The sequence below is a fragment of the Rhodococcus sp. NPDC059234 genome (assembly GCF_042754225.1).
GTDB lineage: Bacteria > Actinomycetota > Actinomycetes > Mycobacteriales > Mycobacteriaceae > Rhodococcus_G.
Genome location: NZ_JBHZAH010000018.1, coordinates 1 through 56,706 on the forward strand (window position 1 = coordinate 1; position 56,706 = coordinate 56,706).

At 70.3% G+C, this 56,706-nt stretch carries 50 protein-coding genes and 1 riboswitch (1 of these 51 only partly in view); of the genes, 28 read left to right on the forward strand and 22 right to left on the reverse strand.

Going from position 1 to position 56,706, the window contains the following annotated elements; genetic code table 11:
• Positions 1-15 precede the first annotated feature (15 nt).
• Together ACFXGJ_RS06195 and ACFXGJ_RS06200 are read right to left on the reverse strand one after the other, a co-directional pair.
• On the reverse strand, positions 16-2,523 hold the full coding sequence (locus ACFXGJ_RS06195; protein WP_378617518.1) for an ABC transporter permease: 2,508 nt from the start codon (positions 2,521-2,523) through the stop codon (positions 16-18).
• A 15-nt stretch (positions 2,524-2,538) separates the two neighbouring features.
• Positions 2,539-3,363: an ABC transporter ATP-binding protein gene (locus ACFXGJ_RS06200; protein ID WP_378617470.1), complete on the reverse strand. Its 825-nt coding sequence runs from the start codon at positions 3,361-3,363 to the stop codon at positions 2,539-2,541.
• 178 nt (positions 3,364-3,541) lie between these two features.
• Here ACFXGJ_RS06200 and ACFXGJ_RS06205 point away from each other — a divergent pair, with 178 nt between their 5' ends.
• Entirely contained in the window at positions 3,542-4,312 is a 771-nt protein-coding gene (locus ACFXGJ_RS06205; RefSeq protein ID WP_378617471.1) for a deoxyribonuclease IV, read from the forward strand.
• An 8-nt stretch (positions 4,313-4,320) separates the two neighbouring features.
• Here the strand turns inward: ACFXGJ_RS06205 and ACFXGJ_RS06210 are convergent, their stop codons facing one another.
• Positions 4,321-4,656, reverse strand: coding sequence for an ArsR/SmtB family transcription factor (locus ACFXGJ_RS06210; RefSeq protein ID WP_378617472.1), 336 nt, complete (start codon positions 4,654-4,656; stop codon positions 4,321-4,323).
• On the reverse strand, positions 4,653-5,126 hold the full coding sequence (locus ACFXGJ_RS06215; protein WP_378617473.1) for an SRPBCC family protein: 474 nt from the start codon (positions 5,124-5,126) through the stop codon (positions 4,653-4,655). Before ACFXGJ_RS06215 ends, ACFXGJ_RS06210 begins: the two co-directional genes overlap by 4 nt.
• Before the next feature lie 139 nt (positions 5,127-5,265).
• On the opposite strand from ACFXGJ_RS06215, the gene ACFXGJ_RS06220 reads away from it, so the two are divergent.
• The 3 genes from ACFXGJ_RS06220 to ACFXGJ_RS06230 all read left to right on the forward strand — a co-directional run bounded on the left by ACFXGJ_RS06220 (position 5,266) and on the right by ACFXGJ_RS06230 (position 7,053).
• A complete protein-coding gene (locus ACFXGJ_RS06220) occupies positions 5,266-5,781 on the forward strand; it encodes a hypothetical protein (RefSeq protein WP_378617474.1) in 516 nt (171 codons plus the stop codon).
• Between the two features lie 65 nt (positions 5,782-5,846).
• Positions 5,847-6,356, forward strand: a complete 510-nt coding sequence (locus ACFXGJ_RS06225) for a DUF664 domain-containing protein (RefSeq protein ID WP_378617475.1) — start codon at positions 5,847-5,849, stop codon at positions 6,354-6,356.
• Between the two features lie 67 nt (positions 6,357-6,423).
• Positions 6,424-7,053: a hypothetical protein gene (locus ACFXGJ_RS06230; RefSeq protein WP_378617476.1), complete on the forward strand. Its 630-nt coding sequence runs from the start codon at positions 6,424-6,426 to the stop codon at positions 7,051-7,053.
• Between the two features lie 67 nt (positions 7,054-7,120).
• Here ACFXGJ_RS06230 and ACFXGJ_RS06235 read toward each other — a convergent pair whose 3' ends face one another.
• On the reverse strand, positions 7,121-8,863 hold the full coding sequence (locus ACFXGJ_RS06235; RefSeq protein WP_378617477.1) for a DEAD/DEAH box helicase: 1,743 nt from the start codon (positions 8,861-8,863) through the stop codon (positions 7,121-7,123).
• Positions 8,864-9,011: 148 nt separating this feature from the next.
• On the opposite strand from ACFXGJ_RS06235, the gene ACFXGJ_RS06240 reads away from it, so the two are divergent.
• From ACFXGJ_RS06240 to ACFXGJ_RS06260, 5 genes are all read left to right on the forward strand, one after another.
• Positions 9,012-10,295: a TrpB-like pyridoxal phosphate-dependent enzyme gene (locus tag ACFXGJ_RS06240; RefSeq protein WP_378617478.1), complete on the forward strand. Its 1,284-nt coding sequence runs from the start codon at positions 9,012-9,014 to the stop codon at positions 10,293-10,295.
• Positions 10,296-10,351: 56 nt separating this feature from the next.
• The gene (locus tag ACFXGJ_RS06245) at positions 10,352-11,149 is read left to right on the forward strand and encodes a carbon-nitrogen hydrolase family protein (RefSeq protein ID WP_378617479.1); all 798 of its coding nucleotides are present in this window, start codon (positions 10,352-10,354) and stop codon (positions 11,147-11,149) included.
• A 48-nt stretch (positions 11,150-11,197) separates the two neighbouring features.
• Positions 11,198-11,824, forward strand: coding sequence for a phosphoribosyltransferase (locus ACFXGJ_RS06250; RefSeq protein WP_378617480.1), 627 nt, complete (start codon positions 11,198-11,200; stop codon positions 11,822-11,824).
• Positions 11,825-12,007: 183 nt separating this feature from the next.
• Positions 12,008-13,795: an AMP-dependent synthetase/ligase gene (locus ACFXGJ_RS06255; RefSeq protein WP_378617481.1), complete on the forward strand. Its 1,788-nt coding sequence runs from the start codon at positions 12,008-12,010 to the stop codon at positions 13,793-13,795.
• 193 nt (positions 13,796-13,988) lie between these two features.
• On the forward strand, positions 13,989-15,539 hold the full coding sequence (locus ACFXGJ_RS06260) for a molybdopterin-dependent oxidoreductase (protein ID WP_378617482.1): 1,551 nt from the start codon (positions 13,989-13,991) through the stop codon (positions 15,537-15,539).
• On the opposite strand, the gene ACFXGJ_RS06265 is transcribed toward ACFXGJ_RS06260, so the two are convergent.
• From ACFXGJ_RS06265 to ACFXGJ_RS06275, 3 genes are read right to left on the reverse strand one after another with little or no spacing between them, the layout of a single operon-like run.
• Complete coding sequence (locus tag ACFXGJ_RS06265; protein WP_378617483.1) at positions 15,536-16,306, reverse strand: NAD-dependent deacetylase; 771 nt, start codon at positions 16,304-16,306, stop codon at positions 15,536-15,538. The genes ACFXGJ_RS06260 and ACFXGJ_RS06265 overlap by 4 nt on opposite strands.
• Before the next feature lie 10 nt (positions 16,307-16,316).
• A complete protein-coding gene (locus tag ACFXGJ_RS06270; protein ID WP_378617484.1) occupies positions 16,317-17,066 on the reverse strand; it encodes a maleylpyruvate isomerase N-terminal domain-containing protein in 750 nt (249 codons plus the stop codon).
• Positions 17,063-17,686 (reverse strand): alpha/beta hydrolase, encoded by a 624-nt coding sequence (locus ACFXGJ_RS06275; protein WP_378617485.1) that lies wholly within the window; start codon positions 17,684-17,686, stop codon positions 17,063-17,065. The genes ACFXGJ_RS06270 and ACFXGJ_RS06275 overlap by 4 nt, the downstream gene beginning before the upstream one ends.
• A 97-nt stretch (positions 17,687-17,783) precedes the next feature.
• Between ACFXGJ_RS06275 and ACFXGJ_RS06280 the strand changes: the two genes are divergently transcribed.
• The gene (locus ACFXGJ_RS06280) at positions 17,784-21,281 is read left to right on the forward strand and encodes a TM0106 family RecB-like putative nuclease (RefSeq protein ID WP_378617486.1); all 3,498 of its coding nucleotides are present in this window, start codon (positions 17,784-17,786) and stop codon (positions 21,279-21,281) included.
• Positions 21,282-21,305: 24 nt separating this feature from the next.
• Here ACFXGJ_RS06280 and ACFXGJ_RS06285 read toward each other — a convergent pair whose 3' ends face one another.
• Together ACFXGJ_RS06285 and ACFXGJ_RS06290 are read right to left on the reverse strand one after the other, a co-directional pair.
• Positions 21,306-22,493, reverse strand: coding sequence for an amino acid deaminase/aldolase (locus ACFXGJ_RS06285; RefSeq protein ID WP_378617519.1), 1,188 nt, complete (start codon positions 22,491-22,493; stop codon positions 21,306-21,308).
• 69 nt (positions 22,494-22,562) lie between these two features.
• Positions 22,563-23,219 (reverse strand): TetR/AcrR family transcriptional regulator, encoded by a 657-nt coding sequence (locus ACFXGJ_RS06290; protein ID WP_378617487.1) that lies wholly within the window; start codon positions 23,217-23,219, stop codon positions 22,563-22,565.
• A gap of 78 nt (positions 23,220-23,297) precedes the next feature.
• On the opposite strand from ACFXGJ_RS06290, the gene ACFXGJ_RS06295 reads away from it, so the two are divergent.
• The gene (locus ACFXGJ_RS06295) at positions 23,298-24,611 is read left to right on the forward strand and encodes a D-arabinono-1,4-lactone oxidase (RefSeq protein ID WP_378617488.1); all 1,314 of its coding nucleotides are present in this window, start codon (positions 23,298-23,300) and stop codon (positions 24,609-24,611) included.
• 58 nt (positions 24,612-24,669) lie between these two features.
• Entirely contained in the window at positions 24,670-25,989 is a 1,320-nt protein-coding gene (locus ACFXGJ_RS06300) for an amidase family protein (RefSeq protein WP_378617489.1), read from the forward strand.
• A 9-nt stretch (positions 25,990-25,998) separates the two neighbouring features.
• On the opposite strand, the gene ACFXGJ_RS06305 is transcribed toward ACFXGJ_RS06300, so the two are convergent.
• Genes ACFXGJ_RS06305 through ACFXGJ_RS06330 form a run of 6 tightly spaced genes read right to left on the reverse strand, consistent with a single transcriptional unit; the run spans position 25,999 to position 32,054 of the window.
• Positions 25,999-26,964 (reverse strand): adenosine deaminase, encoded by a 966-nt coding sequence (locus ACFXGJ_RS06305; RefSeq protein WP_378617490.1) that lies wholly within the window; start codon positions 26,962-26,964, stop codon positions 25,999-26,001.
• A gap of 2 nt (positions 26,965-26,966) precedes the next feature.
• Positions 26,967-28,316 (reverse strand): DUF1254 domain-containing protein, encoded by a 1,350-nt coding sequence (locus ACFXGJ_RS06310; protein ID WP_378617491.1) that lies wholly within the window; start codon positions 28,314-28,316, stop codon positions 26,967-26,969.
• Positions 28,316-29,077 (reverse strand): crotonase/enoyl-CoA hydratase family protein, encoded by a 762-nt coding sequence (locus ACFXGJ_RS06315; protein WP_378617492.1) that lies wholly within the window; start codon positions 29,075-29,077, stop codon positions 28,316-28,318. The genes ACFXGJ_RS06310 and ACFXGJ_RS06315 overlap by 1 nt, the downstream gene beginning before the upstream one ends.
• 54 nt (positions 29,078-29,131) lie before the next feature.
• Positions 29,132-29,929: an enoyl-CoA hydratase/isomerase family protein gene (locus tag ACFXGJ_RS06320; RefSeq protein WP_378617493.1), complete on the reverse strand. Its 798-nt coding sequence runs from the start codon at positions 29,927-29,929 to the stop codon at positions 29,132-29,134.
• Between the two features lie 35 nt (positions 29,930-29,964).
• The gene (locus ACFXGJ_RS06325) at positions 29,965-31,401 is read right to left on the reverse strand and encodes an MFS transporter (protein WP_378617520.1); all 1,437 of its coding nucleotides are present in this window, start codon (positions 31,399-31,401) and stop codon (positions 29,965-29,967) included.
• 47 nt (positions 31,402-31,448) lie between these two features.
• On the reverse strand, positions 31,449-32,054 hold the full coding sequence (locus ACFXGJ_RS06330) for a helix-turn-helix transcriptional regulator (RefSeq protein WP_378617494.1): 606 nt from the start codon (positions 32,052-32,054) through the stop codon (positions 31,449-31,451).
• A 94-nt stretch (positions 32,055-32,148) separates the two neighbouring features.
• On the opposite strand from ACFXGJ_RS06330, the gene ACFXGJ_RS06335 reads away from it, so the two are divergent.
• Both ACFXGJ_RS06335 and ACFXGJ_RS06340 read left to right on the forward strand, forming a co-directional pair.
• A complete protein-coding gene (locus ACFXGJ_RS06335; protein ID WP_378617495.1) occupies positions 32,149-32,847 on the forward strand; it encodes a GNAT family N-acetyltransferase in 699 nt (232 codons plus the stop codon).
• Between the two features lie 46 nt (positions 32,848-32,893).
• Positions 32,894-33,937 carry a glutathione S-transferase family protein gene (locus tag ACFXGJ_RS06340; protein ID WP_378617496.1) on the forward strand — a complete coding sequence of 348 codons (1,044 nt, stop codon included), beginning with the start codon at positions 32,894-32,896 and terminating at the stop codon, positions 33,935-33,937.
• On the opposite strand, the gene ACFXGJ_RS06345 is transcribed toward ACFXGJ_RS06340, so the two are convergent.
• A complete protein-coding gene (locus ACFXGJ_RS06345; RefSeq protein ID WP_378617521.1) occupies positions 33,922-34,323 on the reverse strand; it encodes a VOC family protein in 402 nt (133 codons plus the stop codon). The two genes, ACFXGJ_RS06340 and ACFXGJ_RS06345, sit on opposite strands and share 16 nt — an antisense overlap.
• 2 nt (positions 34,324-34,325) lie before the next feature.
• Positions 34,326-35,168 (reverse strand): helix-turn-helix domain-containing protein, encoded by an 843-nt coding sequence (locus ACFXGJ_RS06350; RefSeq protein ID WP_378617497.1) that lies wholly within the window; start codon positions 35,166-35,168, stop codon positions 34,326-34,328.
• Between the two features lie 133 nt (positions 35,169-35,301).
• Between ACFXGJ_RS06350 and ACFXGJ_RS06355 the strand changes: the two genes are divergently transcribed.
• The 4 genes from ACFXGJ_RS06355 to ACFXGJ_RS06370 all read left to right on the forward strand — a co-directional run bounded on the left by ACFXGJ_RS06355 (position 35,302) and on the right by ACFXGJ_RS06370 (position 37,663).
• Positions 35,302-35,979, forward strand: coding sequence for a hypothetical protein (locus ACFXGJ_RS06355; RefSeq protein WP_378617498.1), 678 nt, complete (start codon positions 35,302-35,304; stop codon positions 35,977-35,979).
• A gap of 24 nt (positions 35,980-36,003) precedes the next feature.
• Positions 36,004-36,426, forward strand: coding sequence for a DUF6153 family protein (locus ACFXGJ_RS06360; RefSeq protein ID WP_378617499.1), 423 nt, complete (start codon positions 36,004-36,006; stop codon positions 36,424-36,426).
• A gap of 68 nt (positions 36,427-36,494) precedes the next feature.
• Entirely contained in the window at positions 36,495-37,118 is a 624-nt protein-coding gene (locus ACFXGJ_RS06365) for a DUF305 domain-containing protein (RefSeq protein WP_378617500.1), read from the forward strand.
• Positions 37,119-37,369: 251 nt separating this feature from the next.
• Entirely contained in the window at positions 37,370-37,663 is a 294-nt protein-coding gene (locus ACFXGJ_RS06370) for a hypothetical protein (protein WP_378617501.1), read from the forward strand.
• Positions 37,664-37,768: 105 nt separating this feature from the next.
• Here ACFXGJ_RS06370 and ACFXGJ_RS06375 read toward each other — a convergent pair whose 3' ends face one another.
• Positions 37,769-38,941, reverse strand: coding sequence for a YbfB/YjiJ family MFS transporter (locus ACFXGJ_RS06375; protein ID WP_378617502.1), 1,173 nt, complete (start codon positions 38,939-38,941; stop codon positions 37,769-37,771).
• Positions 38,942-39,040: 99 nt separating this feature from the next.
• Here ACFXGJ_RS06375 and ACFXGJ_RS06380 point away from each other — a divergent pair, with 99 nt between their 5' ends.
• From ACFXGJ_RS06380 to ACFXGJ_RS06405, 6 genes are all read left to right on the forward strand, one after another.
• Positions 39,041-39,898: an LLM class F420-dependent oxidoreductase gene (locus ACFXGJ_RS06380; protein WP_378617503.1), complete on the forward strand. Its 858-nt coding sequence runs from the start codon at positions 39,041-39,043 to the stop codon at positions 39,896-39,898.
• A gap of 67 nt (positions 39,899-39,965) precedes the next feature.
• A complete protein-coding gene (locus tag ACFXGJ_RS06385) occupies positions 39,966-40,940 on the forward strand; it encodes an ABC transporter ATP-binding protein (protein WP_378617504.1) in 975 nt (324 codons plus the stop codon).
• The gene (locus ACFXGJ_RS06390; RefSeq protein WP_378617505.1) at positions 40,937-41,701 is read left to right on the forward strand and encodes an ABC transporter permease; all 765 of its coding nucleotides are present in this window, start codon (positions 40,937-40,939) and stop codon (positions 41,699-41,701) included. Before ACFXGJ_RS06385 ends, ACFXGJ_RS06390 begins: the two co-directional genes overlap by 4 nt.
• Positions 41,702-41,755: 54 nt before the next feature.
• Complete coding sequence (locus ACFXGJ_RS06395; RefSeq protein ID WP_378617506.1) at positions 41,756-45,565, forward strand: ABC transporter ATP-binding protein; 3,810 nt, start codon at positions 41,756-41,758, stop codon at positions 45,563-45,565.
• Positions 45,566-45,698: 133 nt separating this feature from the next.
• A complete protein-coding gene (locus tag ACFXGJ_RS06400; RefSeq protein WP_378617507.1) occupies positions 45,699-49,484 on the forward strand; it encodes a multifunctional oxoglutarate decarboxylase/oxoglutarate dehydrogenase thiamine pyrophosphate-binding subunit/dihydrolipoyllysine-residue succinyltransferase subunit in 3,786 nt (1,261 codons plus the stop codon).
• 22 nt (positions 49,485-49,506) lie between these two features.
• Positions 49,507-50,208, forward strand: a complete 702-nt coding sequence (locus ACFXGJ_RS06405; protein WP_378617522.1) for an AAA family ATPase — start codon at positions 49,507-49,509, stop codon at positions 50,206-50,208.
• On the opposite strand, the gene ACFXGJ_RS06410 is transcribed toward ACFXGJ_RS06405, so the two are convergent.
• A complete protein-coding gene (locus ACFXGJ_RS06410; RefSeq protein WP_378617508.1) occupies positions 50,194-51,186 on the reverse strand; it encodes a hypothetical protein in 993 nt (330 codons plus the stop codon). The genes ACFXGJ_RS06405 and ACFXGJ_RS06410 overlap by 15 nt on opposite strands.
• Positions 51,187-51,280: 94 nt before the next feature.
• Positions 51,281-51,898: a TetR/AcrR family transcriptional regulator gene (locus ACFXGJ_RS06415; RefSeq protein WP_378617509.1), complete on the reverse strand. Its 618-nt coding sequence runs from the start codon at positions 51,896-51,898 to the stop codon at positions 51,281-51,283.
• 72 nt (positions 51,899-51,970) lie between these two features.
• Between ACFXGJ_RS06415 and ACFXGJ_RS06420 the strand changes: the two genes are divergently transcribed.
• Genes ACFXGJ_RS06420 through ACFXGJ_RS06430 form a run of 3 tightly spaced genes read left to right on the forward strand, consistent with a single transcriptional unit; the run spans position 51,971 to position 55,298 of the window.
• A complete protein-coding gene (locus ACFXGJ_RS06420; protein ID WP_378617510.1) occupies positions 51,971-53,557 on the forward strand; it encodes a flavin-containing monooxygenase in 1,587 nt (528 codons plus the stop codon).
• Entirely contained in the window at positions 53,554-54,390 is an 837-nt protein-coding gene (locus ACFXGJ_RS06425) for an SDR family NAD(P)-dependent oxidoreductase (protein WP_378617511.1), read from the forward strand. The genes ACFXGJ_RS06420 and ACFXGJ_RS06425 overlap by 4 nt, the downstream gene beginning before the upstream one ends.
• 5 nt (positions 54,391-54,395) lie before the next feature.
• Positions 54,396-55,298, forward strand: a complete 903-nt coding sequence (locus ACFXGJ_RS06430; protein WP_378617512.1) for an alpha/beta hydrolase — start codon at positions 54,396-54,398, stop codon at positions 55,296-55,298.
• On the opposite strand, the gene ACFXGJ_RS06435 is transcribed toward ACFXGJ_RS06430, so the two are convergent.
• The gene (locus tag ACFXGJ_RS06435) at positions 55,295-55,909 is read right to left on the reverse strand and encodes a glycine betaine ABC transporter substrate-binding protein (RefSeq protein ID WP_378617513.1); all 615 of its coding nucleotides are present in this window, start codon (positions 55,907-55,909) and stop codon (positions 55,295-55,297) included. The genes ACFXGJ_RS06430 and ACFXGJ_RS06435 overlap by 4 nt on opposite strands.
• A gap of 61 nt (positions 55,910-55,970) precedes the next feature.
• Positions 55,971-56,063, forward strand: a riboswitch (SAM riboswitch).
• A gap of 7 nt (positions 56,064-56,070) precedes the next feature.
• Between ACFXGJ_RS06435 and ACFXGJ_RS06440 the strand changes: the two genes are divergently transcribed.
• On the forward strand, positions 56,071-56,706 hold the 5' portion of the coding sequence (locus ACFXGJ_RS06440; protein WP_378617514.1) for an ABC transporter substrate-binding protein. 309 nt of this gene lie beyond the right edge of the window; 636 of the gene's 945 nt are visible here — the first part of the coding sequence; the start codon lies at positions 56,071-56,073; its stop codon lies beyond the right edge, outside the window.

The window sequence follows — 56,706 nt, forward strand, 5'->3', positions numbered from 1 at the left end:
CCCGGCCGCTTCCGATCAGAGCCCGGCGATCGCCTCCAGCGGCTTGGTCCGCGCCGCCCGGACCGCCGGCCACAGTGCGGCCAGCACCCCGACCACACCGGAGCCGAGCAGCATGGCCACCACCTGACCCCACGGCACCGCGATCATGTCCAGGCCCTGGTCGGCGAGCGTGCTGACGAAGCCCCATCCGAACGCGAGACCGAGCAGTACGCCGACCGTCGCGCCGAACACCGCGATGAGCACCGACTCGAGATAGATGGTGCGGCGCACCTGCGGTCGTTGCATGCCGACCGCGCGGAGCATTCCGATCTCGCGGCGCCGTTCCACCACCGACAGCGCCAGGGTGTTCACGATGCCGAGGATCGCGATCACGACGGCGAGCGCGAGCAGCCCGTACAGCACGGCGAGCAGGGTGTTGATCTGCTGACCCTGCGTCCCCTTGAACTGCTCCCGGTCCTTGACCTGCACGACCAGGAACCGATCGGTGCCCTTCTCGAGGTCCGCACGCAGCGTCGTCATGTCGGTGCCCGGCTGCGCCTTCACCAGCACCGCCCAGTCCGCGCGCATCGTGGCCGGCGTCAACTGGTCGTACACCTGGTCGGAGACCACCCAGTCGCCGAGCAGCTGGCTGTCGTCGTAGATGCCGGTGACCGTGGTGGTCACCTCGACCCCGTCCTTGTTCGTCATCGTGACGGGCGAGCCGAGCTTCCAGTCCCGTTTGGCGGCATAGCTTTCCGACGCCAGGAGGTTGTTGCCGGCCAGGTCCGCACTGCCCTGTGCCAGGGTGTACTCGAGGACGCCGTCGAGCTGTCCGCCGATGCCGGTCCCCATCACCTCGTCGTCGCCGATCTTGGTGGAGACACCGTGCATCGGAACCGCCGCCGCGACGCCCGGGACGGTCCGGACCGCAGCGGCCGCGCCGACCGGGACACCGATCTGGGGCGGACCGACCAGGATGTAGTCGGCCTTGACCCCGGTGTCCACCAACGAGTTCACGCTCGCCTTCGCGGACGATCCGAACACCCCGATGACCGTGACCAGCATCAGTCCGAGTGTCAGCGCGAACGCCGTCGCGGCGGTGCGGCGTGGGTTGCGGACCGCGTTGGTCCGGGCCAGCCGTCCGATCGGGCCGAACGGTCGGGCGAGCACCGCACCGAGCGCCCCGACCACCGGCCGGGACAGGGCCGGCGCGGCGAGCAGCACCGCGATCACCAGCGCGCCCGCGCCGAGTCCGACGATGGCGGCTGCCCCTCCCCCGGTGCCCCGCGAACCTGCCACCAGCGCGACGACACCCACTGCCGCGAACACGGCGCCCACGAGGGTGCGCACCCGCAACGACTCGCCCGCAGAGGAGAACTCCTCGCGCATGGCGGCCACCGGCGGGATCTTCGCGGCCCGGCGGGCCGGCGCGTAGGCGCTGACGACCGTGACCAGGACACCCACGACCAGCGCCACGATCACGGTGCGCGGCGCGAGTTGCAGTGAGCCGCTCGGCAGCCCCACGTCGAAGGTGTTGAGCAGCGAGCGCAGCCCGTAGGCGAGCGCGACACCGGCGGCGATGCCGAGCACGCTGCCCAGCAGCCCGACCACCAGCGCCTCGAGCACCACCGACCGGCCGACCTGCTTGCGGCTGGCCCCGACCGCACGCAGCAGCGCCAGCTCGCGCAGTCGCTGGGCGACGATCATCGCGAAGGTGTTGTAGATGATGAACGTGCCGACCAGCAGGGCGATCGCGCCGAACGCGAGCAGGAAGTAGTTCATGAAGCTCAGCGCGGAGGTCACCTCCTCCTTGACCTCCTCGCGGACCTGGTCACCGGTCTGCACCTTGAAGTCGGGCATCGCGGCGGCGACCCGGTCCCGCAGCTCCGACTGCGACAGTCCGTCGCCGGCGACGTCGACGTAGTTGGCGTGCGCGCCGTCGGTGAACAGCTCCGTGGCCTGGCCGGCATCGAAGAGTGCGCCGACGAATCCGCCGGTGTCGGTGGGTGGCTTGTAGATGCCGGACACCGTCACGTCGAGCACGCCGTGCGCGGGCACCAGCACCTGGGTGTGGTCTCCCACCGCGAGTCCGGCCTTGAGCGCGCCGCCCTCGTTGAGCGCGACCTGTCCGGGCGCGCCGGGCGGGACGCCCTGCACGAAGGGACCGGGATCGCCCAGGTGCTGACTGTTCGGGGCATAGGATTCGCCGATACTGGGCGCGCCGCCGGTCTGCACCGGCTTCTTGTCGGCACCGAGCAGCACGATCTGACCGTTGACCGCGGGCACCACGGCCCGCACCCCGTCGACCGCCTCGACCGCCGGGAGGGTGGTGAGCGGGACTCCGCTCGATCCCTTCTCCTGGCTGCTCACGCGGACGTCGACGCCCTTGGCCGCATCCTCGAACAGCCCGTTGAACGTCTTCTGCAGGGTGTCGGTGAAGACGAAGGAACCCGTCACGAACGCGGTGCCGAGCACCACCGACAGGACGGTGAGCGCGAGGCGCACCTTGTGTGCCGCGAGGTTCCGCAGCGAGACCTTGCGCATGGGTGAGGCCACGGCTCAGACCTGCTCTGCGGGCTGGGCGGCGTGCGTGTCCGTGGACTCGGTGGTGTCGAGGCGCTTCATCCGGTCCAGCACGGTGTCCGCCGTCGGCTCGCGCAGTTCGTCGACGATCTGTCCGTCCGCGAGGAACACCACCCGGTCGGCGTAGCTGGCGGCGCGCGGGTCGTGGGTCACGATGACGACCGTCTGACCGAACTCGTCGACCGCGGCGCGAAGGATCGAGAGCACCTCACCCGAGGACCGCGAGTCCAGGTTGCCGGTCGGCTCGTCGCCGAAGATGATCTCGGGCCGACCGGCGAGCGCCCGGGCACAGGCCACGCGCTGCTGCTGGCCACCGGAGAGTTCGCTGGGCCGGTGGTCGAGACGGTCCTCGAGCCCGAGCCGGGACAGCACCGAGTCGAGCCAGTTCTGGTCAGCCTTGCGGCCGGCGATGTCCAGCGGCAGGGTGATGTTCTCGAGCGCGGTCAGGGTGGGCACCAGGTTGAACGCCTGGAAGACGAAGCCGATCCGGTCCCGGCGCAGCGCGGTCATCTGCTTGTCGGAGAGGTTCGTCAGCTCGGTGTCCCCGATCAGCACCGAACCCGAGGTCGCGGTGTCCAGCCCGGCCAGGCAGTGCATCAACGTGGACTTGCCCGATCCCGACGGTCCCATGATCGCGGTGAATTCACCGCGCGCGAACTCCGCGGACACCCCGTCGAGGGCGGTCACCTTGGTGTCTCCCGACCCGTAGGTCTTGGTCAGGTTCACCGCCCTGGCGACCGTCGATCCGGTGGCGGGCTTGGTGGCGGTCACCGTGGTGACGCCGAGGGCATGCGAGCTCATGAGTGCCTTTCGTCTTCCGTGCTGGGCCGGGCTCGTGAATGCGAACGCATTCATGGTGGCGTCGAGGGATCCACCCTGTCATCCGGGAAGTCCCTGATCTTCGTCCCAGTGTCGCGGACGATGCGTCTCGGGGTCGCGGAACCGGATCGGTGTCGGCGGCGGCACCTAGGGTGTACCCATGCGCATCGGAGCACACGTACGCGAGGACGACGATCCCATCGGAGCAGGCGAGCGCCTCGGGGCCGAGGTCGTGCAGATGTTCCTCACCGATCCCCAGAAGTGGAACAAGGTGACCGCACACCCGCGGGCCGAGGAGATTCGCGCCAGTCCGATCGACGTGGTGGTGCACTCCTCGTACGTGATCAACGTGGCATCGCTGAACAACCGGATCCGCATCCCGTCCCGCAAGTCCGTCGCGGAACAGGCCAAGGCGGCCGCGGACCTCGGCGCGATCGGCCTGGTGGTGCACGGCGGCCACGTCCGCGACGGGGAGGACACCGCGGAGGGCTTCGCGAACTGGCGCAAACTCTTCGAACGCCAGGCGGACAAGGGCGGCTTCGAGGTGCCGATCCTGATCGAGAACACCGCGGGCGGCGACGCGGCGATGGCCCGGCACTTCGACGACATCGCCCGCCTGTGGGACGAGGTCGGCGAGTTCGGCGCCGGGTTCTGCCTCGACACCTGCCACGCCTGGGCCGGCGGCGAGGACCTGGTCGGCGTGGTGGAACGGATCAAGGCGATCACCGGCCGGATCGACCTGGTGCACCTGAACAACTCGCGGGACGAGTTCAACTCGGCCCGCGACCGGCACGCGAACCTGGCCGACGGGACGATCGACCCGGAGGTGCTGGCGGCGGTGGTGCTGGCCGCGCAGGCGCCGGTGATCCTCGAGACCCCGGCCGACGGCATCGCGGAGGATCTCGCGTACCTCCGCGAGGCCGTCGGCTAGGACCCCGCCTACAGGTTCTCGGCGATGTGCTTGATCCGGTCGAGTCGGGCGTCCCACTGCGCTCCGATGTCCTCGAGCCGGCGGCCGACCGCGCTCAACGTCGAGCCGAGCGCTCGGTAACGAACCTCGCGGCCGACGCGGAGCCGCTCGACCAGTCCGGCGCCCTCGAGCGCCGACAGGTGCTTGGCGATCGCCTGCCTGCTCACCGGAAGCCGCTCGGCCAGCCCGGATGCCGACAGGTCCTGCGTGCCGAGCAGTTCGAGTATCCCCCAACGGGTCTCGTCGGCGAGCGCGGCGAACACGGCCGTCGGCGAGGCGCGCCGGGCCTCCGGCCGCACGGTCATGCCGGCGCCGATTCGAGGTACTCGACGAGTTCGTCGAGCTCGGCGTCCCAGCCCTGGCGGTTTCCGTCGAGCCCGCTGCGGCGGACCTCCTCGTCGTCGCTGATTCGGTCGAAACCGGTCTCGACGACGGTGAGCACGGTCGTCGCACCCTCCTCGACAAGGGAGAAGCGAGCCTCGGTGGCGCGGTCGACGTCGAACTCGCCGGACTGGGTGTACCACCGGTAGGCGAAGTGGTTCGGTTCGTCCACCTCGGTGACCATCATCGGGAAGACGCCGTGGTCGGGCCACCCGAAGGTGCCCCGTGCGCCCACCTCGAGCGCATCGAGGGTGGCGGTCTGCCCGAACCACTTCGCGATGTGCTCGGGGTCCGTGAGCGCCCGCCACACCGCCGCCCGGGTCGCGTTCACCACGACCGTGCGGCTCACCGTGTACCGGTCGGCGTCGATCACTGCGGCCTGAGTGTTCGTCATGTCGAGACTCCTGTCGGGAGGGCCGGATACTTGCTGCAACCCCATGGTTGCATGACACCCCCCGACATGCAACCGCTCGGTTGCTGTCGGGTTCATGTCGCTCCCCGAATTCGTGCCGATCAATTGTTAGGGTCGGCAAGTGGATTCGCTGGTCGACGCACTCAGCTCGCAGGCCGCACCGTGGTGGGCGGTCCCGGTGTCGATGGTCGTCGGCGTGCTGCTGGGTGTCTTCGCGACCCGTCGCGGCCGCGGCGCTCCAGCGCAGGCCCCCGCGGCCCCCGCCGACCCCCAGGTGCGCTCGATCTACGTCCGTTTCCTCGCCGCGACGGACACCGCCCACAACAGCATCGTCGCCGTGGACAGTCACGCCCTGGCCGAGGCCGACCTCGAGCAGGCCCTCGAATCGGACGACCCGCACCTGAAGGCACTCGCGCGTTCCATCGTCGACCTGGACGGCATGGTGAACGAACTGCGCATCCTCGCGCCCGCCCCGGTGGTGGACTCGGCGGTGGAGTTCTTCGGATTCGTCACCGACTCGACGATGGACGGCGTGCACGACTGCGACGACTTCCGCGCCCGGTACACCGCCCGCAAGTCGACCCTCGTCGACGCGATCCGAGACTCGCACGGACAGCGCAAGATCCGGGCACGCTGAGCCTGGTCCGACCCGCGACCGATCGAGGACCATAGTCGTCCGCAATCGGTGCCAAGCTTCGAGTCATGACAATCGACGAACGCGACGTCCTCCTCGGAATCCTCGCCCGCCAGCGCGCGGCCCTGCGCGGAGCCCTCTCCGGACTCACCGAGGAGCAGGCCCGCAGTGTGCCCAGCGCCAGCTCGATGAGCCTGGCCGCACTGCTCAAACACGTTGTCCGCGGCGAGGAGCAGGCCCTCGCGCTCCTCACCGGCGACCCGCGCGACGCCGACCCCGACCCCGTCGCCGGGTGGCTCGCCGGCTGGCAGGTAACCGAATCCGAGACAGTCGGAACCCTGCTCGCCCGCCAGAAGGCGGTCGCCGAGCGGATGGCGGCACAGGTCCTCATCGAGGACGACCTGGCCCGGCAGCCGGTCATTCCGGCCGCGGTCGGGCAGTGGTTCGACGAGGGCGTCCACGACGTGCGCTGGGTGCTGCTGCACCAGATCGAGGAGCAGGCCCGACACGCCGGGCATGCGGACGTGATCCGTGAGTCGATCGACGGCGCGCAGGCCGCGCAGCTCGCGGGAATCTAAGTCTCGCCGAGTGTGTCGTTGTCCGGTACGTTCTTGCCTCGAACGCATCGACACCCGAGGAGCACGAGTGAACGCCACCGCCCTGGCACGCCGGACCGCAGCAGTTGTCGCGATCGGAGCGGTGGGACTTCTGACGTTCACCGGCACCGCGGCTTCCACCCCGGCACCCCCGAGCGACGGCATCGCGCACCTGCGTGACCTCGCCGGCGACAACAAGTCGGAGAAGGCCGCGGTGAGTCTGCTGTCGCGCTCGCCGCTGGTCGCCAAGAGCATCGCGGACGGCGTGGACGCGGTCTCGGGCTTCGGCACCTTCGCGTACGCGTCGCCGACCATCGGCTGCGGCCCCAACCTGCCGATCACCCTCACCGCCGCGTCCACCAGCACCGGACCGGCCGTCGCGCTGGCCGACGGCGAACTGCGGTTCCAGGCCTCGCCGCGGTACTCGGGCGTCGCCGTCGGGTCCGGCCTGACCGCGGTGTGGCTCAACACCACCACCGGCGCCAGCGGCATCACCCCGATCGACGGCGTCACCGAGTTCGGCACCCCCTCGCTGTCGAAGGTCGTCGCGACCGGCCCCGGCGACGTCGCGGCCACCCTGTTCGGCACCGTCAACTACCCCGACGCCACCTGCATCGTGCTGCCGACGGTCGGGCTCTTCACCGTGCAGCCTCCCGCCGCCCCCGCACCGCAGCGGTAATACGCACTGACGCATGAAGGCCCGGCCACCTGGTGGCCGGGCCTTCATGCGTTGTGCGAGTGCGGACTCAGTACCGGTCGCGCTTGGGCTTGCGGTCGAACTTGCCGCCGTCGCGGGGCGGACGCTGCCCGGGCGGCCCCTGGTCCGGGGTCAGCTGGATCAGCACGCCGGAGATCCGGGTGCTGCGCAGCGCCTCGAGCGTCTCGCGGCTCAGCTCCGCGGGCAGCTCGACCAGGCTGTGGTCCGGCCGAATGCTGATGTGCCCGAAGTCGCTTCGTCGCAGACCGCCCTCGTTGGCGATGGCACCGACGATCGCGCCGGGCGCAACCTTGTGCCGCTTGCCCACGGCGATCCGATAGGTCGCGAGTTCCTGCCCGCCCTTGCCGACCTTCGGGCCGTCGTCGAACCGGCGGGCCGGGCGCTCGGGCCGCGGCTCACGCTCGCGCCGCGGCGGGGCGGGCGGCTCCGGCGCCATCAGGAACGCCTCGCCGTCGCGCGACTGCACGGCCAGCGCCGCCGCGATGTCGGCGAGCGGGACGTCGTGCTCGCGCTCGTAGTCCTCGATCAGCCGGCGGAACAGTGCCAGGCTGTCGGAGCTGAGGCTCTCGGTGATCGAGTCGCCGAACTTCGCGACGCGCTGCGCGTTGACGTCCTCGACCGTCGGCAACTGCATCTCGGTCAGCGGCTGCCGGGTCGCCTTCTCGATGGCCTTGAGCAGGTGGCGTTCGCGCGGCGCGACGAACAGCAGCGCGTCGCCCGAACGGCCCGCGCGGCCGGTGCGGCCGATCCGGTGCACGTACGACTCCGTGTCGTGCGGGATGTCGTAGTTGACCACGTGCGAGATCCGGTCCACGTCGAGGCCGCGGGCGGCGACGTCGGTCGCGACCAGGATGTCGAGGTTGCCGTTCTTGAGCTGACCGATGGTCCGCTCACGCTGCGCCTGCACGATGTCGCCGTTGATCGCCGCGGACGAGAACCCACGCGCCCGAAGGCGTTCGGCGAGGTCCTCGGTCGCCTGCTTGGTGCGGACGAAGATGATCATCGCCTCGAAGTCCTCGACCTCGAGAACCCGGGTGAGCGCGTCGAGCTTGCGCTGGTGCGCCACCTGCACCCAGCGCTGGGTGATGTTCGTGGCGGTCGAGGTCTTGCCCTTGACGGTGATCTCGACCGGATCGTGCAGGTACTGCTTGGAGATCTTGCGAATCGCCGGCGGCATGGTCGCCGAGAACAGCGCGACCTGCTTGTACTCGGGGGTCTCGGCGAGGATCTTCTCGACGTCCTCCTGGAAGCCCATCTTGAGCATCTCGTCGGCCTCGTCGAGGACCAGGTAGTCCAGGTGCGAGAGGTCGAGGGTGCCCTTCTCCAGGTGGTCGATCACGCGCCCGGGGGTGCCGACGATGACCTGCGCGCCGCGCCGCAGGCCCGACAGCTGCACGCCGTAGGCCTGGCCACCGTAGATCGGCAGCACGCTCAGGCCGGGGATGTGCGCGGAGTACTTGCCGAACGCCTCGGCCACCTGCAGCGCCAGCTCGCGGGTCGGCGCCAGCACCAGGGCCTGCGGACGCTTCTGCTCGGTGTCGATGCGGGACAGGATGGGGACCGCGAATGCGGCGGTCTTGCCGGTGCCCGTCTGCGCGAGGCCCACCACGTCGTTGCCCGCCATCAGCGGCGGAATGGTGGCGGCCTGGATGGGGGACGGCGACTCGTACCCGACGTCGGTCAGTGCCCGCAGCACCCGTTCGTCGATGCCGAGGTCGGCAAAGGTGGTGCTGTCGGTTTCCGGCTCGGGGTGCTGCTCGGTGTCACTCATTTCACCAGGAGTTTAGTCGATGCGAGCATGTCCGGCCGACACGCACACCGCATACGCCGCCGGACGACTCGTACCCGCGGTCGGCTCGGATAGTCGCAAAGGCGACAATGCGGTACCCGAATCGCCCTCACTCTCGACAGGAGCACCCGTGCCCGAGCCGACTCCGATCCCCACCCACTGGTACAACATCGCCGCGGACCTGCCGGTGCCCCCGCCCCCGCATCTGCATCCCGGCACCAGGGAACCGGTGACCCCCGCCGACCTCGAGGCACTGTTCCCGAGCGCGCTGATCGCGCAGGAGGCCACCACCGAGCAGTACGTGGAGATCCCCGAGGCGATCCGCGAGGTCTACAAGACGTGGCGCCCGGCGCCGCTGATCCGGGCCCGGGAGTTCGAGAAGGCGCTCGGCACCCCGGCCCGCATCTACGTCAAGTACGAGGGTGTCAGCCCGGTCGGCAGCCACAAGACCAACACCGCGGTGGCGCAGGCGTATTACAACGCCCAGGACGGCGTCAAGAAGATCACCACCGAGACCGGGGCCGGCCAGTGGGGCAGCGCGCTGTCCTTCGCGTGCGCCAAGTTCGGCATCGAGCTCGAGGTGTGGCAGGTGCGCGCCTCCTACGCCTCGAAGCCGTACCGCAGGCACCTCATCGAGACCTACGGCGCCACCGTGCATCCGAGCCCGTCGGACCTCACCGAGTCGGGCCGCAAGATGCTCGCCGACTTCCCCGACACCCCCGGCTCGCTCGGCATGGCCGTCACCGAGGCGGTCGAGGTCGCGGCGGGCGACCCGGACGCCCGCTACGCCCTCGGCAGCGTGCTCAACCACGTGGTGCTGCACCAGACCGTGATCGGCCTCGAGGCCGTCGAGCAGCTGCGCGCCGCCGGTGAGGCGAACGCCGACGTCGTGTTCGGCTGCGCGGGCGGCGGATCCAACCTGGCCGGACTGGCGTTCCCGTTCATCCGAGAGGTGCTGCACGGCAAGGCCCAGACCCGGATCGTCGCGGCCGAGCCGGCGGCCTGCCCCTCGATCACCAAGGGCGAGTACCGCTACGACCACGGCGACGTCGCGGGCCTCACCCCGCTGCTGAAGATGCACACCCTCGGCCAGGACTTCGTCCCGGACCCGATCCACGCCGGCGGCCTGCGCTACCACGGCATGGCGCCGCTGCTCAGCCACACCGTCGAGCTCGGTTACGTGCAGGGCCAGGCCGTCGACCAGACCGAATCGTTCGCCGCCGGTGTGCTGTTCGCCCGGGCCGAGGGCATCGTGCCCGCGCCCGAGTCGGCCCACGCCATCGCCGCCTGCGCCGAGTACGCGCGCGGCCTGACCGAGCCGGAGGTCCTGGTGATCGGCCTGTCCGGGCACGGCATGCTGGATCTGCCCGCCTACCAGGCCTTCCTGGACGGAAACCTCACCTCGACCGTCTAGCGACACCCCGGCGGGCGCGCCTGCGTCGCGCCCGCCGGCTGGGCCATACTCGTGTCATGGTCGAGATCGCCGTAGCCCAGTTCTCCGCCGGCCAGGACAAGCGGGAGAACCATCTGACCCTGCGCAACCTGGCCGGCGAGGCCGCCGCCCGGGGCGCCCGGGTGGTCGTCGCGCCGGAGTACGCGATGTTCGCCGCGCCGCGCATCGACGAGCGGCTGATCGAGTCCGCCGAGCCGCTGGACGGCCCGTTCGTCTCCGGCCTGCTCGAGATCGCCGCAGAGTTCGGGGTGTACCTGGTGGCCGGGGTCAACGAGGCACTGGCCGACGACGAGCGGGTCTCCAACACCCTGGTCGCGGCCTCCCCGCACGGAGCGATCGCCGCGACGTACCGCAAGTTGCACCTGTACGACGCGTTCGGCTACCGGGAGTCGGACGTGATCCGGGCCGGCGCGATCGAGGCGCCCGCCACCTTCGGCGTGGACGGCCTGACGTTCGGCATGCAGACGTGCTACGACCTGCGATTCCCGGAGGTCACGCGGCGGATCGTCGACGCGGGCGCGGACGTGCTGGCCCTCCCCGCCCAGTGGGTGCCCGGCCCGCTCAAGGAGGACCACTGGACCACCCTGGTGCGGGCGCGGGCGATCGAGAACACCGTCTACGTGGCGGCCGCGGACCAGAGCGCGCGCACCGGGTCGGGCAACTCGATGATCGTCGACCCGATGGGCGTGGTGCTCGCCTCGCTCGGCGACCAGGTCGGCACGGCCCGCGCGGACGCGAGCGCCGAGCGGATCGCGGAGGTCCGCGAGAAGAATCCGGCGCTGGCGCTGCGACGGTTCGCGATCACAGAGAGGTAGTCCGCCCGGGGGTTCAGCGCACCCGATTCGGCGTAGGTTCGAATCAGGATGCTGTACGCCACTCGCGCCATCGCCGGTCGCGCGCTGGCCACGTCGCTCGAGCACCTGCGCGACACGAAACCCCTCGTGCTCGGGCTCCCGCGCGGCGGTGTCCCGGTCGCGGCCGAGGTCGCGGCCGCACTGGACGGCGACCTCGACGTGATCGTCGTCCGCAAGCTCGGCGTCCCCTGGCAGCCGGAGTTGGCGATGGGCGCGGTCGGCGAGGACCACGTGCGCGTTCTCAACGACGACGTGATCGCGCAGACGGGCATCACCCCACTGGCGCTCGCGGCCGTCGAGTCGAAGGAGAACCGCGAGCTCGGTCGGCGAGTCCGACTGCTGCGGGGTGACCGCCCGCGGACGCCCGTCACCGGGCGGGTGGTGGTGATCGTGGACGACGGCATGGCCACCGGTGCGACTGCCGCGGTCGCGTGCCGGGTGGCGCGGGCCTCGGGCGCGGCGAAGGTGGTGGTGGCCGTCCCGGTGTCCTCCGAGGAGGCGGTCGAGCGGGTCCGGACGGAGGCGGACGAGGTGGTCTGCCCCCTGGTGCCGCGGTGGCTCGGGGGTGTCGGCGGGGCGTATCGCGACTTCCACCAACTCAGCGACGAGGAGGTGACGACCCTGCTCGGGAAGTGACGTTCGCCTCATCCCCGTCCCGGAGGCGGCAGCGAACACGCAGTTCACGAGATTTCGAGTTACAGATAGATTGACGGACGCCGGGGCGATCCAGTCAATCCGGACACGCCTCGGGAGTGCATCGAGGCACCGAATGTGATCCAATGCACACCCGTAATGTCAGCAGTTCCTGGAGGGGTCCAAGTGCGAGAGTACGAAGTTCCGGCATCGTTTTCCATCCCGGAAGACATCTCGATGGCCGACACGGTGTTCCGGTTCGAGAAGGAATGCCCGCAGCACGTGCCCTTCAAGAAGCTGGTCGGCGGCGCATGGGTCGACGTGACCGCCGCCGAGTTCGCGACCCAGGTCAGGGCCGTCGCCAAGGGCCTGATGGCCTCCGGCATCGGCCTCGGCGACCGGGTCGCGATCCTCTCCGCCACCCGGTTCGAGTGGGTCGTGCTCGACTACGCGATCTGGACCGCGGGCGGCTGCACCGTCGCCATCTACGAGACGTCCTCCGCCGACCAGGCGCAGTGGATCCTCGAGGACTCCGCCACCGCCCTGCTCGTCGTCGAGACCGCCAAGCACGCCGCCACCGTCAAGGACGTCGCCGAGGCCGCCCCGGCCCTGCGCGAGATGCTGCAGATCGAGGCGGGCGCCCTCGAGGAACTCACCTCCCGCGGTGCCACGGTCACGGACGAGGAACTGGACGAGCGCCGCGGGCAGGTGGGCGCCGCCTCGGCCGCCACCCTCATCTACACCTCCGGCACCACCGGCCGCCCGAAGGGCGTCCAGCTGACCCACGCCAACTTCAGCGCGGAATCGCAGTCCGTCAAGATCGCCCTCGCCGACGCGATGTACGAGGGCCGCAAAACGCTGATGTTCCTGCCGCTCGCGCACGTGTTCGCCCGCGCGATCTCGTTCGGCGCGTTCGACAACAAGGTCACCGTCGGCCACACCTCCGACCTCAGCACGCTGCTCGACCAGTTCGCGGTGTTCAAGCCGAACTTCATCCTCTCGGTCCCGCGCGTGTTCGAGAAGGTCTACAACTCCGCCAAGCAGAAGGCCGAGGACGGCGGCAAGGGCAAGATCTTCGGCAAGGCGGCAGACACCGCGATCGCCTACAGCGAGGCGCTCGAGGCCGGCGGCCCGGGCCTCGGACTCAAGCTCAAGCACGCCCTCTTCGACAAGCTGGTGTACTCGAAGCTGCGCGCCGCGCTCGGCGGCGAGTGCGACCGCGCGGTCTCCGGCGGCGCGGCGCTCGGCGCGCGTCTCGGCCACTTCTTCCGGGGTGTCGGTATCCCGGTCTACGAGGGATACGGCCTCACCGAGACCAGCGCCGCGATCACCGTCAACACCACCAAGGACCAGAAGGTCGGCACCGTCGGCAAGCCGATCAACGGCCACGCCGCGAGGATCGCCGACGACGGCGAACTGCTCGTCAAGGGTCCGGTCGTGTTCTCCGGCTACTGGCACAACGACGCGGCCACCGCGGACTCGATTCGCGACGGCTGGTTCCACACCGGCGACCTCGGCTCGATCGACTCCGACGGCTTCGTCTCGATTACCGGCCGCAAGAAGGAGATCATCGTCACCGCCGGCGGCAAGAACGTCGCCCCCGCGGTGCTCGAGGACGCCCTGCGCGCACACGCCCTGATCAGCCAGTGCCTCGTGGTCGGCGACGCGAAGCCGTTCATCGGCGCCCTGATCACCATCGACCAGGAGGCACTGCCCGGCTGGAGGGAACGCAACGGTGTCGCCGCCGATCTGCCGGTGGCCGAGGTCGTCAAGCACCCCGACCTGGTCGCGGAGATCGACGCCGCGGTCGCCGAGGGAAACAAGAAGGTCTCGAACCCGGAGCAGATCAAGAAGTACCGGATCCTGGACGTGGACTTCACCGTAGAGACCGGCGAACTGACCCCGACGCTCAAGCTCAAGCGCAATGTCATTCACGAGTCGTTCGGCACCGCGATCGAGGCGATCTACTCCTGAATCGGCCACCGATGTGACTTAATGGGGCGTTCTCTCGACCTGGTCGGGAGAACGCCCCATTCATTTCTGCAGTGAGAGAAGGAGATTCGATGTTGGTGTACGACCCCACCGTGGCATTCTTCAACCAGATCGCGATCGCACTGGGTTCGAGCGACCTGGTCGTCGCGACGTAACGTCCGGCGAACGGGCGGCCATGGGTTCCGCCGGCGACACGCCCCCGGGCGCTGGGCCCCACACGGGCGCCCGCGTCCTGGCCGGACTGCTCGCCGCCGGGATCACCCTCGCCGTCGGGGAACTGGTGTCGGTGCCGATCGCGGCGGAGGCCTCGCCCTTCTACGCGGTCGGCTCCGCCGTCGTGGACGCCACCCCGCAGGCCATCCGGGAGTGGGCGATCGCCACCTTCTCCACCTCGGACAAGACCGCCCTGTTCACGGGCATGGCCGTGGTGATCACGCTGGTCGCGGCCGTGGCGGGGATCCTCGAGCGACGCGACAGACCGGCAGGCAGCGCCGTTCTGGTCGTGCTCGGAATCGTCGGGGTGACGGCCTCGCTCACCCGACCGGACGCCGACTGGACGTGGGCGCTCCCGACCGTCGCCGGGGTCGCCGCCGGGGTGTTCACGCTGCGCCGCCTCACCGGCGCCCTGGAACCCGTCGCGGTCGGCGACGCCGTCGGTATCCCCCGGCGCCGCTTCCTCGTCCTGGCGCTGACCGCCGCCGCGGTGGCCGCGGCGTCCGGTGTCCTCGGCCGGATGCTCGCGGAGGGTCGCCGCGTGGTCGGCGAGAACCGGGCCGCCTTCCGGGTACCGACCGCGACCTCCCCGGCGCCGCCGCTACCCGCGGGCGCCGACCTGCCGGTTCCCGCGATCACGCCGCTGATCACCCCGAACCACGACTTCTACCGGGTGGACACGGCCCTGCGTGTGCCCTCGCTGACCACCGACGACTGGCGGCTGCGGATCCACGGCATGGTGGACCGCGAGATCACCCTCGACTACGCCGCGCTGACCGCTCGCGCCTCGATCGAACGCATGGTGACCCTGACCTGCGTGTCGAATCCGGTCGGCGGCGGCCTCGCCGGCAACGCCGTGTGGATCGGCTACCCCCTCTCGGCCCTGCTCGCCGAGGCCGGGGTGCACGCGGACGCCGACATGCTGCTCTCGACCAGCGTGGACGGGTTCACGGCCGGCAGCCCGACGGCCACGCTCACCGACGGCCGGGACGCGATGGTCGCGGTCGCCATGAACGGCGAGCCGCTGCCACTCGAACACGGCTACCCGGCCCGACTGGTGGTCCCGGGCCTGTACGGCTACGTCTCGGCGACCAAGTGGGTGGTCGACCTCGAGCTGACACGCTTCGACCGCGCCGAGGCTTACTGGACGCGACGCGGTTGGTCGGCGCGCGGTCCGATCAAGACCGCCTCGCGCATCGACGTCCCCCGAGACCGGGCGCGCGTGCCCGCGGGACCGACGACGGTCGCGGGGGTCGCCTGGGCGCAGCACCGTGGCATCTCCGCGGTACAGGTACAGGTCGACGACGGCGCCTGGTCACCCGCGGCGCTGTCCACCGACTACTCGAACGACTGCTGGCGGCAGTGGGTCTGGAACTGGGACGCACCTGCGGGCGAGCACACCCTCCGGGTGCGCGCGGTCGACGGCGCCGGGAGCGTGCAGACCGGCGAGGCCGCCGATCCCGTCCCGGACGGCGCCACCGGATGGGACACCGTGCGAGTGAGCGCCGGCTAGCCGACGACCGCGGCGACGAGCGCCGGCAGTGCGTGCGCCGCGGTCGCCCGCCACGAGTACGTCACCCGATCGGACAGCTCCGTGGTTTCCGGATTGATCTCGACCACCGTCGCTCCCGACCGAACCGCGCGCAGCGGCAGTTCCGCGGCCGGGTGGACCACCCCGGAGGTCCCGACCACCAGCATGAGGTCGCATCCGTCCGCCGCGTCCGAGGCCGCACGCCAGTCCCGTTCGGGCAGTTCCTCGCCGAACCACACCACCCCGGGCCGGACCAGGCCACCGCACCGGATGCACTCGGGCGGCGGAATGCGCTCGACGGGCTGCTGATCGAACTCCTCCGCGGCGGCGAAACCCGGATCCGCGGGCGTGCCGCAGTCGGCGCAGCGCGGCGCGAACAGGCTGCCGTGCAGGTGCGCGGCGACAACCGAGCCCGCCCGCTCGTGCAGGTCGTCGACGTTCTGGGTGACGACGGTGAGCGGAGTGCGCCGGGACCACTCGGCCAGCGCGCGGTGGCCGGGGTTCGGCGCGGTCCGGCGGACCAGCGCGGCGCGCCACTGGTACCAGGCCCACACCAGGGCGCTGTCGCGCGCCCACGCCTGCGGGGTGGCCAGTTCCACGGGGTCGAATCGTTCCCACAGCCCGGTAAGCGCGTCCCGGAACGTCGGCACCCCGCTCTCGGCCGACATGCCCGCCCCGGAGAAGACCACCACCCGCCGGGCCGATCGGATCGTGTCGACCAGCGCGCTGTCGGGTTCGGCTGAGCGCATGCGCGAGCGGTCAGATTCTCGCGGCATCGACGAGCTGCTGCGCAACCGACACGTCACCGGACATCTCGAGCGCCGCAAGGGGCCTGCGCCGCCACATCGCCAGCAACAGCTCCTCGGCGCTGCCGCGCACCGCGACGTCGGCTCCGCCGTGCCCGGACTCGACCTGCACGCCCGCCGGCGTGAACCGCAACAACCACTCGGCGTCCGATGTGTCGGTGCCGTGCAGGTGCACACTCCGGCCGTGCAGCGTCGGCGGCACGGTCGGCAGTGCGCGGGCGAGCATCAGCCGGGCCCACTCGTCGACACCGTCCGCCGCGCCCTCGGCGTCGACGGGCTCCGGCGCGGCACCGCCCGCCGCATGCACCGCGTCGGCCGCGTCCACCCGGTGAACCGCCACCTCGTGCGCCTGCCGACGCATCCAGAACCGAATCGTGCCGGGCCCGGCGAAGGTCGGCGCGGCCCGCTCGACGTCGTGGGCGACCAACTCGACGAGCAGGCCGTCGAGCGCCTCCCGGTAGGCGGGCAGGCAGTCGGGGCCGTTCGGCAGGGACTCGATCCCCGCCGCGCCGTCGAGCTGCGCATCCGGGCCGGCGGCCAGGGTGGCGCGGACCCACCGGTGCACCTTGCCGGTGTGCCGGACCACCCGCTCGAGCGTCCAACCCGGCACGGTGGGCACCGGCGCGCTCAGCGCGTCGGCGGGCATCGCAGCGAGCCGCAGTCCCTCGGTTCGCAGCAGGTTCAGGTACTGGTCGGGCGTCATCCCGCAACGGTAGTACGGACCACGAACTCTGCGACGTCGCCGATCACCGTGCGCTGCACCGGTTCGTGCAGCAGATCGTGTCCAGCGTCGGGATACTCGCGCAGCTGCGCGCCGGACACCCGGTCCACGAACTCGCGCGCGCCATCCACCGCGGCCCGCCTGTCGTCGACGCCGTGCACCACGAGAATCGGGGCCCGCACCTCGTCGACCGCAGCGGGGTCGGACGCCGTCTGGCGCGGGATCCCGCACAGCACGGCCGCCACGAACCTGTCCGGGTCCGCGGTCAGCGCGGCAACGGTCGCCGCCGCACCGAGCGAGTGGCCCATCACCACCAGGTCGAGCCCGGGACGGTCCGCGGCCGCGATGTCGGCCAGGCGCAGCGCGTTCTCGCCGAGGTCGACGAGCGGTCCGTATTCACCGAGGTCACCCTCGGTGAGTCCGTGGCCCACGTGGTCGAGCGCCCAGACCTCGATGCGGCGCTCGCCGAGCGCCCGCGCGAACCGGTGGTAGTGCCCGCTGTGCTGACCCAGCCCGTGCAGGAACACCATGCCGACCACGGGGTCAGGGCACGGCCAGTGACGGTAGTGGACCTGCCCGGAGGCCCCATCGAAGAACGGCACCGGCAGAGTATGGACCAAGTCCCGGTCCGAGCCGACCGAAATCGACCAGCCAGTCTCTACCAGGGAAGTGTCGGCAGCTTCTGCGATAGTCGGTGCCGTGTTCCTCCTCGACGACGTGCTGATCCACAGCGCCAGTGATCTGTCCCAGGCGGCGGAGTGCGAGTACGCACTGCTGCGCCGCCTCGACTCGAAGCTCGGCCTGATCGAGACGGCCGGCGACGACGGTCCGGACCCCATGCTCGACCGGACCTCCCGGCTCGGCGACGACCACGAACGCCTGCACCTCGAGCGCTACCGCGACCGGTTCGGCGACGGCGTGGTGCAGATCGAGCGCCCGCGGCACGACTGGGAGGAACTCACCCGCGCGAACCGCGCCACCGTGGCCGCCGCCCGGTCCGGCGCCGACGCGATCTACCAGGGCACGTTCTTCGACGGACGGTTCCTCGGCTTCTGCGACTTCCTGGTCCGTGAGGACGGCCGGTACGCGGTGTACGACACGAAGCTCTCGCGCCACGCCAAGGTCACCGCCCTGCTGCAGTTGGCCGCCTACGCGGAGGCCCTGACCTCCGACGGGATCGAGGCCGCCCCGCAGGCGCATCTGATCCTCGGCGACCACAGCGAGGTCTCGTACCCGCTCGAGGACATCGCTCCGGTGTACCGCCAGCGCCGTGCCGAACTGCTGCGGGTGCTCGACGAGCACCGGGCCGAGGGGACCCCCGTCCAGTGGGGCGACCCTCGCTATCGGGCCTGCGGCCGGTGCGGACACTGCGGCCCGGAGATCGAGCGGACGCACGACCTGCTGCTGGTCGCCGGGATGCGAACCTCCCAGCGGGAGAAGCTGATCCGTGGTGGCGTGACGGATCTCTACGCCCTCGCCGGCTCGCCGGCACCGGTGGACGGGATGAGCAAGGGCACCTTCGCCGCGCTCCAGGCGCAAGCCGCCGCCCAGGTCCGGCAGGAACGCGGCGGCGGCGCACCGGTTTTCGAGGTGATCGGCGACGCGGGCGCCCTCGCCGCGATACCCGAGCCCGACCCGGGTGACATCTTCTTCGACTTCGAGGGCGACCCGCTGTGGGCCGAGGACGGCTCGCCCGACTGGGGGCTCGAGTACCTCTTCGGGGTGGTCGAGGCGGACACCGGCACGTTTCGGCCGTTCTGGGCGCACAACCGCGCGGAGGAGCGCCGAGCCCTGGTCGAATTCCTCGACTACGTCGCCGAACGACGAAAGTTGTTCCCCGGCATGCACGTCTACCATTACGCCGCCTACGAAAAGACGGCACTGCTTCGCCTGGCCGGCCGGTACGGCGTCGGCGAGGACGCGGTCGACACCCTGTTGCGCGAAAACGTCCTCGTCGACCTGTACCCGGTGGTCCGCGCCACGATCCGGGTCGGCGCGCGGTCGTACTCGATCAAGAAGCTCGAACCGCTCTACATGGGCGACGAACTGCGCGGCGGCGACGTCACCGACGCGGCGGCCTCCATCGTCGCGTACGCGGACTTCTGCGAGCTGCGTGACGCGGGCCGCGACGTGCAGGCGCAGGAGCTGCTGGACGGCATCGCCGACTACAACGAGTACGACTGCGTCTCCACGCACCGGCTGCGGGACTGGTTGCTGGGCATCGCCGCCGAGCACGGTGTGAGCCCGCACCCCGTCCAGCCCGTGCTGGTGTCGGTCACCGACGAGCCCGGCCCGGCCGAGCTGGCTCTGCGCGAATACGTCGGCGACACGCTGCCCGGCGGGGACACGGGTCGTTCCGCAGACTCCACTCTGCGCTCGGCCGACCAGCAGGCCGCGGCACTGATGGCGGCCGCCGTCGGCTACCACCGGCGGGAACGGAAGCCGTTCTGGTGGGCACATTTCGATCGGCTCGTGCAGCCGGAGGACGAATGGTCGGACCACGCCGACGTGCTGGTGGCCGAGGTCGTGGAGGTGGTCGAGGACTGGCACCGCAAGTCGGCGCGCCAGAACCTGCGGCGGCGGCTGCGGATCGGCGGCCGGTGGGGCACCGGGTCGACACCGCGCGCGGGCGACGTCCACATCCTGTACGACAAGGGCACCGGGGTGGGCACCGAGGATCCGGCCACCCGGGGTGCGGTGTCCGCCAAGGTGATCGAACTCGAGGAGGAGGTCGCGCCGGGCGGCGAGATGCGCGACGTCTTGATCGTCGAGGAGGTGCTGCGCCGCGGCGCCGAGGAGCACCTCTGCCTGCCGATGGCCGTGGCACCGGGCCCGCCGATCCGCACCAACCGGATCGAGGCCGCGATCGCCGAGCAGGCCGCCGCGATGGCGGCCGCCCTGCCCACGATGCCCTCGACCGCCGCGGTGGACATCCTGCGCCGGGTGCCGCCCCGGACCAGGTCAGGCAACCCGCTGCCGGTGGCCGATCCGCAGAGCCGGGCGGGTGCCATCACCGCCGCCCTGCTCGACCTCGACGACTCCTACCTCGCGGTGCAGGGCCCGCCCGGAACGGGCAAGACACACACCGGCGCCGCGGTGATCGCAGACCTGGTGACCAGGCACGGCTGGCGGGTCGGCGTTGTCGCCCAGTCGCATTCGGTGGTCGAGAACATGCTCGACGGGATCGTCCGGGCCGGGGTGCCCGGCGAACGGGTCGCGAAGAAGCCCGGCTCCGGCCTGGCCGAGCACCCGGCCTGGACGAAGCTCGAGTCCGACGGCCTCGCCGGATTCCTGGCCGAACACGAGCAGTCGGGGTGCGTGATCGGCGGCACCGCATGGGATCTCGCGCACTCGGACCGGGTACCGCCGAGCAGCCTGGACCTGCTCGTGGTCGACGAGGCCGGACAGTTCGCACTCGCGAACACCGTCGCGGTCGGGATCTCGGCACGGAACCTGCTGCTGTTGGGCGACCCCCAGCAGCTGCCTCAGGTCAGCCAGGGAACCCATCCGGAGCCCGTGGACACCTCCGCACTCGGCTGGCTGGCCGAGGGGCACGGCGCGCTGCCGCCCGAGCTGGGGTACTTCCTCGACCGGACCTGGCGGATGCATCCCGCAGTGTGCGAGGCCGTCTCCCGGCTGTCCTACGACGGACAGCTCAAGTCCCAGGAATCGGTCACGACGGCGCGCTCGCTCGCCGATGTCGAACCCGGCGTCACGGCGCTGTACGTCGAGCACGACGGCAATTCCACCGAATCCGAACAGGAGTCGGGCGCGATCCTCGCAGAGGTGCGGGCACTACTGGGCAGGGACTGGTCCGACCCGCAGTCCTTCGAGGGCGTGCGACCGCTCGGCCAGTCGGACATCCTGGTGGTTGCGCCGTACAACGCGCAGGTGGGCCTGCTGCGGCGAACCCTCGCCGACGCGGGACTCGGCGAGGTGCTGGTCGGCACCGTCGACAAGTTCCAGGGGCGCGAGGCGGCAGTGGTCCTGATGTCGATGACGGCGTCCTCGATCGACGACGTTCCGCGCGGCATGGGCTTCCTGCTGTCCCGGAACCGGCTCAATGTCGCGGTCTCCCGCGGGAAATGGCGGGCAGTGATCGTGCGCTCCCCCGTGCTGACGCACTACCTGCCCTCCACCCCAGCCGGGCTGGCCGAGCTGGGCGCGTTCATGCGGATGCACGACTCGGCGCACTGACCGGGTTCCGCGACCGGCCGCCGCTCAGCCGAAGCACTGCCCCTCGCCGCGGTACGTGGGCACGGTGGTCCGGGTGCCGTCGGCGTCGACGAGGTGCAGGTCGGTGAACCGCTCGCACAGCTCGCCCGCCTTGGCGTGCCGGAACCAGACCCGGTCGCCGATCCGCAGCGCGCCGGCGGCGAGCCCGGTGACCGGGGTCTGCACCTCGCCTGCGCCCTCGTTGCGGAGCAGTGCGAGCCCGGCGGGCCAGACCGGGGTCGGTACCCGGGAGGCTCCCGCGGGACCGGACGCGATGTAGCCGCCGGAGAACAGGGTCGCGATCTTCGGGGTCGGCCGCCGGACTGCCGAGAGCGCGAAGAACATCGCAGGTCGCGGCGTGAACGAGCGATAGCGGTCGAAGAGCGTCGGCACGAACAGCCCGGAGCCGGCGGTGACCTCGGTGACCACCCGGTCGGCGGAGCTGACCTCCAGGGAGCCCGTGCCCCCGCTGTTGACGATCTCGAGGGTGCCGGCGATCGCGGTGACCGCGTCGACCACCAGGCCGCGGCGGGTGGACAGCTCGGCCGCCGACGCGCGCTTGACGAGCCGGACCGCCGCGCTGGTGTCCGGCAGTCCGGCGATCTGCGCCTCGTAGAACATCACTCCGACCACGGAGAAGCCGCGCCGCTTCGCCGCGCGCGCCACCGCTGCGGCCGACTCGGGAGTGCGCAGCGGGGAGCGGCGGACGCCGAGATGGACCGGCCCGATCCTCAACGAGGCGTCGACGTCGAGGCAGACCCGCGCCGGGACCGCGGAACTGCCCGCCGCCGCATGCACCACGTCCAGATGTTCGGGGCAGTCGATCATGAGGGTGATCGACTCGAGCAGCAACGGATCGGATGCCAGCTCAGCGAGCGCGCCGCGGTCGGTGACCGGGTAGCCCATCAGCACGTCACGGGCGCCGGCGCGGACGAGCCAGATCGCCTCGCGCAGCGAGTACGACATGACGCCACGGAAGCCGCCGTTGGCGGTCAGCCCGGAGCCGAGCGCCTCCTCCAGCACCGCCCGACTGCGCACCGACTTGCTGGCGACGCGAATCGGGGTGCCACCGGCCCGCCGTGCCAGGTCCGCGACGTTGGCCCGCAGCGCCGGCAGGTCGACCGCGGCCAGCGGCGGATCGAGCGGGCGTGTCGCGGCGTCGAGCCGCTCGCGGGTAGCCGATTCACTGGGCATGGCATCCAGTCGTTCCGAGGTGGTGGTCACAGAACGGGAGTCAATCACCGAATTGGACGAGTGTCCATGTCAGGATTGGGCGGAATTCACCTCGACCGCCTTCATCGCGATCGTCTGCACCGCGTCGTCGAGCTGTGCGATCACCGCCTCGCCGTCGCGATCGACGAGCCACCGCAGCACGATGCCGTCGATGATCGCGAGGCAGAACCGGGCGATGTCCGCCACCGGCTCGGTCCACTTCGTTCCGGTGTACCGCGCCGTCTCCGCGAGAAACGCCGTCGCCTCGTCGTCCATCGTGTGGTACTGCTTCGCCGCGATGGCGCCGGCCAGCTCCGCTCCGGCCGCCTGCTGTCGCAGCCCGTACGCGGTGATCTCGTACGTCAGCAGCTGACGGTCGGGGGTCGCCTCGATGATCGGCCACATATTGGACAGGCCGCTGTGCAGCACCTCTTTCAGGCCGCGAAGCCCGCTCTGGTCACCCTCGCCCTGCGCGGTGCCGAACGCGTACCGGAGCGCGGCGCTGAGCTGCAGGACGATCGCCTCACCCATGGCGGCGACCAGTGCTTCCTTACTGTCGAAGCAGTAGTGGACCACCCCGAGGGAAACCCCCGCGTCCTCGGCGACGGCACGGATGGTGACGGAACTGATTCCGCCCCTTTCCGCGATGCCCATCGCCGACTCCACGAGTTGCGCGCGACGTTCGTCCGCCGGAAGCCGATTCAGCATTCGACGATATTAGAACGCCGAAGCCGGACTTGCGTAAGGGTGTTGACCTGGACGGTCGTCCAGGTGAATAGTGTCGACATGGATTCGAACACGTGGCACAACTGGGCGCGCAGCGCCAGCGCCAGCCCTCGCCGCTTCGCGACGCCTGCCACCGTAGCCGAGCTCAGTGCCGAGATCGCCCGAGCCGCGACGGAAGGCCTGCACGTCAAGTGCGTCGGCGGCGGACACTCGTTCACCCCGGCCGCCGCCACCGACGGCGTGATGATCAGCCTCGACAACCTGACTGGCATCGAGTCCGTGGTTCCCGCCGAGCCGTCCGGCGCGCTCGTCACCGCTTTCGCCGGCACCCGATTGCACGAGCTGAATCCCAAACTGTGGGATCTCGGTCTCGCGATGACCAATCTCGGCGACATCGACGTCCAGTCTCTCGCCGGCGCGATCTCGACCGGCACCCACGGAACCGGCGCGAAGTTCGGCGGCCTCGCGACCCAGATTCGCGCGCTCGAGGTGGTTCTCGCCGACGGCAGCGTGACCACCTGTTCCGCGGACGAGAATCCCGACCTCTTCAATGCCGCCCGCCTGGGACTCGGCGCGATCGGCGTCATCTCCAAGATCACGCTGCACTGCGAGGCCGCGTACACGATGCGGGCGGTCGAGTCCCCCGCGCTGCTCAGCGAGACGATGGCCCGGCTCGACGAGGACGTTCGCGGCGTCGACCACTTCGAGTTCTTCTGGTTCCCGCACACCGACCGGGTGCTGACGAAGCGCAACACCCGGCTGCCCGTCGACACCCCGGTCAACCCGATCGGCAAGGTCCGCGGCTACGTCGACGACGAACTGCTCTCCAACACCATGTTCGAGGGCATCAACCGCGTGGCCACCCGGTTCCCCGGCGTCATCCCGCAGATCAACAACCTCGCCTCGCGTGCACTCTCGGCCCGCGAGTTCACCGATCGCAGCTATCAGGTGTTCGCCTCCCCGCGCCGCGTGAAATTCCGCGAGATGGAGTACGCGGTGCCCGCCGAGGCCCTGCCCGAGGTGCTGCGCGAGATCGAATCCTGGTTCACCCGTTCGGAGTTCCGGGTCGCATTCCCCGTCGAGGTCCGCTTCGCCGCGGCCGACGACATCTGGATGTCGACGGCGAACGGCCGCGACTCCGCCTACATCGCGGTACACCAGTACCACCGGCGCGACCATCGCGAGTACTTCGACGCGGTCGAGGCGATCGCGCGCGCCGTCGACGGCCGCCCGCACTGGGGCAAGATGCACTCGCGTACCGCCGCGGATCTGCGTCCCACCTACACGCACTTCGACGAGTTCTGCGCGGTCCGGGACAAGTACGACCCGCAGCGGGTGTTCGACAACGACTACCTGCGCCAGGTACTGGGATAGCCCGTCCCGCACGGCGAGTCACCCGCATCGCCCGCGCCGCTCCACCTAGCCTGACGTGATGGCCGATCTGAGTCGTCGACGCTTTCTCGCGGTGGGCGTGGCGGGCGCCGCCCTGCTCGCCGGCTGTAGCGACGCAACCAACCCCGGTGTGCCCCCACTGCCCGGCGGCGGCACGCCCACCTCTCCCACCCCGGCCCAGAAGGCGACGTGGCGGGTCCAGGGCGCACCCCTGGTCCCCTCGACGGGTGCCGGCGCCCTGGACGGCCTGACGGTGGCGGTGACCGACCTGTTCGCGGTCGCCGGTCAGCAGATCGGCGCGGGCAGTCCGCAGTGGCTGGCCCAGGCCCCGACCGAGGCCGGCACCGCCGAAGCGGTGGCTCGGCTGCTCGGTGCGGGTGCCACGGTCGCCGGCCTCGCGCAGACCGACGACCTCGGCTACGGCCACTCCGGCGTCAACGACCACTACGGGACGCCACCGAATGTCGCCTCGGAGGCCCTCCTGCCGGGCGGCTCGACGTCCGGGGCCGCGGCCGCGGTCGCCGGCAGCGCGGCGTCGATCGGGTTGGGTGCCGACACCGGCGGGTCGGTCCGGATTCCCGCGGCCTACCAGGGACTGTTCGGCTTTGTCGCGAGCAGGGGCGCGGTGCCCACCACCGGCCTGCTCCCGCTGAGCCCGACACTCGACACCGTCGGCTGGGTCACCGCGAACATCGACGTCCTCGAGAAGACGGTCACCGCCTCGGTTCCGCGGACGCCGGCCCGGGAGCTCACCACGGCCGTCACGGCCCCCGGCCTGAACGCCATCGCGACCGGTGGGGCGCTCGCCGCGACCACCACGGCGCTGGCCTCGTGGCGCACCTCCGACCTCCCCACACTGACCGATCGTGACTTCGACATCGCGGCCCTGCCGGACTGGTACGACGCCGTGACCACCGTCGTCGGGTACGAGGCGTGGAAACAGCACGGCGACTTCCTGTCCGGCACGATGTCCGGGCTCAGCAGCGAAGCCCGGGAGGCCTTCGCCACCGCGAGCCGAACGTCCGAGGAGGCGTACCAGCGAGCCCGCACACAGCTCGACACCGCGGCCTCGGCGGTGCGGAGTTACCTGGGCGACAACGTGTTGGTGCTGCCGACGACTGCCACACCGGCCCCCGCCAAGTCGGACGGCGATCTCAGCGGCGAGACGTACGCGAACACCATGCGCAGCACCGGAATGCTGTTGTCCATCGCGACCGTCGCCGGACTGCCCACGGCCACGGTGCCCCTGAAGACCGCGGACAAGATTCCGGTCGGGCTGTCCCTGGTCGGACCCGCCGGGCGCGATCTCGACCTGGTCGCCCTCGCCCACCGGGTGCAGGGCAGCGGGTTCGTTCGCTGACCCGGCGGGCTACCCGCCGAGCAGCTCGGCCTTGCGCTCGTCGCTCGCGAACGAGGCGTGGATCGAGTTGCGCGCCAGCGTCTCCCGTTCCGCGTCGGTGAGGCCGAGCTCGGCCTGCAGGCCGGCGAAGTTGTCATCGACGTAGCCGCCGAAGTACGCGGGGTCGTCCGAGTTCACGGTCACCAGCAGACCCGCCTCGAGCATCCGGCGCAGCGGGTGCTGTGCCAGGTTCTCGACCACCCGCAGCCGCACGTTCGACAGCGGGCACACCGTCAGCGGCACCTGCTCCTCGACCAGCCGGGCGACCAGTTCCTCGTCCTCGAGGCAGCGCACCCCGTGGTCGATCCGCTCGACCCGCAGGAGGTCGAGCGCCTGCCGGATGTAGTCGGGCGGGCCTTCCTCGCCCGCGTGCGCCACCGTGTGCAGTCCGTTGGCGCGGGCCCGCTCGAACACGTCCACGAACAGCGACGGCGGATAGCCCGCCTCAGCGGAGTCCAGTCCCAGGCCGAGCACCGGAACGTCAAGGCGCAGAACCTCGTCCAGCATCGCCTCGGCCTCCGGCACCGGCCGGTCGCGCAGTACCGCGGCGATCAGGTCGCTGGACACCCCGAACTCGGACTCGCTCGCCCCGACGGCGTCCGCCAGGCCCTCGAGCACCGCGGGCAGCGGCACCCCGCGGACGGTGTGCGCCTGCGGGTTGAAGAAGATCTCGGCGTGCCGGACGCCGCCCTCGGCCGCGCGGGCGAAGTACGCCCGGGCGAGGTCCGCGAAATCCTGTGCGGTGCGGAGCACGGTCATGTTCGCGAAGTACAGGTCGAGGAACGACTGCAGGTCGGTGAACTCGTAGCGCGAGCGCAGGTCGTCGAGGTCTCGATACGGCAGGTCGACCTTGTTACGTTGCGCGAGTTCGAAGATCAGCTCGGGCTCGAGGGAACCCTCGATGTGCATGTGCAACTCAGCCAGCGGGGTGGGCATTTCTACTCCTTCAACTCGGGTTCGGGCGGTGCCGCGTCCAGTGCGGTCGGCAGGTAGGACCGCAGCATGAGCACGAACTCCCCGGCCGGGGCGGGCAGCCAGTTCGACTGACCGGACGGGGGCGGTGTCTCGCCGATCCACACATCGAGCGATCCGTCGGGCCCGCGCACCAGCCCGGGCGTCCGGTCTCCGATCGCGTACCGGCCGAGAGCATTCGGCACGAAGAACATGTCCGGCCCGTACAGCGTGACCGACCAGAATCCGCGCGGATCGGTCGGGGGCAGGCTGTCTGCGGCGAAGTGCAGCCGGTAGCCGCGCTCTCCACGCAGTGCGCTGCCGTCCGATCCGGAGCGGGCCACGTAGTACATCGACTCCTCGGGCACATTGGCTCCGAGGCCGATCTTCGCGACCAGGGCGCGGAGCAGGTAGTCGGTGCCGTAGCGCCCCGCCGCGCGCAACGAGCTCCAGGCCCCGTCCTCGTCGGCTGGTCGCGTCGTCAGTGCCGTCACCCGCGCGTCGCCCCGCACCACGCCGGTCGCCAGCGCCGCCACCTGATCGGCCGGACCCTGCGACGGGTGCGCCCCCGGCGTCACCCCGACCGTCGCGATCCGATCGAGCAGCGGCCGGTCCGCGGCGGGCGGCGGATTCGCGGCGAGTATCGCGGACAGCTCGTCGTAGAACCCCGGCCCGGACGCCGCGAGCGCCTGCGGCGCCGGGTTGTTGCCGCAATCGGTCTGCGGAAGCGGCGGCGGGGCACCCGCGACGGGTCCGCCGAGCACCCGCATCGTGTACTGCTGCTGCACGGCCCGGGCGGCAGGCAGGTCGGCAGCGGATTCCACCAGGGTGCGGCCGATCATCCACGCGTCCCAGGTCGGGGACTCGATCACCGCGGCCCCGTCCGGCGCGACACCGGTCCAGCCTGGCGGAACGATCAGTCGCGATCCGGCACCGGACCCGGTCTCGCGGGTGCCGACGTTCGCGAACACGTTGGTGTACATGTCGAGGAACTGGAATCCGAAGTAGCGCTCCCCCATGTCCGGGTGGGTGAGCAGGACCGGACCCGACCGAAGATCGAGCCACGCAATCGAATACAGCGTGTCGACGTTCGGCGCGACAACCGTCCGCGAATCCGGCCCCGACAGTTGCGCCTGACTGTAGAGCTGATTGACCGGCAGCAGGCAGATCATGTTCGCCCTTGTCCGCGCCAGCGTCACCGGCGCCGCACCGTAGACGTAGCCGTCGGCGGCGATGTCCGCCGGTGTCTCCGGTGCCGGCCCGGACGTTGAACAGCCGCCGAGGAGCCCGGCAACCAGCAGCGCCGGCACCGCCAGCAGGGCTCCCCGGCGTGGCACTAGCGCCCCTTCCAGACCGGTGCGCGCTTCTCCGCGAAGGCACGGGCGCCCTCGCGGGCATCCTCCGAGACGAACACCGGGCCGAGGAGTTCGAGCTGCCGGGTGAAGGCCTCGTCCGCGGACCAGCCGGCGGACCGGACGATCACCTCCTTGGTCGCCGCGACGGCGAGCGGGCCGTTGGCCGTGATCCGCTCGGCGAGCTCGAGCGCACCGTCGAGCGCCTTGCCCGGATCGGTGAGCCGGTTGACGAAGCCGTACCGGTACGCCTCCTCGGCGGTGAAGCTGTCACCGGTGAGCGCGAGTTCGAGCGCCTTCTGGTACGGGATCCGCTGGGGCAGACGGAGCAGGCCACCGGCACCCGCGGCCAGCCCCCGCTTGACCTCGGGGATGCCGAACCGTGCCTCGCTGGACGCGACCACGAGGTCGGTGGCCAGCACCAGCTCGGTGCCGCCGGCGAGGGCGAAACCCTCGACGGCGGAGATGATCGGCTTGCGCGGCGGCGCCTCGGTGAAGCCCAGCCCCTTGCCCGGTGCGATCACGTTCTCCCCGGCGACGAAGGCCTTGAGATCCATGCCCGCACAGAAGTTGCCGCCGGCGCCGGTGAGCACCGCGAGCGAGAGGTCCGCGTCGTCGTCGAGCTCGTCGACGGCCGCGGCGAGCCCGTTGCTCACCGCGGAGTTGATCGCGTTGCGGGCCTCGGGACGGTTGATGGTGATGATCAGGATTCGGCCGTTGCGTTCGACCAGGACTTCATCAGACATGACCACACCCTAGGCGCTCGAACGTGTCCTGGGTCACTGCCTCGCTCCGGCGCTTCAGTGCCCGGAGTACCTGGCCTTCCCCGGTCCCACGTCGAGGAAGCTGCGCACCGCTCCGCGCAGGTCGTCGGTCTCGAACAACGCCCCTGACACCTCCGGCGTGATCGAATCCGCGTGTGCGACACCGCCGGAGCGCCAGGCCTCGATGATTCGTTTGGTCGCCAGGTGCGCGCGGGTGGGCCCGTCGGCGAGGCGCGCGGTCAGTGCCCGGGCGGCGGTGTCGACGTCCTCGTGCAGGGCGTTGACCACGCCCCAGTCCGCCATCGTCGCGGCGTCGTACAGGTCGCCGGTCATCACGAACTCGCGGGCCCGCCCGGAGCCGGCGCGCTCGGCCAGCCGCTGCGGCCCGCCCATCGAGGGGGTCAGCCCGACCACGGTCTCGACCAGCCCGAACTTCGCCCTCGGTGCGGCGAGGATGATGTCGCATGCCAGCGCGATCTCGAACGCGGCGGTCAGGGTCAGCCCGTGCGCGGCGTACACCACCGGGCAGGGCAGCGCCTCGATCCGGTGGACGATCTCCGCGAACAGGGTGCGCCACAGTTCGGCGCCCGCGTCGGCGGACAGGCCGTCGAAGACGTGCACGTCCACGCCACCCGAGACCACCTTGCCCTCGGCGCGCAGCAGCACCGCGCGCGGCGGGTCGACGGTGAGAGCGTCCAGGTCTGCCGTGATCGCGTCGAACATGGCCTGGTCGAACAGGTTCAGCGGCCCGTGCGCGAAGGTGAGGACGGCGATCTGCGCACCCGCCTCGGTGGTGCTGCGTTCGAGTCGCGTCGGCTTCACGGGTTCGGTCATGGCGTCAGCCTGCCACAACCGAACCCGCCCGACCCTCAGGCCTCGACCACCTCGGGCGCCGCGTCGACCGGGGTCGGATCCCCCGCCCGGACGGGACGCGCGAAGCACAGCGAGGCAACGAATCCGACCAGCAGCACGGCGGCCGGCAGCAGCACCGCCTGGGCCATCGAGGTGCTGAAACCGTCGACGATGAAGCTCGGCAGCGCCCCGCCCGCCTCCGGTCCACCACCGGCGGGCACGCCGTTGGCGGTCAACCGCGAGGTGATGAGTGCGCCGACGCCGGCGCTACCGAGCACCGCACCGACCTGCCGGGTGGTGTTGTACACACCCGAACCCGCGCCTGCCGCGCTCATCGGCAGATTCCGGGTGGCGGTCGCCGCCAGCGGGGACCAGATGAAGGCCATCGCCACACCCATCAGACCGATCGGCAGGAGCAGCTCCCAGATGGCGGTGTGCGGCTTCATCGTCATCGCGAGCCAACCGAACGCGATCGAGAGCATCAGGAATCCCGGCGCCGCGATGTAGCGGGGGTGCACTCGGTCGACCAGCTTGCCGACGCTCGGGGCCAGCGCGCCGGTGAGCACCGCCATCGGCACCATCAGCAGCGCCGATCCGGTCGGCGAGAGCCCGCGGACGGCCTGCGCGTAGAACATCAGCGGCAGCACCACGGCGGTGATCGCGAAGCCCATCGACGTGATGGCGACGTTGGCGAGCGAGAAGTTGCGGTCCTTGAACAGCCCCAGCGGCAGGAGCGGTTCGTTCTTGTTCCACGACTGGTACCAGACGAAGACGACCAGCAGCACCACGCCGACGGCAATGTAGAGCCACACCCGCCCCGACCAGTTGTAGCTGTTGCCCTCCTGCAACCCGAACACCAGGAAGAACATGCCCAGCGCACTGAGGATCACGCCCGGAATGTCGAAGTGGTGCGAATGCGTCTCGAGGGTCGGGACGTAGCGAATCGCGGCGAGGAAGGCGATCACGCCGACCGGGACGTTGACGATGAAGATCCACTGCCAGCCGAGCCCGTCGACGAGGACACCGCCGGCCAGCGGGCCGACCAGGGTGGCCACACCCGCCACGGCCCCCCACAGGCCCATCGCGGTTCCGCGCTTGTCCGGCGGGAAGATTCGGGTGATGACGGCCATCGTCTGCGGGGTCATCATGGCGGCACCGAAGCCCTGGAACACGCGGGCAACGATGAGCATCTCGATGGTGCCCGAAAGGCCGCACCACAGCGAGGCGAGGGTGAACAGCGTCAAGCCGACGAGGTAGAGGTTCTTGGGTCCGAACCGGTCGCCGAGCCGGCCGGTGACCAGCAGCGGCACCGCGTACGCGAGCAGGTAGGCGCTGGTCACCCAGACCACGCTGTTGATGTCGGTGTGCAGGGACTCCATGATCGCGGGGTTCGCGACCGCGACGATCGTGGAGTCGACGAGGATCATGAAGAACCCCAGACACAGCGCCCACATCGCCGGCCATTGCTTGATGGCGGCCCTCTGGTCGATCTCGGTCACGGTCAGCCCCTTGCCTGTTGGATGAGCATCTGGTTGTGCAGTTCTCGTGTGAGCCAGGGAAGTTCGCCACTGTCGATCTCGGCGACCGTGGCCCGCAGCCAGTCGAGCTCGGTCCGCGTCGCGGTCCGCAGGTAGTCGAGACCGAACCAGAACACCCGCGGCTTCCCCTCTGCGACGAGCACGGCGCGAATCGCGTCGAGTTCGTCGAGTTCCTGTTCCTGCAACGCGATCCGGCCGCGGAGCAATTCCACGACCGTGTCCCGGTCCAAATTGTGCGCCTCGGCCAGCGCGAGTGGGAACTGCGGGAACTCACGCACGGACGTCTCGAGCATCTCCGCGATCCGGGCCTTGAGCGCGGCCCGGCCCTCGTCCGCGACGGCGTAGAGCGTGCGTTCCGGCCGATTGCCGTCGCGCTGCGTGCCGACGACGGTCACCATCGCGTCGCGCTCGAGCCGGTCGACGGTGTGATAGAGCGAGCCCGGACGCAGCTTGACGAGCCGATCGCTGCGCCGCTGTACGAGCAGTTGGTACATCTCGTACGGGTGCATGTCGCGCTCGTTGAGCAGCGCCAGCACCGTGATCGCGAGGGGCGTCAACTGTGCCGCCATGCATTCACCCCCGACATGCCCCCGAGCCAATTAGTCCAGATGGAATATACGGCGTGGAACAGCGGCGCGGCAAGGCCGCGCTAGCGTGACCGGTGTGGATCCGCACCAAACAGACATCGTCGCCCTCGCCTGGTCTCGGGAGCTCGGCCTGCCCGACAGCGCACTCGCCGTCCCCGGCGCCCGGGTCGTGCGCGTCGAGGAGGCCGCCGGGCAGGTGCGGTTCCTGCGGCTCGGCGAAGCCAGCGCGCTGGTCGGGCCGGCCTGGGCCCTCGACCGGGCCGCCGGACTCGACGACGACTCGCTCGGCCGCCCGGCCGCGCTGCTCGACCTCACGAAGGACCGCGGCGGCAGTTGCTCGGGGCCACGCATCCTGTCGTACGCGGGCGAGATCGGCACCGACATCGGCGCCGAGGAACCGGTGATTTCGCACGACCTCGAGCACGTCCTCGCGCTGCAGTCGCTGTGCCCACCCGACGACGTCGCGGAGGCCGACCTGACCGGCAGGCGGCACTGGTTCACCCTCGTCGACGACACCGCCGCGGCGCGCGCGGGCGCGGCGTACGACGAGTGGCAGGGAATCGTGGCGCGGATGGGCGTGCTGACCGCGCCCGGACAACGACGGCAGGGTCACGGCGCGGTGGTCGGCCGGCTGGCCACCAACGACGCCATCGACGAGGGCCTGATCCCGCAGTGGCTCAGTTACTCCCAGAACATCGCCTCACGGCGGCTCGCGGCGCGGCTCGGCTACGAGGAGTTCGGTTCGATCACGGTGGCGACGGTCCGCGCGACGTAACGTTGCATCGGCCGACGGGCGGCAACCAGATCGGAGTCGATGCACAGTGACCGACGAGAACAGCACCACCGGCGCATACGTCGAATCGGGCAAGGAGTTCACCCGCGACACTCGCTACATCGAGTCGCGGATCACCGCCGACGGCCGGGACGGCTACCCCGTCGAGCCGGGCCGGTACCGACTGGTGGTCGCGCGCGCCTGCCCGTGGGCCAACCGCGCGATCATCGTCCGGCGACTGCTCGGCCTCGAAGACGTGCTCTCCATGGGGATGTGCGGCCCCACCCACGACAAGCGGAGCTGGACCTTCGACCTCGACCCCGGCGGGGTCGACCCGGTGTTGAAGATCCCCCGACTGCAGGACGCCTACTTCGCCCGCTTCCCCGACTACCCGCGCGGCATCACCGTGCCCGCCGTCGTCGACGTCCCGACCGGCCAGGTGGTGACCAACAACTACCCGCAGATCACCCTCGACCTGTCGACCGAATGGACTCGGTACCACCGCGAGGGTGCGCCGAAGCTGTACCCCGAGCACCTCCGAGCGGAGATCGACGAGGTGGCCGATCTGATCTTCCGCGACGTAAACAATGGCGTGTACCGCTGCGGTTTCGCCGGCTCGCAGGAGGCCTACGATCTCGCGTACGACCGTCTGTTCGCCCGGCTGGACTGGCTGACCGACCGTTTGTCCGGCCAGCGATACCTGGTCGGCGACACCATCACCGAGGCCGACGTCCGACTGTTCACCACGCTGGTCCGCTTCGATCCCGTCTACCACGGCCACTTCAAGTGCAACCGCAGCAAGCTCAGCGAGATGCCGGTCCTGTGGGCGTACGCCCGTGACCTGTTCCAGACGCCCGGCTTCGGCGACACCGTCGACTTCACGCAGATCAAGGAGCACTACTACGTGGTGCACACCGACATCAACCCGACGCAGATCGTGCCCAACGGTCCGGACCTGGCGAACTGGCTCACACCGCACGGCCGGGAGTCGTTGGGCGGCAGACCGTTCGGCGACGGCACCCCGCCCCCGCCGCCGAAGCCCGCCGAGGTGGTGCCGGCGGCGGACTGGGTGCCGGTTCACTCCCCCGCGTAGGTCCCGAAGCTCCAGATCACGCCCTGCGGGTCACGGACGGTGAAGCCGCGCGAACCGTAGTCCTCGTCCGTCAGCCCCTTGACGACGACGGCGCCGGCCGCGACGGCCCGCCGACAGAGCTCGTCGGCATCCTCGACGACGATGTACACCGAGCCGGTTCCCACCGGCCGGTCGGCCAGCACCGAGTCGGCTCGATGGCTGCCGAGCATGACGCCGCCGCCCGCGGGCCAGTCGAGCTGGGCATGATCGACCCTGTCCCCCTCGCCGTAGACGGCGGCCTCGACGAACCCGAAGGCCTCGACGAGGAAGGCGATCGCCGCTCGTGCATCGGCGTAGGTGAGGGTGGGCCACACGACGGTCTCGGTCCGTGTCGAATCACTCTGCATCGTCATACCTCCGACAGTGCGCTCTCGGCCTGCCCGTCGTCTTGGACGAATGTGAACAGTTCCTCGGCCCGCCACCGCGAGGGCGGCTTGCCCGCGAGATCGCGCCAGTCGCGGGCCAGGTGCGCCTGGTCGTAGTAGCCGCAGCGCGCCGCGACGTCGGCCAACGAGACGTCGGGCCGCGCTCGCATCAGCTGGTGCGAGCGATGGAAACGGGCGACCCGCGCCGCGTCCTTGGGCGTGACGCCGAACTCCGCGGTGAACCGTCCCACCAGGTGCCGGCGGCTCCAGCCCACCTCACGCGCGACGTCGCCGACGCGGGCGTCACCCGCGACCAGCAACCGCCATGCCTGGGTCAGGTGCGGGTCGATCGGGTCGTCGCGCAGCCGACGGGTGAGGACCTCGTCCAGGATCGCGAACCGGTCCGCCCAGGACTCGGTGGCGGCGATCCGGTCGCCGATCTCGGCGGCGTCGGCGCCGAACAATTCGCCCAGTCCGACGATCCAGGCCCCGAGCGCGGCAGTCGGCACCCCGAGCAACGCGCGGGCACCCGCCGGCGTCAGCGAAAGCTGCACACCGTGTTGCCTTCCGTCGTGCGCGATGGTCACCGGCGTGGTCGCAATTCCGCTGGCCAGCGCATCCCAGTGCCCCGGCGCCTGCCCCGGGTGGGCGGCGCTCGCGATCTCGAGCGGGGCGTCGAGCGCCACCACCACCGTGAGGAAGGGTGCGGGCAGTCCCAGATGGGTGCCGGGTTCGAACCCTGCCAGCCGGTAGCCCTCGTACGGCGCGAGGTACGGCCGCAGCCGGGCGGCGGGCAACGCCCGCATTCCGTCCGACACACCGGCCACGGATTCAGCGTAGGCAGTGATCCGCGTCGCATCCAGGAACCACTGTCGTGACTGGCGGAACAAAGCCGGGACACTCGACCGTTAGTAGGGAGTTCGGCCGCAGACGGCGCGGTCGCGACGAAGGGGAGAATCGATGGCGGACAAGCTGGGACGCATCGAGCAGGTCATCGTCTCTTTGCTCGACAACGGTGCCAAACTGCAGGGTCCGGCGGTGCACAGGTACGTCGAGCGCGTCCGTCGAGCGCACCCGGACGAGAGCCCTCAGCGGATCGTCGAGCGGATGGAGCGCATGTTCCTGACCGCGGTGACCGGCAGTGGCGGCGCGGTCGGCGCGGCCGCAGCCGTTCCCGGTGTCGGCACGGTCGGGTCGATCGCGGCGGTCGGCGCCGAATCCGTCTTCTTCCTCGAGGCCTCCGCCCTGCTCACCTTGGCGATCGCCTCGGTGCACGGCATCCCGGTCGATCGGCACGAGCAGCGCCGCGCCCTGGTGCTCGCGGTGGCGCTCGGCGCCTCGGGCATGGAGATCGTGGAGAAGGCGGTGGGGACGACCGCCAAGAACTGGGGCTCGCTCATCACCAACCGGATCCCGACGCCGACGATGACCGGGATGAACCAGACCCTGCTGCGCAAGTTCGTCACCAAGTACGCCGCGCGTCGCAGCGCACTGATTCTCGGCAAACTGGTTCCCGCGGGTATCGGCGCGGCGATCGGCGGGGTAGGCAACCGAACGATCGGCAAGGGCGTGGTGAACAACGCCAGAGACGCGTTCGGACCAGCACCCGCGCACTGGCAGCACGCCCTCACCTCCTGACCCCCCGGGGGTATGGTGGATGCCATGGATCGCCGCCCTGACGCTCGCCGAGCCGGGCTCTCGCGCGCGGTCCTGCTGGTCGCGGTGGTCCTCGGGATACTGACGATGCATCACGTGGCGGCATCCGCGGCGCCGGCCGCGATGTCTGCCGAGCACGCGGTCGCCATGGTCGCCGACTCGGTGTCCGGCGACCACACCCCCGCGGGCTACTCGGGCAATCACACACCGACCGGCCATACGGGCGATCACCACATGCTCCAGGCCTGCCTCGCGATCCTGCTCGCGGGCACGCTGCTGCTCCTCACACTGGTGTTGCTCGGACTCGCGCCCGCCACCGTTTCGCGCACCGGAATGCTGCGCCGCGTCACCGCAGGTTCGGTTCGCGGACCACCGTTTGCCCGCGCCACCTCGAATCGCCTTGCGCTCCTGAGCATTCTGCGGGTGTGACAGGTCCACTGCGCCCGTGCGCAGCCGGACCCAACCACTCATGCACAGCGAAAAAGCAAGGAACAACAATGAATACGCGAACCAAGACCGCCGGACTGATCGCCGCCGCGGCGGCTGCGGCTGCCCTCGTCGCGGGCTGCTCGAACGACGACGCGGGCTCCGGCCATTCGATGAATTCGATGCCGATGTCCACCGGCATGTCGGCACCCGCCTCCGCTGCCAGCCACAATGCGGCCGACATCGCATGGGTGCAGATGATGATCCCGCATCATCAGCAGGCGGTGGAGATGGCCGCGCTCGCCGAGGGCCGCACCCAGAACGCGCAGCTGCTCGCCCTGGCGAGTCAGATCAAGGCCGCCCAGGACCCGGAGATCGAGCAGATGTCCGGCTGGCTGGCCGAGTGGGGCATGCCGACCATGCCGGCAGGCATGGATCACTCCGCGCACGGCATGAGCGGCGACATGGGCGGCATGATGTCCGCTGAGCAGATGTCGCAGCTGGAGAACGCCACGGGAGCAGAGTTCGACCGCGCCTGGCTGGAGATGATGATCGCGCACCATCAGGGCGCGATCGACTCCTCGAAGCAGATCCAGACCGACGGCCAGAGCGAGCAGGTGCGAGAGCTCGCCGGGAAGATCATCGCCGGCCAGCAGGCCGAGATCGAGCAGATGAACGCGATGCTCGGCAGGTAGTTCGCAGGCCGCGGACGCCCCGACTCGGGCGTCCGCGGCCGCAGGTCGGCGCGCATCCCGCGCAGACGCACACTCTTGCCGTGGATCGTCAGGCGACCTCGGGCACCGGGGTGTCGAGTGCGCGGGAAATAGGTATGTCAGTGGGTAGTTTGCCGGTCGCCGTCAACCTGCGTGGCCCGCATCGCGTGATGTGCCCAATCGTGCACACAACCGCATGAAGGCAGCCCGAGCACCGAAGAGGAAGGACCTCCATGGGTGTCGCAAAGCTGACCACCACCGCTGTCGCAGTCGATACCGCTTCCGAAACCAGCCTCTATCGGCTCGACCCACCGCTTGCAGGCGACGACGGGACTTCCTACGAGTACGGCGCAGTCATCCACAACCCGCTTGGTGGACTCATCGATGTGTTTGCCGCACGCATGGACGGCACCATCGTCGTCGACGACGACGGTGAGTGGGTGTCCCTGCTCAATTCCTCGGCGCTGGACGATGTTCGGCCGACCGTTACGACGGAGTTCCACAGGGCCGGATACATGGTGCACTGACCCGCGGATGCACCGGCTGGCCGGGACCGACGCGGACGATCTCGTCCGACGGGGACCGGGCAGGCACGCCCTCCCGGATCCCGACGAGGCCGCGCACCAACGTCGTCAGCGCGAGCCGGATCCCGACAGGACCGGCTCCCGACTCGACCGCAGCAACGGCACCATGAACACCACCCCGAGCGCGAGCACCCCTGCCGCGACAACCAGTGCCGACGAGTAGCCCCGCCCCAGCAGCGGCGCCACCATCATCGGCCCGACCACCTGACCCAGCCCGTAGACCGCGGTACCGATCGCCGCCGCCCGCGGGCCCACCAGCGCCGCGCCCTCGCCGAGCGCCAGCATCACGATCCCCATGAACGTGCCGCCGAAGCACAACGCCCCGATCAGCTGCACCACCGCCGAACCCGACACCGCCGACACGCCGACGGCGACCGCCTGCACCGCCAGCGCGACCGCCATCATCGCCACCCGGGAGTGCCTGCGCGAGAGCCTGATCCACACCACGCACGACGGCAGAGCGGCCAGCCCGACCGCGATCCACACCGCACCGCCGAGCCAGCTCTGCGTTCCGACCGACGCGACCGCGGCGACCAGGAAGGTCGCCGACACGATGTAGCCGACGCCCTCGCAGAAATACGCGGCCATCAGCCAGCCGAACGCCCGCCTGGATCCGGGCGGGGAGGCCGTCGAGTTGTCACCTGGCGCGGGCACACTCGCCCGCCCAGCAGGCAACGTCCATGCCGCGGGTATCAGGGCAGCGGCCAGGCCGGCCACCACCAGCCAGCCCACCCTCCAGTCCGCGCCGGAGCCCAGTGCGAGAATCGCCAACCCCGACAACGTGATTCCGCCGCCGACGCCGCCGAACACCCACCCGGCCCCGTCCCCTCCGGATGCGACCTCGTGGTGCGCGACCCGAGCGGTGAAGACGAAGATCGCCGCACTGGCCACACCCGCGACGAACCTGAGCACCATCCACCAGCCGACCGACTCTGTCGCCGTCATCAGGACGAGCGTGCCGACCAGAACCATCAGCGACAGTCGGAGCGAGAGCCGGCTTCCGGTGAGTCGATGGGCAAAGATCGCGGCGACCGCACCGGTCAGGTACCCGAGATAGTTCGCGGTGGCCAGCGTCGCGGCCGACTCCGAACTCAGGCCCGCCTGGGACTCCATCAGGGGCAGAATCGGCGTGTACGCGAATCGGCCGAGGCCCATCGCGACGGCCAGTGCGAGACTCGCTCGTAGCACCAGGAATCGACGACTGTCCTCGGGCGGCACCATGTCCTGCAGGCTACGGCCGCCGCGGAAGGGCCCAATCAGCTGCCGGAATGAAACGCAGCCGGCGGCCGTTACCCAGATCACACCAACGCGAGGAGACCCATGCCTGTGATCGAGCAGACCCCCGACCTCGGACGAATCGGCGTGTGGCGTCACGCCTACGGACTGACACCCGACTATCTGCGCACGGTCGAGCGGCTCGGCTACGGCACGCTGTGGCTCGGCGGTTCGCCGCCTGCCGACCTGCGCATCGCCGAGGAGGCGCTCGACGCGACCGAGACGCTCACCGTCGCCACCGGCATCACCAACGTCTGGTCCGCACCGGCCGGCGAGGTCGCCGAGTCCTTCCACCGACTCGAGGCGCGGCATCCGGGCCGGTTCCTGCTCGGGGTCGGCGTCGGTCACCGCGAGGCGCACGGTGAGGTGTACGCCAAGCCCTACGAGGTCGTGGTGTCGTACCTCGACGACCTCGACGCGGCGGGAGTGCCCGCCAGCCGGCGAGTGCTCGCGGCCCTGGGCCCGAAGATGCTGCGGCTCGCCGCCGAACGGTCCGCGGGCGCCCACCCGTACCTGACCACTCCCGAGCACACCCGGCAGGCTCGCGAAGTCCTCGGCGCCGGAACACTTCTCGCCCCCGAGCACAAGGTCGTGCTGAGCACGGACCCCGCGTCCGCCCGGACCATCGGCCGCGCCGCCGTGGAGAACCCGTACCTGCACCTGCGGAACTACGTCTCGAATCTGGTCCGGCTCGGATTCACCGAGAAGGAACTCGGAAACGGCGGCAGCGACCGCGTCGTCGACGCACTCGTCGCGCACGGCGACGCCGCGTCCATCGCGGCACGCCTGACCGAGCACCTCACCGCGGGCGCAGATCACGTGGCGATCCAGGTGCTGCCCGCCGACGGCGACGGGGTGCCGGCCCTGACCGCGCTGGCCGCTGCGCTGAACCTGTCCGCGTAGCCGCCGCGTGCCGTACCCGACCGATAGGGTGGGCGCGATCGGTCGGGTACGGCAGGGAGGTCAGTCCATGAGCGACGCGAGCGCGGGTCCGGCCGTCGAGGCGATCGGTCTGAGCAAGCAGTTCAACACGGTTCACGCCGTCTCCGACCTGTCCTTCACGGTGCCGACGGGGTCGATCACCGGGTTCATCGGACCGAACGGCTCAGGCAAGACCACCACCCTGCGCATGCTGCTCGGATTGATCGAGCCGACGTCCGGGCGGTCGACGGTCGCCGGACTGCCGTTCGCCGCGCTGCCGCAGCCCGGCCGGACCGTCGGTGCGGTGCTGGACTCGCTCAGCCTGCACCCGAACCGAACTGCACTCGGGCACCTGCTCGTGTACGCGGCGGCGATCGGCATCCCGGACGAGCGCGCCCGGCAGATCCTCGCGCTGGTCGGGCTGGAACAGGCCGCGCGGCAACGGGCGGGCACCTTCTCGCTCGGCATGCGTCAACGCCTGGCGCTCGCCACCGCGCTGCTGGGCGATCCGCAGATCCTCGTTCTCGACGAGCCCGCGAACGGCCTCGACCCCGAGGGCATCGCCTGGCTGCGAGACTTCCTGCGCGCCTTCGCCAAATCCGGCCGCACCGTGCTCGTGTCGAGTCACATCCTGCGCGAGGTGGAGCAGACGGTGGACCGACTCGTCATCGTCAACCGCGGCACCCTCGTCTACCAGGGTGGGATCGACGAACTCCGGCGCACGCACAGCGCCCGGGTCCTGGTGGCGGCATCCGATCCGGCTCGGCTCGCCCTGGCCCTCGGCGCCGCGGGATTCACCGACGCCCAGGTGCTGCCCGACGGCAGGCTCGCGGTGCGCGGCGCCGTCGAGCAGGTGGTCGCGGGGATCGCCGAATCCGCGGGCGTGACCATCTTCGGATCCACAACGGAGCCGGTCGATCTCGAGCAGGTCTTCCTGTCCATGACGGCCGGCCAGTACGCCGCCCAGCACTACGGTCCCCCGCCCACCGGGTACGGGACCGACCCGTTCGGAGGACCCCGATGACCGCGCTCCTGACCAGCGAACTGCGCAAGGTGACCACCCTCCGGTTCTGGTGGGCACTGGCCCTGGCCCCGGTGGCCGTCGCACTGTTCGCCGCGTCCATCTACGCCGCGATGGCCGACGGCATCGACTCCTTCGGCTCCGACCTGTCCAGCGGCGCCGCCTCGGTCGGGCTGTTCGTCTCGGTCGCGTCCGTGGTGCTGTTCGCCGGCCTGTTCGGCGCACTCAACGCGGGCACCGAGTTTCGGCACAGCACACTGACACCCACCTTCCTCACTGCCAGGGGCCGGGACGGTGTGGTCGCCGCCAAGCTGATCGTGACGGCGGGATTCGGAGCGGCGTACACACTGCTGGTGGAGATCGTCGCTGTCGCCTGCATGGTCGTTTTCGCGGGCGACGGGTTCGAGCTGACCGGCAGTGTCCTCGCGATGCTGGGCGCGGGCCTGCTCGCCGGTGTCGCATGGTCACTGATCGGCGCGGGGCTCGGCCTGCTGCTGCGCTCGTCGATCGGCGCCGCGATCGCCCTCGTCGTCTGGTACCCGATGGGCGAGTTGATCGTGACCGCCATCCTCTTCGGCCTCGGCGTGCCGTCGCTGCCGCAGTGGCTGCCGGGCGCCGCCACCTGGGCCACGATCGCCGCCGACTCCGCCTCCGGCATCGACGGCTTCGCACCGTGGCTGCCTGCCGCGGCGGCGCTGATCGGCTGGGCCGCGCTCGCCGCCGGTCTCGGCTGGTGGAGCACCCGCAGTCGCGACGTCACCTAGCGGCGAACCGCCCCCGCCCACCACTGTCAGGGTGCGGGGTTAACGTGGATTGCGATGCCCACCACCACGAGTCACCCCGGCTGGATTCGGCGCCTGACAGCCGAATGCCTGGCACACCGCTCCGTCGCGGTCGGCGCGCTGGTGGTGACCCTGGTCGCCGCGGTCATCGACATCACCTTTCCGCTGCTGACCCGCATCGCGGTCGACGATGCGAGCACCGGCGCCACCGAGGTGATCGCGGTCGTCGCGGCTGCCATCGCCGCGCTGGCCGTGGTGCGGTTCGGCTGCCAGTTCGGCCGCCGGATGCTCGCCGGGCGACTGTCCCTCGACGTCCAGCACGACCTGCGACTCGGCCTGCTCGGCTCGCTGCAGCGCCTCGACGGGGTCGGCCAGGACCAGATCCGGACCGGGCAGGTGGTCTCCCGCTCGATCACCGACCTGCAACTCGTGCAGGGTCTGCTCGCGATGGTGCCGTTGTCCGCGGGGGCGCTGATCCAGTTCGTGCTCGCCATCGTGGTGATGGCGTGGCTGTCGCCGCTGCTGACCGTGGTCGCGCTGCTCGTCGTCCCGGCGGTGGCACTGGTCGTGTGGCGGATTCGACCGACACTGTTCGCCGCGACCTGGTCCGCCCAGCAGTGCGCGGCCGACCTCGCCCAGCACGTCGAGGAGACGGTGACCGGGGTGCGGGTGGTCAAGGGATTCGGCCAGGAGGCCAGGGCGGTCGAGCGACTGGAGGACCTCGGCCGGACCCTCTACGCGCAGCGACTGCGAGCGGCCCGGATCAACGCCCGGTTCGCCCCGACCATGGCCGCGCTACCGCAGCTCGGACTGGTCGCGGTGATCGCACTCGGCGGCCTCCTCACGCTGAACGGCGCGATCACCGTCGGCACGTTCCTGGCCTTCGCGACCTACGTCGCGACCATGTCGAACGTGGCCCGGCTCCTGTCCTCGGTGGTCATCATGGCGCAGCTGTCGCGGGCGGCGGTCGAGCGCGTCTACGAGGTCATCGACACCGAGCCCGCCGTCGCCGACCCGCCGCACCCGGTCACCCTGCCCGCCGGACCGGTCGGGGTGCGACTGCGCGGGGTCACCTTCGGGTTCGAGCCCGAACGTGACGTGTTGCGCGGGCTGGATCTCGACCTCGGGCCGGGCGAGACGGTCGCGATCGTGGGGCGCGCCGGATCCGGCAAGACCGCGCTGTCGCTGCTGCTCCCCCGCTTCTACGCACCGAGCGACGGCACCATCGGCCTCACCGTGGACGGCGCGACGTTCGACGTCGCGTCGCTGCGCGCCGACCAACTGCGCGAGGCGGTCGGCCTCGCCTTCGACGAACCGTTCCTGTTCTCCGACACGGTCTCCGCGAACATCGCGCTCGGCCGACCCGACGCCAGCGCCGAGGAGATCCGCGCCGCCGCGCGGATGGCCCAGGCCGACGAGTTCATCGAGGCGCTGTCCGAGGGCTACGACACCGTGGTCGGGGAACGCGGGCTCACCCTGTCCGGAGGGCAACGCCAGCGCGTCGCGCTCGCCCGCGCCCTGCTGGTCGACCCGCGCCTGCTGATCCTCGACGACGCGACCTCCGCGGTCGATGCCGAAACCGAGGCCGCGATCTTCGACACCCTGCGGTGCCGGCGCGACCGCACCACCCTCATCCTGGCGCACCGGCGCTCCACCCTGACCCTCGCCGACCGGGTCGCCGTCCTCGACGACGGCAGGGTCGTCGACACCGGGACGGTCGCCGAGCTCGACGAGCGTTGCCCGCTGTTCCGCGCGCTGCTGGCCGACCCCGATCCCGACTCGGACGGGACGGAGACGGTCGACCCGGCGCCGCTGCCCGACCGGCCCGAACCGTCCGAGGCCCTGCTGTGGCCGGACACCGTGCCGGGTTCGGCGTTCGACGCGACGGTCTCCGATGCCGTTCCCGCGGGCAGCGCAGCCCGCGCCACCGGAACGCCCGGCGGCGGGCGGGGCGGCGGGGGTCCGGTCGCGGGCGCGCTCGGCGACGTGGCCGCGACCCCGGAACTACGGGCGGCAGTGAACGCTCTGCCACCGGCGACCGAGCAGCCGGACATGGACGATGCCGAACTGATCCGGCCGGACCCGGGATTCCGGCTCGCGACCCTGCTGCGCCCGGTCCGGTGGATCCTCGCCGCGGTGGTGGCGTGCCTGGCACTGGACTCGCTCGCGAACGTGCTGTTCCCCTCGATCGTCCGGTTCGCGCTCGACCGTGGCGTCGCACCGGACCAGCCGTCCATGCTGTGGTGGGCGACGGCGGCGGGCACGGCGCTGGTCGCAGCCGACTGGCTGGTGGTCGCGCTGATGACGGTGATCACGGCGCGGGCGGGCGAGAGGGTGCTGTACGGACTCCGCGTGCGCAGCTACGCCCACCTGCAACGCCTCGGCCTCGACTACTACGAACGCGAATTGTCAGGCCGGATCATGACCCGGATGACCACCGACGTCGACGCCCTCTCGTCGTTCCTGCAGACCGGACTGTCCACCGCGGTGGTCAGCGTGCTGACCGTGGTCGGCATCTCGATCGCGCTGTTGGTCACCGACGCGGTGCTCGCCCTCGTCGCGCTGGCCGCGGTGCCACCGCTGCTGGTGGCCACCTTGATCTTCCGCAAGGTGTCCTCGGTTGCGTACTCGGTCTCGCGCGAACGGATCTCGATCGTCAACGCCGACTTCCAGGAGAACATCGCCGGGTTGCGGGCGGCGCAGGCCTACCGACGCGAGGACTTCGCGGCCGAACGCTTCGCCGAGCGCGCGGACAGCTACCGGCGCAGCCGGATGCGGTCGCAACGCGCCATCTCCGTCTTCTTCCCGTTCATCACCCTGCTCTCGGATCTGGCACTGGCCGCGGTGGTCCTCGTCGGCGCAACCCGGGTCGCCAACGGCGAGACCACCTCGGGTGTCCTCGTCGCGTTCGTCCTCTACCTCGGACTGCTGTTCGGTCCGATCCAGCAGCTCTCGCAGGTCTTCGACGGCTATCAGCAGGCCACCGTCGGGCTGCGGCGGATCGGCGACCTGCTCCGGACCCCGAGCTCGATCGAGACCGCGACACAGTCCGACACCGTGCCGCTGACCGGGCACCTGCGCGGCGACGTCGCCTTCGACGACGTGACATTCCGCTACCGCGGCGCCGACACGGACGCGCTGCGCGGAGTGAACCTTCGGATCCCGGCCGGCACGACGGTGGCGCTGGTGGGCCGGACCGGCGCGGGCAAGTCGACGGTGGTCAAGCTGCTCGCCCGCTTCTACGACCCCACCGACGGCTCGGTGCGCGTGGACGGGGTCGATCTCCGCGGCTATCCGCTGCACCGGTACCGGGCCCGGCTCGGCGTGGTCCCCCAGGAGGCGCACCTGTTCTCCGGCGACGTCGCCGGCAATATCGCCTACGGCAGACCCGACGCGACCCGGGCCGAGATCGTCGCCGCTGCGCGGGCGGTGGGCGCGCTCGACACGATCGCCGAGCTGCGCGGCGGCATGTTCGCACCGATCGGCGAGCGCGGACAGGGACTGTCCGCCGGGCAGCGACAGCTCATCGCGCTGGCCCGTGCCGAACTGGTCGACCCGGACCTGCTGCTGCTCGACGAGGCCACCGCGACCCTCGACCCGGCAACCGAGCGCACCGTGCTCGAGGCGAGCCGTCTGCTCACCCGCACCCGCACCGCCGTCGTGGTGGCGCACCGGCTGGCGACCGCCGCGCGATCCGACCTCGTGGTGGTGGTCGACGGGGGGACCGTCGTCGAGTGCGGAACGCACGCCGAACTACGCCATTCGGGCGGCCCCTACGACCGGCTGTGGGCCGCAGCGCAGAGCCGGTCAGGGAATAATTTGGCCGCCGCTGCTGTCATCGAATAGTGAGATGCGAAATGGTCGGCGTGACGCAGCTCACTCGATGCGCGCCCGCTGCACGTCGGTCACTGGGGGGGTCTAGCCTCGGGTGTACAAGCGCCGATCGGGGACCAAGAGAGAAACGAGGCGAACACCTGCCGTGAGCAGCAGTTCTACGTCACAATTCGGACAGAACCAGTGGCTTGTCGACGAGATGTACCAGCGCTTCCAGGATGATCCCACATCCGTAGACGCGAGCTGGCACGAGTTCCTCACCGACTACAAGCCGGACGCGAATGGCACGAACGGGCAGATCCCCGTGACCGCCACCGCGTCGACCACCGCAACCGCCCCCACCAACGGCACCGCCGCTGCCCCCGCTGCAGCCGCACCGCCCGTCCCGCCGGTGGCCGCGAAGCCTGCAACGCCGGCGCCCGCAGCTCCCGCTGCCGCGGCTCCGGCCGCGACTCCGGCGCCTGCACCCGCGCCCGCGCCGGCTCCCGCAGCCAAGCCTGCCGCCGCCAAGCCTGCCGCCGCCAAGCCCGCTGCCGCCGCGCCGGCCCCGACCGAGAACGAGTCCAAGGTGCTGCGCGGCGCGGCCGCGGCCGTCGCACGGAACATGTCGGCGTCTCTCGCGATCCCCACCGCGACCAGCGTGCGCGCCATCCCCGCGAAGTTGATGTTCGACAACCGAATCGTCATCAACAACCACCTCGCGCGGACCCGCGGCGGCAAGGTCTCGTTCACCCACCTGCTCGGCTACGCGATCGTGCGGGCCGTCAACGCCTTCCCGAACATGAACCGGCACTTCGCCGAGATCGACGGCAAGCCGAACGTGGTCACGCCCGCCCAGACCAACCTCGGTCTGGCGATCGACCTGCCCGGCAAGGACGGCAGCCGCTCGCTGGTCGTCGCGGCCATCAAGGGCACCGAGTCGATGAACTTCGTGCAGTTCTACTCGGCCTACGAGGACATCGTCCGCCGCGCCCGCGACGGCAAGCTGACCGCCGAGGACTTCTCCGGCGTCACCATCTCGCTGACCAACCCCGGCGGCATCGGCACCGTGCACTCGGTGCCGCGTCTGATGCAGGGCCAGGGCGCCATCATCGGTGCGGGCGCGATGGAGTACCCGGCCGAGTTCCAGGGCGCGAGCGACGAGCGCATCGCGGACATGGGCGTCGGCAAGCTGATGACCCTGACCTCGACCTACGACCACCGGATCATTCAGGGCGCCGAGTCCGGCGACTTCCTGCGCACGATCCACAACCTGCTGATCAGCGACGAGTTCTACGACGAGGTCTTCCACGCGCTGCACATCCCGTACGAGCCGGTCCGCTGGCGCAAGGACGTGCCGGAGGGCGCCGTAGACAAGAGCACCCGGGTGCTCGAGCTGATCGCGGCCTACCGCAGCCGCGGCCACCTGATGGCGGACACCGATCCGCTGCAGTTCGTCAAGGACAAGTTCCGCAGCCACCCGGACCTCGACGTCACCACGCACGACCTGACGCTGTGGGACCTCGATCGCGAGTTCAACGTCGGCGGGTTCAACGGCAAGGCCCGGATGAAGCTCCGGGACGTGCTGTCGATCCTGCGCGACGCGTACTGCCGGCACATCGGCGTCGAGTACACCCACATCCTCGATCCCGAGCAGATGCGCTGGCTCCAGGACCGGGTCGAGGCCAAGCACGTCAAGCCCACGGTCGCGCAGCAGAAGTACGTCCTGAGCAAGCTCAACGCCGCCGAGGCGTTCGAGACCTTCCTGCAGACCAAGTACGTCGGCCAGAAGCGGTTCTCGCTCGAGGGCGCCGAGTCCGTCATCCCGATGATGGACGCGGTCATCGACCAGAGCGCCGAGCACGGCCTCGACGAGGTCGTCATCGGCATGCCGCACCGCGGCCGCCTCAACGTGCTCGCGAACATCGTCGGCAAGCCGTACTCGAAGATCTTCACCGAGTTCGAGGGCAACATGAACCCGGCGGCCGCGCACGGCTCCGGCGACGTGAAGTACCACCTCGGCGCCGAGGGCAACTACATCCAGATGTTCGGCGACAACGACATCAAGGTCTCGCTCACCGCGAACCCCTCGCACCTCGAGGCGGTCGACCCGGTGCTCGAGGGCCTGGTCCGCGCCAAGCAGGACATCCTCGACAAGGGCCAGGACGGGTTCACCGTGCTGCCCCTGATGCTGCACGGTGACGCGGCGTTCGCCGGCCAGGGTGTCGTGGCGGAGACGCTGAACCTGTCGCTGCTGCGCGGCTACCGCACCGGCGGCACCGTGCACATCGTGGTCAACAACCAGGTCGGCTTCACCACCGCCCCGGAGCACTCGCGCTCGTCCGAGTACTGCACCGACGTCGCGAAGATGATTGCGGCGCCGGTCTTCCACGTCAACGGCGACGACCCCGAGGCCTGTGTCTGGGTCGCGCAGCTGGCGGTGGACTACCGCGAGAAGTTCGGCAAGGACGTCGTCATCGACATGATCTGCTACCGCCGTCGCGGTCACAACGAGGGCGACGACCCGTCGATGACGCAGCCGGCGATGTACGACCTGATCGACACCAAGCGCAGCGTCCGCAAGAGCTACACCGAGGCCCTGATCGGCCGCGGCGACATCTCGCTCAAGGAAGCGGAAGACGCCCTGCGTGACTACCAGGGCCAGCTGGAGCGGGTGTTCAACGAGGTCCGTGAGCTCGAGAAGTTCAAGCCGGAGCCGTCCGAGTCCGTCGAGCTGGACCAGACCCCGCCGGCCCGCCTGCAGACCTCGGTCGACAAGGACACGCTGGCCCGCATCGGCGACGCCTTCGTCAACGTGCCCGAGGGCTTCACCGTGCACCCGCGCGTGAAGCCGGTCATCGAGAAGCGCCACGAGATGTCCCGCGACGGCAAGATCGACTGGGCGTTCGCCGAGCTGCTCGCGTTCGGCTCGCTGGTCGAGCAGGGCGCGCTGGTGCGTCTGGCCGGCCAGGACTCGCGGCGCGGCACGTTCACGCAGCGGCACTCGGTGCTGATCGACCGCAAGAACGGCAACGAGTACAACCCGATCGCCCAGATCGCGGCCGATGCCGACAACGGCGGCAAGTACATGGTCTACGACTCGGCGCTGACCGAGTACGCGGGCCTGGGCTTCGAGTACGGCTACTCGGTGGGCAACCCCGACGCGTTGGTGCTGTGGGAAGCGCAGTTCGGCGACTTCGTCAACGGCGCGCAGACCATCATCGACGAGTTCATCTCCTCCGGTGAGGCCAAGTGGGGCCAGCTCTCCGACGTCGTGCTGCTGCTGCCGCACGGTCACGAGGGCCAGGGTCCGGACCACACCTCCGGCCGCATCGAGCGGTTCCTGCAGCTGTGCGCGGAGGGCTCGATGACCGTGGCGGTGCCGTCCACCCCGGCGTCGTACTTCCACCTGCTGCGCCGCCATCACCTCGACGGCATCCGGCGTCCGCTCGTGGTGTTCACCCCGAAGTCGATGCTGCGCAACAAGGCGGCGGTCAGCGATCTCGAGGACTTCACCACCGGCAAGTTCCGCTCGGTGTTCGAGGAGCCGACGTACGAGACCGGCGGCGGCGAGCGCGACAAGGTCAAGCGCGTCCTGCTGGTCAGCGGCAAGCTGTACTGGGAGCTGCTGGCCCGCAAGCAGAAGGACAACCGCGACGACATCGCGATCGTGCGGATCGAGCAGCTCTACCCGCTGCCGAGCCGTCGCCTGCGCGAGACCCTCGACCGCTACCCGAACGCGACCGAGTTCCGCTGGGTTCAGGAAGAGCCCGCGAACCAGGGCGCATGGCCGCTGTTCGGTCTGGCACTGCCGGAGCTGATCCCGGACAAGCTGGCCGGCATCAGGCGGATCTCGCGGCGCGCCATGTCGGCCCCGTCCTCGGGCTCGAGCAAGGTGCACGCGGTCGAGCAGCAGGAGATCATCGACGAGGCGTTCAAGCCGATCGCGTAACTTGCCCGCGCCGGCCTTGCCACTGAGCCGGGTCGAATTCACTCGCAGGAGTGGATTCGACCCGGCTTCGTGGTATCTCGACCTGCCCGCGATCGGCGAACTGTGCAGGGACGGGCTCGATTTCACCCACGCGGTCACGGTGATCGTCGGCGAGAACGGGGTCGGCAAGTCCACTCTCGTCGAGGCGATCGCCGGGGCCTGGCAGTCCGGCTTCACCGGTGCGCAGGACCTCATGTGGTCGGCGGGCGACAGCGCCGAGGACACCGACCTGCCGCGACATCTGAGTTGCATCGGGGTACAACCGAAGCCGTACGGCGGCTGCTTCCTGCGCGCCGAATCGATGCATTCGCTCTTCGACCGGGCCGACTCCGACCGGGTCCGGGACACCGACCAGGGGCTCAACGAGCTCTCCCACGGCCAGTCGTTTCTGCACTACGTCGCCGAGCGGCCGGTCGGGGTGGGGCTGTGGATCCTCGACGAGCCGGAGGCGGCGCTGTCGTTCCAGTCCTGTCTGGCGCTGCTCGGCGTGATCAAGGACCTGGCGGCCGAGGGATCGCAGGTGATCATGGCGACCCACTCCCCCGTGCTGGCGGCCTGTCCCGGCGCCGAGATCTGGGAACTGACGGACGACGGCATCGAGCGCCCGGACTGGTCGGAACTCGACCTGGTCCGGAACTGGCGGTCGTTCCTCGACGGGCCGGAGCGATTCTTACGGCACCTGTAGCCGCTGCGCCGCCCGTGCGCGACCGGTACCCCGGCTGGGGTGAAATTCACGCACGGCCACGACGCCGAGCACGGTGGCCGCGAGCAGAGCGCCGCCGGCCGCGAGGGTGAGCGCGTCGGGGTCGGTGAGCGGCTGTCCGCGCAGCGCCTGCCAGGTCAGCAGTGCCAGCAGGCCCGTGTAGCCACCGGCGAGCACGCCCATCACCGCCGCCCGCGCGGCCTCGTCCCGAAGCCACGGGACGCGCGGCGCGAGCGCCGCCAGAACCACCGCGGCGAGCAACAGGACCTGCAGCGCGTGCAGCCCGACGAAGTGCGGGATGCGCAGATCCCCTCCCACGGTGCTCCAGTGGGTGATCGGCATGCCGGGACGGTCGTCGGTTGCGCCGACCGAGTGACGGGCACCGAGTTCGACCATGCGGCCGTTGGCGTCGCGCGCGGACTGACTGCCCTGGAACCCGACCAGGTACGCGACCGCCATCCCGGCCAGCGCCAGCCAGAGCCCGGCCTTGACGGCCAGCGACGTCGGCCGATCGACCAGCCGCTGACGCAGCAGGATCACCGCGATCACCAGGTTGGCCGCGAACAGGCCCAGCACGCCGTACATGAAGATCGTCTGTCCCACCGAGTTGACGATGTCGTCGGACCTGTTGAAATGGCTGAAGGTGCCGCGTGCCGCCTGAACCGCGATGAAACCGACGTCGGCGAGACCGAACGCGGCGAACGCGGCGGCCAGCACCCGCGTCCAGCGACTTCCCTTGTGCGGCAAGTTCAGTAGCCACGCCAGGGTCGCGCCGTAGAGCGCGAACGCGATCGCGAACTTGAACGGTTTGACCCAGACCGACACCCCCAGCAAGGTTCGGTCGTCGACGACCATGCCGACGGCGGAGGCGAGTGCCAGCGCCACCATGGCGGCGACCATCACCATGAGCGGCCGTTGGCGCTCCAGGAGGGGGCGGACCTGCGATCGGAAGGTGTCCATGCGATCGACGCTATGGACACCAGGTCCCCGGCCGCGTCCCTCCGCAGAGCCAGATCGGCTCTGATACCTGGGTATGACCCGGGCGCCTCGGTGGCTAGTTCGCGCCGCCCAGCAGCGCGGCGGCCGAGGCCGCACCCATCGCGACCGCGGGCAGCGCGGTGACGATGAGGTCGATCAGTTCCTCGCGGGTGATCTGCGGGTCTCGCAGCCAGCTGATGGTGGCCTCCTCGACGAAGGCGATCCAACCGCGCACCCCGAGGGTGACCCGCGCGTCCGCGGCGATGCCGATCCGGGGCAGCTGCGCGACGATGCGATCGGCCATCGTGGCGCGGGTCCGCTCGAACTCCTCGCGCATCTCCGGATCCCCGCTCGCGGTGCCCCGCAGGAGGGAGACGTAGCTGTTGCGGTTCTCCGAGACGTAATCGACGTAGGACTCGATCGCGGCATGCAAGATGTCGAGGGGCTCGCGGGAGAGATCGGGTGCGGTGCGCTCGAGCATCTCGGCGCTGACGTGCCGCACGATGGCCAGATGGAAGTCCCGCTTGGAGGTGAAGTAGTGGAACAACAGCCCCCGGGAGACGCCGGCCTGGTCCGCGATCTCCTCGACCGAGACCTGCTCGAGCGGCCGCTCGGCGAGCATCCGGGCACCCAGGTCGATCAACTGGGCACGGCGCTCCTCCGGGCTCATCCGGGTGCGCTTGACAACCTCCATGGACAGTCAGCTTACTGAATCCGAGTCAATTAGCTATTGACTGGGGATCAGTAAGGCCATATTCTTCGGTACATGAGTCTCCCAGTTACAGATACTGCAGCGAAGCCCCAGGCCGCTCCGCGCGAGGTCGACACACTGATCATCGGCAGCGGCTTCGCCGGCTTGGGCGCCGCTATCAAGCTGGTTCAGGCGGGCAAGCGCAACTTCCTCGTCCTCGAGCGAGGCTCGGACGTGGGTGGCACCTGGCGGGACAACACGTACCCCGGGGCCGCCTGCGACGTGCCCTCGCAGCTCTACTCCTACTCGTTCGCGCTCAACCCCGACTGGACCCGCTCGTTCTCGCCGCAGCCGGAGATCCAGCGCTACATCGAGTCGGTCTCGCGCAAGTACAACGTGCTCGACAAGCACGTCTTCAACTGCGACGTGCTGTCCGCGCACTGGAACCAGGCCACCGCCCGCTGGGACGTCGAGACCACCCAGGGCCCGTTCGTCGCCAAGATCGTGGTGTCCGCGATCGGCGCACTGTGCGAGCCGTCGCTGCCGGACATCAAGGGCATCGAGGGTTTCGAGGGCGAGATCTTCCACTCCTCGCGCTGGAACCACGAGGCCGATCTGACCGGCAAGCGGGTCGCGGTGATCGGCACCGGCGCCTCCGCGATCCAGATCGTGCCGCAGCTCGCCTCGAAGGTGTCGCGGCTCGACGTGTACCAGCGCACCGCGCCGTGGATCCTGCCCCGCGCGGACCGCGAGTACACCACCCTCGAGCACCTCGCGTTCAAGTACGTGCCCGGATTCCAGCGCCTGTCCCGCCTCGGCATCTACCTGATGCGCGAGACCCAGGTGGTCGGCCTGGCCAAGGCCCCGGTGTTCATGAAGCCGCTGCAGTTCGCCGCCCAGCGGCACCTGCGCCGCCAGATCAAGGATCCGGTGCTGCGCAAGAAGGTGACGCCGAACTTCCAGATCGGCTGCAAGCGCATGCTGATCTCGAACAACTACTTCCCCGCGCTGACCAAGCCGAGCACCGACCTGGTCACCGACGGCATCGCGGAGGTCACCGCCACCGGGATCGTCGACCGCACCGGCACGACCCGCGAGGTCGACGCGATCGTGGTCGCCACCGGCTTCCATGTCACCGACTCCCCCACCTTCGCCGGCATCTACGGACGCGACGGCCGTTCCGCGGCAGAGGTTTTCGAGGCCAGCGGCCAGCAGGGCTACAAGGGCTCGGCGATCGCGAACTTCCCCAACATGTTCTTCCTCGTCGGCCCGAACACCGGCCTCGGACACAGCTCGATGGTGTTCATGATCGAGTCTCAGCTCAACTACGTGGTCGACGCGATCGAGACCATCGAACGCCATGGCATCGGCACCGTCGAGGTCCGGCAGGAGGCGCAGGACGAGTACAACAAGGACCTGCAGGACAAGCTCGCGAGCAGCGTCTGGAACAACGGCGGCTGCGCCAGCTGGTACCTCGACAAGCACGGCAACAACACCACGCTGTGGCCCGGCTTCACCTTCGAGTTCCGTAACATCACGCGCAAGTTCGACCTCGCCGCCTACGACAGCGTGGCCGTGAAGGACCTGCCGACCGTCGCCGGCGACGAGATCGCCGCAGAGATCGCCCACGACATCGACGACGAGAAGGTTGCAGCAGAATGAGCGAGTTCACCGGCAAGGTAGTGGTCATCACGGGCGCGGGCTCGGGCATCGGACGCGCGCTCGCACTCGACCTCGCGGGGCGGGGCGCCCGGCTGGCCCTGTCCGACATGGACAGCGCCGGTCTCGCGGAGACCGTCCGCCAGGTCACCGCGCTCGGCGCGGAGGTCCGGTCCGACCACCTCGACGTCACCCAGCGCGAGGCCGTGTTCGAGTACGCCGCAGCGGTGGCAGCACATTTCGGCAAGGTCAACCAGGTCTACAACAACGCGGGCATCGCGTACCACGGCGAGTTCGAGAAGTCCGAGTTCAAGGACTTCGAAAGGGTCATGGACGTCGACTTCTGGGGAGTCGTCAACGGCACCAAGGCCTTCCTGCCGCACCTCATCGCCTCCGGCGACGGTCACCTGATCAACATCTCGAGCCTGTTCGGCCTGCTGTCGATGCCCGGCCAGACCGCGTACAACTCCGCGAAGTTCGCGGTCCGCGGCTTCACCGAGGCACTGCGCGAGGAGATGCTCATCGCCAAGCACCCGGTGAAGGTGACCTGCGTGCACCCCGGCGGCATCAAGACCGCGATCGCCCGCAACGCGACCGCCGGACCCGGCGAGGACCTGGCCACCTTCGCCGAGTTCTTCGACAAGAAGCTCGCCCGGACCACACCCGAGGAGGCGGCCAAGACCATCGTCGGCGGCGTGCGCAAGAGCAAGCCGCGCGTGCTCATCGGTCTCGACGCGAAGGCGCTCGACGCCTGGGTCCGCCTGGTGGGCCCGAGCTACCAGCGCATCGTCGCGATCGTGGCGGGGCGAGTCCTGCCCAAGTCCTCGGCGAAGTAGCCGACGTGCCGTACCTTCCACGGCCGTTGGTCGCCGCCAACCTCGGCGCATTCTACCGGCTCGCACTGCACTCGACGATGCCCGCACCGGTGGCCCGAAGGCTGCTCGACGCGGGTTCGGTGCTGCAGACCCTGCCGTCGGGCACGGTGGTCCGTCCGACCACCCTGGCCGGCCGCCGGGTCGAACGGGTGACGGTCGGCGCCACCGAACGCCCCACCGCGGTGCTCTACCTGCACGGTGGCGGGTACACGCTCGGTTCGCTCGCCACCCACCGGTCGCTCGCCGCGCACGTGGCCGGCGCGAGCGAGGCCGCCGTCTACGTGCTCGACTACCGGTTGGCGCCGGAGAACCCGTACCCGGCGGCGCTCGACGATGCGATCGACGCCTACCTGGAACTGCTCGTCGAGCACGGATACCGCGCCGATCAGGTTGCGATCGCCGGCGATTCGGCAGGCGGGGGGCTGTCGCTGGCCGCCGCCCGCGCCCTGATCGACCGGCACGGCGTGCGCGCGGCTGCACTCGGGCTGATCGCACCCTGGGTGGATCCGGGGGCCCGGGACGCACCGTTCGATCGGGACCTGGTGGTGAACACCGCATGGTCGTTCGCCGCCGCGCGGGCGTATCTCGGCGACGGCGACCCCGCCGACCCCGGCTACGCGCCGCTGCTCGGCGACATGTCGGGCCTGCCACCGACGATCGTGCACGTCGGCACCACCGAGGTGCTCTACCCACAGGTGGTGACGTTGGTCGAAAAGCTGCGCGCGGCAGGCGTTCCGGTCGACTACACCGAGTACCCGACGCTGTGGCACGTCGCGCACCTGCAGGCGTCGATCGTGCGGGAGGCCGACACCGCGGTGCGTGAGCTCGGCGGCTTCCTCGGCAGGGCGCTGACGGGGGTTCGGGCCTAACGCGCGCCGAGCCAGTCCGCGGCGGCCTGGTCCGCGGTGCGCTCACCGCTGCGCACCGCATCCCCCATCTGCGCCAGCTCCGCCGAGGTCAACTCGCCCGCAACAACGTTGAGCGCCTTCACCTGAGCGGCGGTCAGCACGCCCGAGCGCATGAGCGGCACCACGTTCTGCGCCGGCTCCGCACTGCCCGCCTCGCCCGCCTCGCCGCTGCCCGGTTCCTGCGCCATACCGTAGTCGGACACCGACAGACCCGCCGGGAGCGAACGGTTCAGCTCCTCGAACACCGCGTCCGACTCCGTCGCGGTGGCACCGGGATGCAGTCGCTCGAGCAGTCGTCCCGTGTACTCGGGCACCAGCGTCACCGCGCCCGAGTCGAGTGCGGTGAGGTCCTCCCCCGCGGCCAGACCGAGCCGGGTGTCGACCGGGGATCCGGTGCCCCGAAGCACGCCCGCGTAGATCTCGGCCAGCACCCTGCTCTCCGCGGCCTGCCCCGACCCGACGGTGATCGAGGGCAGCGGAGGCGGGCCGTCGAGACCCGAGTCACCCGACGAACAGCCCGAAAGCAGTACCGCGACCACGGCGACCGCGCCGGCCCACAGTCGTGAGTTCATCGCGCGCCACGCTCCTTCGGTCACCGTGCAAATGTCGTACCCATCGTTACACTGAGCGCGAACACCATCTCGAGCGGCCGAGAGATCCGGCTTGACGACGCCGCAGCAACCAGTCCCGAACATGGGCGGGTGCTAACGCCGGAACCGATGGAAGGATGCCGATGCCGCTCTCCCCCCGCCTCTCGATCGCCGTCGTTGCGGCCGCCCTGGCGCTGACCACCGTCGCGGCCTGCGGCAACTCCGACCCGCTGGCGAGCGGCGGCAGCGGCAGCTCCGACCCCAACGCGATCATCGTGGGGTCGGCCAACTTCCCCGAGTCCGAGACGGTCGCGAACATCTACGCGGAGGCCTTGAAGGCCAACGGCTTCGACGTGAGCACGAAGCTGAACATCGGCAGCCGCGAGGCCTACGTGCCCGCGGTCAAGGACGGCTCGATCGACGTGATCCCCGACTACACGGGCAACCTGCTGCAGTACCTCGACAAGGACGCCACCGCGACCGCCGCCGCCGACGTGGATGCCACGCTGACCGCCGCCCTGGGCCCCGACCTGGCGATCACCACCCCGGCACCCGCAGAGGACAAGGACGCCGTCGTGGTCACCCGGGGCACCGCCGACCAGTGGCAACTGACCTCCATCGCCGACCTCGCCCCGCACTCCGCGGAGGTGAAGTTCGGGGCGCCTGCCGAGTTCCAGGAGCGCTCGGTGGGCCTGCCCGGCCTGAAGGAGAACTACGGGCTGGACGTCAGCCCCGGAAACTTCGTGCCGATCGCCGACGGCGGTGGACCGGCGACCGTG

What these genes read in the sequence shown, in the direction of transcription:
- ACFXGJ_RS06195 (WP_378617518.1), bottom strand. Translation starts at nt 2,523, where the DNA reads ATGCGCAAGGTCTCGCTGCGGAACCTCGCGGCACACAAGGTGCGCCTC.
- ACFXGJ_RS06200 (WP_378617470.1), bottom strand. Translation starts at nt 3,363, where the DNA reads ATGAGCTCGCATGCCCTCGGCGTCACCACGGTGACCGCCACCAAGCCC.
- ACFXGJ_RS06205 (WP_378617471.1), top strand. Translation starts at nt 3,542, where the DNA reads ATGCGCATCGGAGCACACGTACGCGAGGACGACGATCCCATCGGAGCA.
- ACFXGJ_RS06210 (WP_378617472.1), bottom strand. Translation starts at nt 4,656, where the DNA reads ATGACCGTGCGGCCGGAGGCCCGGCGCGCCTCGCCGACGGCCGTGTTC.
- ACFXGJ_RS06215 (WP_378617473.1), bottom strand. Translation starts at nt 5,126, where the DNA reads ATGACGAACACTCAGGCCGCAGTGATCGACGCCGACCGGTACACGGTG.
- ACFXGJ_RS06225 (WP_378617475.1), top strand. Translation starts at nt 5,847, where the DNA reads ATGACAATCGACGAACGCGACGTCCTCCTCGGAATCCTCGCCCGCCAG.
- ACFXGJ_RS06235 (WP_378617477.1), bottom strand. Translation starts at nt 8,863, where the DNA reads ATGAGTGACACCGAGCAGCACCCCGAGCCGGAAACCGACAGCACCACC.
- ACFXGJ_RS06245 (WP_378617479.1), top strand. Translation starts at nt 10,352, where the DNA reads ATGGTCGAGATCGCCGTAGCCCAGTTCTCCGCCGGCCAGGACAAGCGG.
- ACFXGJ_RS06250 (WP_378617480.1), top strand. Translation starts at nt 11,198, where the DNA reads ATGCTGTACGCCACTCGCGCCATCGCCGGTCGCGCGCTGGCCACGTCG.
- ACFXGJ_RS06260 (WP_378617482.1), top strand. Translation starts at nt 13,989, where the DNA reads ATGGGTTCCGCCGGCGACACGCCCCCGGGCGCTGGGCCCCACACGGGC.
- ACFXGJ_RS06265 (WP_378617483.1), bottom strand. Translation starts at nt 16,306, where the DNA reads ATGCGCTCAGCCGAACCCGACAGCGCGCTGGTCGACACGATCCGATCG.
- ACFXGJ_RS06270 (WP_378617484.1), bottom strand. Translation starts at nt 17,066, where the DNA reads ATGACGCCCGACCAGTACCTGAACCTGCTGCGAACCGAGGGACTGCGG.
- ACFXGJ_RS06285 (WP_378617519.1), bottom strand. Translation starts at nt 22,493, where the DNA reads ATGCCCAGTGAATCGGCTACCCGCGAGCGGCTCGACGCCGCGACACGC.
- ACFXGJ_RS06290 (WP_378617487.1), bottom strand. Translation starts at nt 23,219, where the DNA reads ATGCTGAATCGGCTTCCGGCGGACGAACGTCGCGCGCAACTCGTGGAG.
- ACFXGJ_RS06295 (WP_378617488.1), top strand. Translation starts at nt 23,298, where the DNA reads ATGGATTCGAACACGTGGCACAACTGGGCGCGCAGCGCCAGCGCCAGC.
- ACFXGJ_RS06300 (WP_378617489.1), top strand. Translation starts at nt 24,670, where the DNA reads ATGGCCGATCTGAGTCGTCGACGCTTTCTCGCGGTGGGCGTGGCGGGC.
- ACFXGJ_RS06305 (WP_378617490.1), bottom strand. Translation starts at nt 26,964, where the DNA reads ATGCCCACCCCGCTGGCTGAGTTGCACATGCACATCGAGGGTTCCCTC.
- ACFXGJ_RS06315 (WP_378617492.1), bottom strand. Translation starts at nt 29,077, where the DNA reads ATGTCTGATGAAGTCCTGGTCGAACGCAACGGCCGAATCCTGATCATC.
- ACFXGJ_RS06320 (WP_378617493.1), bottom strand. Translation starts at nt 29,929, where the DNA reads ATGACCGAACCCGTGAAGCCGACGCGACTCGAACGCAGCACCACCGAG.
- ACFXGJ_RS06325 (WP_378617520.1), bottom strand. Translation starts at nt 31,401, where the DNA reads ATGTGGGCGCTGTGTCTGGGGTTCTTCATGATCCTCGTCGACTCCACG.
- ACFXGJ_RS06330 (WP_378617494.1), bottom strand. Translation starts at nt 32,054, where the DNA reads ATGGCGGCACAGTTGACGCCCCTCGCGATCACGGTGCTGGCGCTGCTC.
- ACFXGJ_RS06345 (WP_378617521.1), bottom strand. Translation starts at nt 34,323, where the DNA reads ATGCAGAGTGATTCGACACGGACCGAGACCGTCGTGTGGCCCACCCTC.
- ACFXGJ_RS06355 (WP_378617498.1), top strand. Translation starts at nt 35,302, where the DNA reads ATGGCGGACAAGCTGGGACGCATCGAGCAGGTCATCGTCTCTTTGCTC.
- ACFXGJ_RS06360 (WP_378617499.1), top strand. Translation starts at nt 36,004, where the DNA reads ATGGATCGCCGCCCTGACGCTCGCCGAGCCGGGCTCTCGCGCGCGGTC.
- ACFXGJ_RS06365 (WP_378617500.1), top strand. Translation starts at nt 36,495, where the DNA reads ATGAATACGCGAACCAAGACCGCCGGACTGATCGCCGCCGCGGCGGCT.
- ACFXGJ_RS06370 (WP_378617501.1), top strand. Translation starts at nt 37,370, where the DNA reads ATGGGTGTCGCAAAGCTGACCACCACCGCTGTCGCAGTCGATACCGCT.
- ACFXGJ_RS06375 (WP_378617502.1), bottom strand. Translation starts at nt 38,941, where the DNA reads ATGGTGCCGCCCGAGGACAGTCGTCGATTCCTGGTGCTACGAGCGAGT.
- ACFXGJ_RS06380 (WP_378617503.1), top strand. Translation starts at nt 39,041, where the DNA reads ATGCCTGTGATCGAGCAGACCCCCGACCTCGGACGAATCGGCGTGTGG.
- ACFXGJ_RS06385 (WP_378617504.1), top strand. Translation starts at nt 39,966, where the DNA reads ATGAGCGACGCGAGCGCGGGTCCGGCCGTCGAGGCGATCGGTCTGAGC.
- ACFXGJ_RS06390 (WP_378617505.1), top strand. Translation starts at nt 40,937, where the DNA reads ATGACCGCGCTCCTGACCAGCGAACTGCGCAAGGTGACCACCCTCCGG.
- ACFXGJ_RS06395 (WP_378617506.1), top strand. Translation starts at nt 41,756, where the DNA reads ATGCCCACCACCACGAGTCACCCCGGCTGGATTCGGCGCCTGACAGCC.
- ACFXGJ_RS06410 (WP_378617508.1), bottom strand. Translation starts at nt 51,186, where the DNA reads ATGGACACCTTCCGATCGCAGGTCCGCCCCCTCCTGGAGCGCCAACGG.
- ACFXGJ_RS06415 (WP_378617509.1), bottom strand. Translation starts at nt 51,898, where the DNA reads ATGGAGGTTGTCAAGCGCACCCGGATGAGCCCGGAGGAGCGCCGTGCC.
- ACFXGJ_RS06420 (WP_378617510.1), top strand. Translation starts at nt 51,971, where the DNA reads ATGAGTCTCCCAGTTACAGATACTGCAGCGAAGCCCCAGGCCGCTCCG.
- ACFXGJ_RS06425 (WP_378617511.1), top strand. Translation starts at nt 53,554, where the DNA reads ATGAGCGAGTTCACCGGCAAGGTAGTGGTCATCACGGGCGCGGGCTCG.
- ACFXGJ_RS06435 (WP_378617513.1), bottom strand. Translation starts at nt 55,909, where the DNA reads ATGAACTCACGACTGTGGGCCGGCGCGGTCGCCGTGGTCGCGGTACTG.